Origin of the sequence: Tellurirhabdus rosea (assembly GCF_026278345.1) — a bacterium.
Lineage (GTDB): Bacteria > Bacteroidota > Bacteroidia > Cytophagales > Spirosomataceae > Tellurirhabdus > Tellurirhabdus rosea.
This window is the reverse complement of record NZ_CP111085.1, coordinates 3497736-3553776: the sequence shown is the minus strand read 5'-3', so window position 1 is coordinate 3553776 and position 56041 is coordinate 3497736. Positions and strand designations below refer to the sequence as shown.

Below are 56041 nucleotides of genomic sequence, written 5' to 3'. Positions count from 1 at the left end.
GGCTTGTCCAGTTCCGTAAAACCAAACTGCCGGTACAGGCCGTGGGCATCGCGGGTGGCGAGCATCCAGCGGCGAATCTGCTGCAGGTCCGGATGGCTCATCACGGTCTGCATCAGCCACTTCGACAGGCCCTTGCCCCGGTGTTCCTCCAGCACGAAGACGTTGCCGAGGTAAGCGAAGGACGTGTAGTTGGTCAGTACCTGCGCATAGCCAACCTGATTTTCGCCATGATACAGGCCGTAGTGCAGGGTTGAACTGTCGAGCTGCTTCCGGAGCGTCTCCCGGCTGATGCCGGGGGCCCAGTAGGATTTATTGGCCAGAAAATCGTGGATGACGTCGAACTGGAGCCGGGCGGGGTCCGTCGAAATCAGGTATTCACCTTGTTGTACTTCCATTCTGACCCAGTTTTTCCCGAATCGCCTCTGCCTTCAACCGTTGTTTATCAATAGGGACGACGCCAACCGCCTCGCAGACCAGCCCGCCGCCGAGGTTGGACAGTCCGGCGATGAAACGGGGCGGCAGCCCGAGCGCCACGCAGCAGGCCGCAATCGAAATCACGGTATCGCCCGCGCCCGAGACGTCCGAAATCTGCCGGACGTGCGCCGGGAGGTGGTGCCGCTCGCTGTTGAAATCGATGAAAACGCCCCGCTCGGAAAGGGTAATCAGCGCGCCTTTCACATTCAGACGGGTTTTCAGCTCGTCGACGGCGGCCATAAACTCCTCGCGCCGGTCAACGTCGAAGTCCACTTTCAGCCCTTCTTTCAGTTCCTTCAGGTTCGGCTTGAAGAGCGTGGTGTTATGGTATTCCAGAAAATTGCGCTTTTTGGGGTCCACCACCGTCGGCACGCCGCGCTCGTTGGCAAAATTCGTAATTTCGGCAATGGCTTCCCGGCTCAGCACGCCCTTGTCGTAATCTTCAAAAATAACGACCTGGCAGCTCGGAATCAGCTCCTTCGCTTTGGCGATGAGGTTGTCGCGTTCGGCTTTGGTGATGAGTTTGTCGGTTTCGGTATCCACCCGCACGACCTGCTGCGACCCGGCGATGATTCGTTCCTTGATGGTCGTGATGCGCGATTCGCTGCGGATGAGCCCGTCGCAGTTCAGGCCGCGTTCGCAAAGCTGGTTCACGAGCATATCGCCCGGTCCGTCGGTGCCGATCACCGAGCAGATGATGGCTTCGGCCCCCAGGGCCTGCACGTTCAGCAGGACGTTTCCGGCTCCGCCAAGGCGCAGTTCCCGCTTCTGGACCGTCACCACCGGCACGGGTGCTTCGGGTGAAATCCGCTCGACTTTGCCCCAGACGTACGAGTCCAGCATGACATCGCCGATAATCAGTACCCGGAGCCCGTCGAAGGCGGTAAATATTTCATCAATGGTCATTTGGGCGACCGGTATCATTCGTTCATAGGTTTTTCCGCCACAAAGAAACAAAAACCCCGTCCGATTTCCGAACGGGGCAGCGCGAAGGCTATTGTGCGGCTGGCGGGAGGTTATTGCTCCGGTGTTTCGTCGGGTGGGTAAAAGCGGACAAGCCGGGCATAGCTGGTGATGATTATGGCAAATAACTGCGGACAATTTTGGCAGTAATCCGGATAAAAAAGCCCTCAACCGTCTGAATGGTTGAGGGCCCGGAAAGTAGTCTTCGCTACCAGGATTAGTTCAGCGTCGCAACGGCGTCCTTGATGCGCTGCACGGCCTCTTCCAGGGCTTCATCAGCGGCGGCGGTCGAAATCCGGATGCAGTTTGGAGCGCCGAAGCCCGAACCGGCAACCGTAGCCACGAAGGCTTTTTCCAGCAGCCAGGTCGAGAAATCGTCGGAATCCTTGATGGTCGTCTCGCCATCGGATTTGCCGTAGTGGGCGCTCACGTCCGGGAAAGCGTAGAACGCGCCTTCCGGTACGTTGACCTTAAAGCCCGGCACTTCTTTCAGCAGTTTCACCACGAGGTCACGGCGGCGTTCGTAGGCCTTTGCCATTTCCTGCGTCGGCTCCATCGGGCCATTCAGGGCGGCGACGGTCGCTTTCTGAGCAATGGAGTTCGTGCCCGACGTCACCTGGCCCTGCAGTTTCTCGACGCCTTCGGCAATCCACTTGGCGGCACCGATGTAACCGATCCGCCAGCCGGTCATGGCAAAGCCTTTGGCTACGCCGTTGACGGTGATGACGCGGTCTTTGATTTCCGGAATCGAGCCGATGCTGAAGTGGCCGGTCGGCGTGAAGTTGATATGTTCGTAGATTTCGTCGGCCAGCACGAAAATATTTTCGTGACGTGCGACCACCTCCGCAATCGCCCGCAGTTCGGCTTCGCTGTAGACGGAGCCGGTGGGGTTGTTGGGGGAAGCATACATGACGACTTTCGTGCGGTCGGTGATGGCGGCTTCAAACTGTTCGGGGGTCACTTTGAAATTGTTCTCAAAGGTGCCTTCCACGATGACGGACTTGCCTTCGGCCAGTTTCACCATTTCGGAATAGCTCACCCAGTACGGCGAGAAAATGATCACTTCGTCGCCGGGGTTGACCAGCACCTGAATCACGTTGGCGAGCGAATGCTTGGCACCGGTCGAAACGACCACGTTTTCCGGTTTCCAGTCGATGTTATTTTCCCGTTTGAACTTGTCTGCAATGGCTTTGCGGAGATCCGGGTAACCCGCTACGGGCGAGTAACCGTGGAACCCGTCGTCGATGGCTTTCTTGGCGGCTTCACAGATGTGCTGCGGCGTTTTAAAATCAGGCTCACCGACGCTGAGGCTGATTACTTTGTGGCCCTGCGCGGCCAGTTCCCGCGCTTTCTTCGTCATGGCCAGCGTTGACGACTCTTCGAGCGCGTTAATGCGGTCAGCCAGCAAACTGGTCGTTTCCACTATTGCAGACATAGTACGTTGGGATTATAAATGAATGGTTTTGTGTAAACCCGCGCAAAATTACTATCTGTCAAACGAATAGCCTACTATTATTTGCTTTTTCGCAAAACAGGGGTTTTTATATTGAAGAATTATCAATTGTGAAGCCATCAGCATCCCGGTAGGCCGGGAAGCGTTCGCGGAAGGCACGCAGGTCGTCGAGCGAAAGTTCCGTCTGATAAACAGCCTCATTTTCGTCCGCCCGGAACAGCACCTCGCCCTTGAAATCAACAACCGCCGAATCACCCGAGTACGGATTCCCGTTGCCGTCTTCGCCGACGCGGTTGACGCCCACGACGTAGCTCAGGTTCTCGATGGCGCGGGCCTGAAGCAGCGTATTCCAGGCGTGGCGACGCGGAGCGGGCCAGTTGGCGACGTACAGCAGCAGGTCGTAGGCGGGCTCCTCTGCATTCGAGCTAAAGCCCGGATGGGCATGTCCGGCAGCCATGCTCCAGACGGGAAAGCGCAGGTCGTAGCAGATGAGCGGGCAGATGTTCCAGCCGCGCCAGTGACGGATGAGTCGCTTGGTGCCTGCCGTATAGGTCTGCTCCTCCCCGGCCATCCGGAACAGGTGTCGCTTGTCGTAGGTATCGAACGTGCCGTCGGGTTCCATCCAGACCAGCCGGTTGTAAAAACGGTCCGCCTCTTTCACGACATAACTGCCCGTCACGGCCGCGTTGGTGTGCGCCGCCATCTGTTTCAGCCACCGGAACGTCGTCAGGTTCATCGGCTCCGCCACGGCCGCGGCGTTCATGGTGAAGCCGGTGGTAAACATCTCGGGCAGCACGATGAGGTCCGTCGCTTGGGGAAGGGCAAAAATCTGCTCCTCCAGCGCCGCCCGGTTGGCCGTGGGGTTCTCCCAGTGGAGGTTGGGTTGGAGGAGGGTGACGTTCATAAGGCAATTATGAGTTAGGAGTTAAAAGTTAAAAGTTAGGCTCCGCCGATTACTTGCCCTATAGCGGAGCCCAACTTTTAACTCTTAACTCATAACTAAATTTTGGGGAATTTCATTTTGTAGTCCGCCTTCACCTTTCCTTTGGTGATGTCGGCCAGCTTTTTTTTGAGGAGCTGGCGTTTCAGGGGGGACATGTAATCGGTGAAGAGTTTGCCTTCGAGGTGGTCGTATTCGTGCTGGATGATGCGCGCCGCCATTCCGTCGTATTCTTCCGTATGCTCGTTCCAGTCGGTATCGAAATAGCGGATTTTGACGCGCTCGGGCCGGTATACTTCCGCCCGGATTTGCGGAATGCTCAGGCAGCCTTCCTCGAAGGCCCACTCATCTCCCTCTTCGTTCAGGATGGTGGGGTTGATAAACACTTTTTTAAAGCCGTCGAGGCTCGGGTCGTGCTCGTCGTCCGGGTCTTCATCGTCGTTCATGGGCGTGCCGTCCACGACAAACAGCCGGATGCTTTTGCCGATCTGCGGAGCCGCCAGTCCGACGCCCGACGCTTTATACATGGTCTCAAACATGTCTTCGCTCAGTTGCTTGACGTCGAGACTTCCTTGTTCAATGTCCTGCGCCCGTTTCCGAAGAACGGGATCACCGTAGGCAATAATTGGGTAGATCATAAAAATTCTGAACTTGGACTACACGAATTCGTGGATTGGCTATGAGGGCGTCGCGTTTTTCACGGGCGGCCTTCTTTCACAGTCAATCAATTCATCAGCGTAATCCGGGTTCTGACTGCATATACGATTGTAAAATTATCGCCGCGCTGACTTTATCGATGTTGCCTTTGTCGCGGCGGTCTTTTTTGGTGGAGCCTGCGGCAATCATTGCCTGAAGCGCCATGCTCGACGTAAACCGTTCGTCGTGCCAGTGGATCGGCGTTTCGGGAAAAGCGGCCTGCAGCCGTTTCACGAAGCCCCGAACGTGGGGTGTATTGTCGGTATCCGTGCCGTCGAGGCGTTTGGGGAGCCCCACGATGAACGCTTCGACGGGCTCGGTTGCGGTATATTTCTTAAGATAGTCTAACAACTGATGCGTCGGAACCGTTTCCAGCGCTGTGGCAATGATCTTCAGCGGGTCCGTTACTGCCAGCCCCGTTCGCTTTGTCCCGTAATCAATTGCGAGTAACCTCAAAGTCGCAGCGGCGAACCGTGATCAAAAATGAATGAAAAATGAACAATGAATAATGAATTCGAGCCGTAATGAACCGCAGGGGAATTAGCGGAAAACCGGACCGGACTCTTACCTTGACGCAAATATACGACATCCCGGCGGGCTAATTGTTCGTCTTTATCACAGACCTTCATTTTCATCATTCATTATTCATTCAAACCCCGTGTCCATGAACTTCTGCCCCAACTGCGGCAACCCTCTCACTCCCGGCCAGGCCGGAGGCCGCGAACGGCTCGTCTGCTCAGCTTCGTGCGGCTATGTCTACTGGAATAATCCGCTGCCGGTCGTCGGGGCGATTGTCGAATACGAGAACAACTCGGTGCTGCTCGTGCAGAACGTCGGCTGGCCGAAAGAATGGTACGGGCTGGTCACGGGTTTTCTGGAAGGCGGCGAGGAACCCGCCGCTGCCGTGCTGCGGGAAATCAGGGAAGAAACCGGCCTTGAAGGCCAGATTGTGGAGCAAATCGGCATTTACACCTTCTACCAGCGGAACGAACTCATCATCGCCTACCACGTCCGCGCCACCGGCCCCATTCAGGTCGATCCGACCGAAATTCAGGATTACAAACTCGTCCCCATCGACAAACTAAAGCCCTGGCCATTTGGCACAGGGCTGGCGGTGAAGGACTGGCTGGGGAGGAGAATGATTGAATGATTGAATGATTGATTAGGCTCTGCAGGGCGAAACATTGCGAAGCTTAATCAACCTATCAATCATTCAATCATTCAAAATTCAATCATTCCGATACGTCACCACATCCACCCCAATCCCGTTCGGGTCGAGGATGGCGAAATGGCGGTCGCCCCAGGGTTCGTCGCGGAGGTTAACGACGAGCGGGACGTTGAGTGCACGGATGCGGTTGTACTCCTCATCGACATTGTCCACTTCGATGGTCAGGTACACGCCCCGGCCGTCGAACCGGCTTTGGAAAACGGGCTGCTGCGACGGATGGCCGGGGAGCAGAAAGCTCAGTTCGGCCTGCCGGTTCGGCGTGTGCAGCAGCACATAAAAGTCGTTTTCGAAGGTAACGCCGAAGTTCAGGACGTTCTGGTAGAACGCTTTGGTTTCGGCCAGTTTTTCGGTGATGATGCCTGCGTTCAGTTTCATGCGGTGGGTGGCTCAGTTGACGCCAATCATGACTTCCGTGATGTTGTTTACCGGCTCGGCCAGGTCAATGTGTACGTAACGTTCGCGGCAGATTCCGTTGAGCGCGTGGCCCTGCTGCACCAGTTGCGGAATCAGGCGGTTGTAAATGCCCGGCAGATTTTCCCACGGCCCCTCCAGCGTCTCGGAAACGCACTTCAGCGCAGCCAGTTGTTTGAATTCAAAGCCGTTGGGGATGCCCTGGACTTCGCCGACGGGCAGGGCAACCTCCAGCCGAAAAACGCGGTTCGGGTCGCCGCTGACCCCGTAATACGTCCAGTACACCGGCCCCAGTACGTTCAGCCCCAGCCGGGCCGCTTCGTGGTGAAGCCCGCGAACCGATACGTCCCCGAACCGGCCGAGGTCTTTCAGCGTCGTGTCAGCCGAAAAAATCAGGGCCGTCATGGAAGGCAGTTGTTTAACGAGCATGGTCAGGATGATTTACGTGAAACATGCCCAAAAGTCGGCAGCCGGAGTGACAGCGGTATGTCAGGAGGGGGAGGGAATGATTGAATTTTGAATGTTGAATTTTGATAGGCGGTACGCCGCTGTAGTCGCTGGCTTGAATGATTGATAGGCGATCCGTCGCTGCGGTTGGCTCCGCTTAATGCTCGCCTCTGGCTTAGCCCACCAACTGCAGTAACGGACCGCCTATCTGTCATTCAAAATTCAACATTCAAAATTCAATCATTTAACCTCTCCACTACTCCCTCCAGGTAATGCGTCCGGACTTCTTCTGCCCGTTCCTGCATGAGGTGGAGAAAACTTTCGGGCGACTCAATGGTCACGGCGTTGCCGTAACTCAGCAGCCACCGGCTGAGCCCTTCCGTAAAGGGCGTCCGAAAATGCATCCGGACGGAATCGCAGGCGTCTTCTTCCGCTACAAAGCCGAACGTACACCGCTGTTCCTGCATGAAACGGGCTTCGTTGTTTTTCACCCGGATCGTTACGTCCGTCGTCGGCATGTCCTCCCTCGTCCGTTCGCGGGCCAGGTAAGCCTCCAGCGAGAGCCGTTCGTGCCGGACAAACGTACGGCCGGTGTTGGTCAGCACTTTAATCCGGTCGATGCGAAAATCCCGGTAGTCGTGGCGGGTGCGGCAAAACGCGATCAGGTGCCAGGCTGAGCCGTAGTAATACAGCCCGACCGGTTCGATTTCCCGCTGGGTCGACTGCCCGTTATAGATGGAAAGGTACTCGATCTGCAGCACACGGTTCTGCGCCACGGCCTGCTGAATGTCGTTCAGAAAAGCGGTTGAAAACGTGCGGACCGTCCGGGGACGGCTAACCCCCACCTGGGGTTCCAGGTCTTCGAGGTGCTCTTTATCCCCGCGTTTCAGCACGGACTTGATCTTGAACAGAGCCGACTCAAACTCCGTCTGCACCGACTCATCGGTCAGTTTTTCGATCAGTTTCGCCCCAAACAGCAGGGCACTTGCTTCCGTCCGGGTCAGGTGAACCGGCGGAAGGTGGTAATCTTCCAGAAAGTACCCGATGCCCGCCTCCGCCCCGATGGGCACACCCGCCTCTTCGAGCGCCCGGATGTCGCGGTAGACCGTCCGCAGGCTGATGCCAAAGCGGTCAGCAATCTCCTGCGCCCGAACCACGCGTTTCGTTTGCAGATGAATCAGAATGGCGGTAAGGCGGTCGGTGCGGTTCATAATCCAGTTAAGAGTTATGAGTTAAGAGTTATAAGTTGAGCTTCGCTAAATTGAGCATCAAAGCCCAATTCATAACTCTTAACTCATAACTCATAATTAACTACATGATGGCTTGTCGAATCCGTACCAGTTGCTCCAGCAGGCCTTCGAGCCGGTCGAGGGCGAGCATGTTGGCTCCGTCGGATTTGGCTTCGGAAGGAACCGGGTGGGTTTCGATAAAGAGTCCGTCGGCCCCTACGGCAATGGCCGCTTTGGCGATGGTGGCAATCAGGGCCGGTTTGCCGCCCGTGACGCCGGAGGTCTGGTTGGGCTGCTGCAGCGAGTGCGTGCAGTCCATCACCACCGGAACGCCGTGCGCCTGCATGGCGGGCAGGTTGCGGTAATCCACGACCAGGTCGCCGTACCCGAAGGAATTACCCCGGTCGGTGAGGAAAACCGGCGCGTCGGGGTTCACCGACTGCACTTTTTCGACGGCAAAACCCATGGATTCGCCGGACATGAACTGGCCTTTTTTGATGTTCACTACCTTGCCCGTTTCGGCAGCGGCCGTGAGCATATCCGTTTGTCGGCACAGAAAAGCCGGAATTTGGAGCACATCAACGTACTGGGCCGCCATCGCCGCCTCCCCGGATTCGTGAAAATCCGTCAGCGTCGGGACCGTGAACGTCTCCCCCACTTCTTTCAGGATTGCCAGCGCCGCCTCGTCGCCGATGCCGGTAAAGGAGTTCAGTTTCGTGCGGTTCGCCTTCCGGTAAGAGCCTTTGAAGATGTACGGAATCCGGAGCCTGTCCGTAATTTCGACAATGCGCTCGGCGATGCGCAGCGCCATATCCCGGCTTTCGATGGCGCAGGGGCCCGCAATCAGAAAAAAGTTGCCCGAATCGGTATGTTTAAGTTTGGGAAGATTCATGGTTTGAAAAAATAAAAGCGTAACCTTTGTCCGGATTTGGTCAAAATCACCCCCGCAAAGGTGCTAAAATAGTCTGAACAGTCGGTTATTGAACTGTTTAGCTCTTTTGCCAGCGAAGTTGCCTACATTGGTTACATAAGGCGAAATAACGTCCTGCAATACCTTGTAAATCTGCAACTTCAACCGCGCTGAAATGCCTTCAGAAACGTTTTGAGCGATAAAAAATTATTTGACAATACAGTTTTTAAAGCATTTCTTTGCAACGTTTTTTTAACCCCTAATGCATACAAAAATGTCAGAAATTGCACAGAAGGTAAAGGCGATCATCGTCGAAAAACTGGGCGTTGAAGAGTCTGAAGTTACTCCGGAAGCAAGCTTCACCAATGACCTGGGCGCTGACTCACTGGACACGGTCGAGCTGATCATGGAGTTTGAGAAAGAATTCAACATCTCTATCCCGGACGACCAGGCGGAAAACATCGGCACCGTTGGTCAGGCAGTTGCCTACCTGGAAGAGAACGTAAAATAAGTACCCCCTCCCTATTCAAGGTTAAGGTTCATTTTATGCCCTTTAAACGAGTAGTAGTAACAGGCCTTGGCGCACTGACGCCGATTGGTAACGACGTCACCTCTTTTTGGAATAACTTATCAGCCGGGGTCAGCGGCGCCGGCCCGATTACTAAGTTCAATGCGGAAAAATTCCGCACACGGTTTGCCTGTGAAGTAAAAGGACTGGACATCACGCAGTTCATCCCTCGTCAGGAAGCACGTAAAATGGACCCGTTTGCCCAGTATGCGGTCGTTGTGGCTGACGAAGCCATCCGCGACTCGGGCCTTAATCTCGAAGAAATCGACCTTGACAAAGCCGGCGTCATCTGGGGTTCCGGCATCGGTGGCCTGAAAACGTTTCAGGACGAAGTGAGCACGTTTGCTACCGGCGACGGCTCACCGCGCTACAATCCGTTTTTTATTCCGAAGATGATCGCCGACAGCGCCTCCGGGCTGCTGTCGATCCGCTACGGCTTCCGGGGTGTCAACTACGTGACCGTCTCGGCCTGCGCCTCGTCGGGCAATGCCATCACGGACGCGTTCAATTTCATCCGCCTCGGCCGCATGAAACTGGCCATTACGGGCGGTTCGGAAGCCGCCATCACGGAAGCCGGCATCGGCGGATTCAACGCCCTGCGGGCCCTTTCCGAACGGAACGACTCGCCCGAAACGGCTTCCCGGCCGTTCGACAAGGACCGTGACGGCTTTGTGCTCGGCGAAGGAGCCGGAGCGCTGATCCTGGAGGAGTACGAACATGCCAAAGCCCGCGGGGCGAAAATCTACGCCGAGCTGATCGGCTGCGGCATGTCGTCGGACGCCTACCACATCACGGCCTCCCACCCGGACGGCCTCGGTGCGGTCAAAGCCATGGAAGATGCGCTCGACGATGCGGGCCTGAAAGCCGAAGAAGTGGACTACATCAACGTCCACGGCACGTCGACGCCCGTTGGCGACCCGAGCGAAGCCAAAGCGATCGAACAGGTTTTCGGTGAACATGCCTATGTGCTCAACATCAGTTCCACCAAGTCGATGACGGGCCACCTGCTCGGCGCGGCCGGAGCCATTGAAGCCATTGCCAGCATTATGGCCATCCAGAACGATCTGGTGCCGCCGACCATTAATCACTTCACCGACGACGAAGCCTTCAACCCGAAGCTGAACTTTACGTTCAACCAGGCGCAGACCCGCCCCGTCAAGGTGGCCTTGAGTAATACGTTCGGATTTGGTGGTCACAACTCGACCATCGTGTTCCGCAGATTGGAAGACTAAACGAAAGGCCCAAAGGCCCTCTCAGCGATTTAAGAAGTGTTGCCTATTCGCAATTTATTCGGGCTCGGAAACAGTGAAGACAGGAAATTCCGAAAGGCTATCGCACACATCATTGGTGCACGGCCTACGAATGCCCGTGTCTATCAGCTTGCTTTCCGACACACTTCGGCGTCGAAAGAAACAGGCATCAAGGGCTTCAAGGAATCCAACGAGCGGCTGGAATACCTCGGCGACGCCGTGCTGGGCATGGTCATCGCCGAATTTCTTTTTAAAAAATTCCCTTACAAGGACGAAGGCTTTCTGACGGAAATCCGTTCGCGTATCGTCAACCGCGAAACGCTGAACGGAATTTCCCGTAAGCTGGGTCTGGACAAGCTTATCGAGTACGACGGCAGCCGCGGCCGCATCCTGCCCGCCCGTACGTCGATGTACGGCGACGCCCTCGAAGCGCTCGTCGGGGCGATTTACCTCGACAAAGGTTTTGCCTTCACCCGCCGCTTTATCCTCAAAGAACTGCTGGGTCATTACGACCTAGACTCGCTCATCAACAACAACCTCAACTACAAGAGCAAGCTGATCGAGTGGGCGCAGCGGGAAGGCAAAAAGATTGATTTTGTGATTGTTTCGGAGAAAGGCAACAACCAGTTCCGGGAGTTCATCGCGGCCGTGACGGTCAACGGCGAGGAATTTGCCACGGGCAGCGGCTACAGCAAGAAAAAGGCCGAACAGGCCGCCGCCGAAAAAGCCTGCGAACAACTGGAGCTGAAACCCGCCGCCAATCCGTAGGCCGCTCGGCTCATACAGGTTCTTCCACTTTGGGTTTCATCAACGGCACACCGACCAGAAACCGGCTCTCATCCTGCTGAATCATGACCGGCGGGCCGTCGAGCAGCTTGTACTTCATCGTGATGTTCTGCAACCCGATGCCGTTGGACGGTACGGCTACCTTTTTCTTCTGAAAGTTATTTTCCACAAACAAGGTGTTGTCGCGCGTGTACAGCCGGATTGTCAGCGGCCGGTTGACGGAAATGACGTTATGCTTGATGGCGTTTTCGAACAGAATCTGTAACGTCAGCGGCGGAATCAGGTGTTTTAGCAGGCGGTCGTCGATGTCTACTTTCATGAAGATTCCTTCGCCGTACCGGGTTTTGATCAGGTAAAAATAAGCCCGGATAAACTGCAGCTCGTCCGCTAGCGGGCACAAACTCCGGTTGTTCTGTTGCAGCAGGTAACGGTACACCGCCGACAGGTCATCCAGAAACTCTTCGGCTTTACGGGGTGCCGAGCCAATGAGGGAAGACAGCGAATTGAGGTTGTTGAACAGAAAATGCGGGTTGATCTGGGTCTTCAGGGATTCCAGCTGGCTTTGGAGGTTCACCTTTTTCAGCTCCTGCGCCTCCGTGTAGGCCACCTTCCAGCGCTGGTACAGATAAATTCCCTCGAACATGGCCGCCAGTTGAATCGTCCCGATCACCGATACGAGGGTATTGAAGAAATAAGGCTTTATCTCGAAAACGTCATCCGTCTGCCACAGACCTATCAGGTCGTAGAACAACGTTTGCGTAATCCGGATAATCCCCGCGAAGAAGAAAAACCAGACCAGCTGAAACAGGACCCGCTGCCGGGTCTGGCCCAGTTCCGGATACCGCTGCCGCGAAACGATGATTCCCTGCCGGTTGGCTTCCCAGACCAGCACGGCCCCCAGCACGAAGAAAACAGGAATGCGCCAGTCGTCCGGGTACGGCACGTTGGTGTAGCCGTACATCATCCATTGCCCCAGCAGCGAAAGCAGCGGGACTCCGGCCACGCGCATCCATTTATCGTTCAGGGTATGCATTTCAGTTTCCTTTCCAGATTCGGAAACGTTCTACCCGGTCGGGACTCACCAGCACCTCGCGGCCCGGTCCCGGTTTCAGCTCCAGTTTCAGCTTACCGTTCAGCGAGGAATGGGTGGCCGTGATCGCACTCTGGGCCACTATAAACTGTTCGTTGACCCGAAAAAACTGCGTCACATCCAGCATTTCCTCCAGTTGTTCGAGCGTGTACTCAACGGTGTACCCAATCCGGTTGCGGGTGAGCAGGTAGGTTTGCCCGTCTTCGGCGTAGAAACAGACGATCTGCGCCGTTTCGACCGGAATCAGCCGCTGGCCTTCGCGCACCAGAAACTGCGTCCGGACCTCATGGCCGCTGCCCTGTTTGCGCAAGTCCTGAACCAGGTGACCAATATCGGCGGAAGTGACGCGGCGGGCGGCGATGCGGAGGTATTTCTGCACGGCCTGGTCCAGTTCGTCGCGGCGGATGGGCTTCAGGAGGTAGTCGAGGCTGTTGCCTTTGAAGGCGCGCAGAGCGTGTTCGTCGTACGAAGTGGTGAAAATCACCGGACAGTCTACCTCCACGAGGTTGAAGATTTCGAAGCTTTGCCCGTCCGAAAGCTCAATATCCATCATGATCAGATCGGGCGACGGGTGGCTGGTCAGCCATTCGACCGTGGTTTCGATGCCATCGGTCACTCCCACCACGTTCAGCGTCGGTGCGGTTTCCCTCAGCAGTTTTGTCAGTTTCTGAACGGCCAGGGCTTCGTCTTCCACAATCAGAACATTCATAGAGCGTACGGCTAACTTGATTAGGCGGGAGCCAAGTTACTTAATTCTCAAGACATTTCGGGCTGTGGCGGATTGTGGAAAATTAAGGACAAATCCGGCAAGCGCGTCCTCTCTCCACACTTCTCCTTTCTGTCAGTAAAAAAAGAGAAAAAATGCCAAAATGACACGGGAGCGCCGATTTTATGACAAAAATCAGGACAAAATGCCCCGTTTAACAACTCCTTCGAGTGTGGTACATAAGTTGCAAATAGAGTGTCTGTAGCGCGACTCAAACGGGGGCGGACCTACACAAAGTGAACCCAATCGGGGCCGGTTCAGAGCCCCGGACGATGTCAAATCGGATAAGCAGCCGGCTGTAAACGGCCATATCATTCAAGGTCCGCCGGGAAAATCGGCGGACCTCTTTTCTTTGCAATTTTTGAGAACCAACAAAGCTTGTTAAATTTTGTTAATTGCATGACGCGACAGAATTTTACGAGGGACGGTTTTCGTTATTTTGGTGAGTGAATCAGACACAGTGAACAACCCGTATTTATAAAAGCAAATGAAAAGTAACTGGAAAGTTTTAGCGTTGATTGCCCTGCTTTCGAGCGCAGTTACGCTGGCCGCCTACAACCTGCTTGGTTTTAACCAGAAGGACGTTATCCTGACCGAATCGGCCCCGACGCCCATTGGTCGTCTGGCTGCCCTGACGGGTCCCGACGCCGCACCGGGTGACTTTACGTACGCCGCCGAAGCGGCCACCCCGGCGGTAGTGCACATCAAAACGACCATTACCCGTACCGTTCGCCAGCAGCAGATTCCGGACATTTTTCGGGACTTCTTCGGCGATGAATTTGGTGGTCAGGGCGGTCGTCCGCAGCGCCAGCGCGGTCAGGCATCCGGCTCGGGGGTGATCATCAGCAAGGATGGTTATATCGTCACGAACAACCACGTGGTACAGGGCGCCGAAGAAGTGGAAGTGATCCTGTCCGACAAGCGCAGCTTCAAGGCCAAAGTAATCGGCACCGACCCGCTGACCGACCTTGCCGTGGTTCAGATCAGTGCTTCCAACCTGCCGTCTATCACCCTGGGTGATTCCGACGCCCTCAAACTGGGTGAATGGGTACTGGCCGTGGGTTATCCGCTTGACTTGGAATCAACCGTTACGGCGGGGATCGTGAGTGCCAAAGGACGTCGCATTGGTATCCTGGACCAGAACATCGACCAGAACGATCCGAAGCCGGACTCTCCGGTAGAATCGTTCATCCAGACGGACGCGGCCATCAACCCCGGTAACTCGGGCGGTGCGCTGGTTAACCTGCGCGGCGAACTAGTCGGCATCAACACGGCTATCGCCTCGGCAACGGGTTATTACAGCGGCTACGGTTTTGCCGTTCCGGTATCGCTGGTGAAGAAAGTATCGGCTGACCTGCTGAAATACGGCAACGTACAGCGTGGTTATCTGGGCATCATTCCGGTTGAGCTAAACAGCGGCCGGGCGCAGGAACTGAAAGCCCGTGTAGGTCGCGGTATCTACATCAACGAAGTGGTTGAAGGCGGTGCTGCCGCCGCTGCCGGCCTGAAGAAAGGCGACGTGATTGTGAAGATGGAAGGCCAGAACGTCGATTCGGACGCTCAGATGCGCGAAATCATCGGCCGTCGTCGTCCGGGCGACATCATCAACGTGACCGTTAACCGTGGCGGCGACCTCCGCGACGTGAAAGTGGAACTGCGCAACCGGAACGGTGGCCGCGACGTAATCCGTCGGGAAGACGCTACGGCCTCGGCTCCCTCGTCGCTGAAAGCGCTGGGCGCTGACTTCGAAGACCTGACCGCGGCTGACGCCAAGCGGCTGGGCATCAACGGCGGAGTCCGCATCAAGCGGATTTACGACGGAAAGCTCGCCGACACGGATGTGGAGGAAGGCTTCATCATCGTCAAAGCCAACGGCAAAAATATCCGGACCGTGAAAGAACTGCAGGCGGCTATGGCCGGTGTGCGGGAAGGCGAAGGGCTGATGCTGATCGGTGTTTATCCGAACAGCTCCCGGATGTACTACTACGCGGTGCCGGTCTAAGTAAGACTCATTCGCATACCTGAATAAAGTAAAAGCCCGGTCGCGATATGCGACCGGGCTTTTTATGTTTTGTAAAGCATCTTTAGGACTTGGGGCGTTCGGTGCTTTACGGCTTATTCGAAATAATTCGGGACGCGGTGGCCGCTACGCTCCAGGATTTGATCGCGCTTGAAGAGGTCCACGTCGGCGGCAACCATTTCCTGCACGAGGGCTTTCAGGTCGTACTTGGGTTTCCAGCCGAGCTGGGTCATGGCCTTGGTCGGGTCGCCGAGCAGCAGGTCTACCTCTGTCGGGCGGAAATAACGCTCGTCGATGCAGACCACTTCCTTGCCAACTTCGAGCGCGAAGTCCGGGTTGCTTGCGCTGACGACGTAGCCTTTCTCATCGGCTCCTTCGCCGCGGAAATCCAGTTCTACGCCAACTTCGGCAAACGCCATCCGGACAAAATCGCGGATGCGGGTCGTCTGGCCCGTTGCGATAACGTAATCTTCCGGCGTATCCTGTTGCAGAATCAGCCACATGGCTTCTACATAATCCTTGGCGTGGCCCCAGTCGCGCTGCGCATCGAGGTTGCCGAGGTAGATTTTGTCCTGCAACCCGAGCGCAATCCGGGCTACGGCGCGGGTGATTTTCCGCGTTACGAACGTCTCGCCGCGGAGCGGGGATTCGTGGTTAAACAGAATTCCGTTGACGGCAAACATGTTGTAAGCCTCCCGGTAGTTGACCGTAATCCAGTAGCCGTAAAGTTTGGCAACGGCATACGGCGAACGGGGATAAAACGGCGTCAGCTCCGACTGGGCATGTCCCTGCACACCACCGTACAGTTCGGAAGTGGACGCCTGATAGATTTTCGTTTTTTCCGTCAGACCAAGCAGGCGAACGGCCTCCAGGATACGCAGCGTACCAATGCCATCGACCTGGGCGGTGTATTCCGGCTCGTCGAAGCTCACCCGTACGTGCGACATGGCACCGAGGTTATAAATTTCGTTGGGCTGCACTTCCTGAATGATCCGGATGATGTTGGCGGAGTCCGACAGGTCGCCGTAGTGGAGCTTGAAGTGAACGTCTTTCTCGTGCGGGTCTTCGTAGAGGTGATCGATCCGCTGGGTGTTGAAGAGGGAGGAGCGGCGTTTAATCCCGTGGACTTCGTATCCTTTGGCCAGCAGCAATTCTGCCAGATACGCCCCGTCCTGACCGGTGATACCGGTAATCAGCGCTTTTTTCATGCAAATAAATTGAAAAGGATTGTATAACGTTAAGTACAGACCTCCAAATTTAAGGCAATCTGGCGAATGTAGCTAACGCATTAATTATTATTTAATTAGCAAACTTCTGCGGATGTCCACCTTATCGGCCAGCATGGTTGCCGAGGGAAACTGCTGGCGAATCTGGGACAGGTAACGTTCTGCATCCATACGACGCATGAAGTCACCCACTTTTAACCGATACGTCGGCTGATTATAAGTCAGGTACGGGTTTAACTCGGGAAAATTCTGGTACGACATCACCTTGGCCTGGTCAACGCGGTTTCGCTCGCTTCCCACATAAACCTGAATGCGGAAGCCGGGTGCGTAGCGAATAGAGCGGTTGTTGCGGGAGATGGTATCCAGCACGGCGTCCAGCCGCTTGTTGATGTGCAGGGCCGTGGCCGAGGGCAGCTGTCGCTTTGTCGGAACGGGCCTGTCGGCGGGCGTTGCGGGACGGGCAGCCGGGATAGCGGGTCGTGCCGGCGCTTCGTACCGGGGACGCACCGCCGTCAGATCGTCATTAAAAGAATTATATTCTTCGGAAGAAGCGCCTCCGGAGGCGGCCCCTTTCGAGGAGGCACACGAACTGACGCCAGCGGCCAGCAGACAGGCAAGCAGGCCACTGAGAAGCGTATTTCGTCCGCAAGACAGCTTTTTTGTGTTCATGACTTTCGTACAAACATAGTAAGTATCTGCCGTTTGAGCAATTTTCGTTAGCGAAGGTCCCTTTCCTCCGAAAATGTCAGGATTGTCGGCTTTTATGTACCTTTGATTCCGGATTGAATTTACCCTATGCTAAGCATCCAGAGTCACGTTTCGCTCAAACCATATAATACCTTCGGCATCGACGCCAAAGCCCGTTACTGGGTAGAAATTGAAAGTCGCGAAGATTTGCAGACCCTGCTCCAGCTCTCCGAATTTCTGACTATACCGAAGCTGATTCTGGGCGGCGGCAGCAACATTCTGCTGACGCGGAATTTCGACGGACTCGTTGTTAAAAACAGTATCTCCGGCATTGATGTTCTCCGCGAAGACGATCTGCACGTTTACGTCCGGGCCGGAGCCGGTGAAAACTGGCACCAGTTTGTGCAGTTCTGTGTCCGCAACAATCTGGCCGGACTCGAAAATCTGTCCCTCATTCCGGGCACGGTCGGGGCGGCCCCGATGCAGAACATTGGCGCCTATGGCGTTGAGGTTGAGCAGGCTTTTGAAGAACTCGAAGCCCTGAACATGAACACGGGCGAAGTCCGGACGTTCCGCCATGCCGACTGCCGGTTCGGGTACCGCGAGAGTATTTTCAAGCACGAAGCCAAAGGACTCTACATCATTACGCACGTTACTTTCCGGCTCGACAAAACCCCGACGTTCCATACGTCTTACGGGGCCATTCAGGAAACGCTCGCCGAGATGGGTATCTCCCACGACGACCTGACCATCCAGGCTATCAGCGAGGCCGTTGTCCGCATCCGCCGCAGCAAGCTCCCCGACCCCGCCCAGATCGGTAATGCGGGCAGTTTTTTCAAAAATCCGGAAATTCCGAAAGAACAGTTTGACCAGCTGAAAGCGCAGCACCCCGACATGCCCGGCTACCCGATCGGCGAGGCGGCGGTCAAAGTGCCAGCCGGCTGGCTCATCGAGCGCTGCGGCTGGAAAGGCAAGCGCGTGGGCAACACGGGCGTTCACGCCAAACAGGCCCTGGTGCTGGTCAACCACGGCGGCGCCACCGGCGAAGAAATCAAAGCCCTGGCGAAAAATGTCCAGACTTCGGTAGCCGAGCAGTTCGGCATCCGCCTGACGCCGGAGGTGAATTTTATTGAATGATTGATTGACTGAATGACTGAATTGCGCCGCTTTTCTTCTCAGTCATTCAGTCAATCAATCATTCAATCATTCAAAACAAAGCGACGCGGCGCCGAGCAGACCGGCATCGTTGCCCAGCGTGGCCCGCTTGAGGTCGAGGTCTTTGAGGTAGTACGGGGTCAGCCAGTAGTTCAGCTGTTTCTGCACGGCGGGCAGAATGTAGTCGTAGGAAGCCGAAAGTCCGCCGCCGATCAGGATGAGTTTGATGTCCAGAATCCGGACGAGCGAGACGAGCCCGTCGCCGAGCATCTCTCCCACTTCTTCCCAGATATTCATCGCCAGTTCATCGCCTTCGGCCGCTGCCGCCACCAGGCCCGTGGTAGAGATGCTGCCGTCGGTGGGTAAGGTAGTCGAGCCCTTAAATTCGGCCCGGCGGACGTTGGCCAGATCCAGCAGTTCTTTTTTACCGATGTTGCGTTCGAGCACGCGCCCGTTCCGGGAAGGAATGTGTCCGGGTTCCATCGCGTTGCCGTCGCCGCCCAGAAAGACCTTCCGGTTGATGATGGCGGCACCGCCGACTCCGGTTCCGAGCGTGATGAAAATATAATTTTCGTTGATTTTTTCCTGAGCGAAATAAAACTCACCCAGCGCCGCCGCGTTGGCGTCGTTCTCCAGAAAGAACTGAATACCGGGGAAGCGTTTGCTCAGAGTGGCAACCAGCGGAACGCCGTCCAGCTCGGGAATAGCCGTAATTTCCAGCGGTGTCGTCCGGTCGCGGTTAATCATTCCCGGCAGACCGATGCCCACTTTTTTCACTTCCTTGTTGCCGTAAAGCTGCAGCGCGATGGCGTCTCCAAAACGATCGACAAAGTGCCCGGATTCGCGCCAGCTGGTAGTGTCGTGGCTGTAGAAGTTGGAAATTTTACCGGTTTTCGCATCAACAATGCCCATCTTGACGTTGGTACCTCCCACGTCAATCCCCAGATACTGTTCAGGCTCCATTAAAAATTGGTAAGATGTTATAGTGAAAAGTTAGTTTCTGTAGCTCAATGCAGTTAATGAGGGCGCAAGATACGAAAGTCAGCCGTAAGTCTCATTTTATATCCCCCAACTGCGGCCGTAACAGGATTTCTTCCACCACCGCCCCGGCCGAGAGGTGGCAGGCCGACCAGATGACACTGGCGACGTCTTCGGCTTCCATGAACCGGGATTCGGGCAGGTTGGTCCCGGCCCAGCTGTTGGTCAGGGTGGCGCCGGGCAGGAGAATGGTTACTTTGACGCCATGCGGTTTGAGTTCTTCGCGCAGGACTTTGGTGAGGCCCATGAGGGCAAATTTGGAGATGCAGTAGGAGCCGCCGTTGGGATAGGCGGTGATGCTGGCGGTGGACCCCATCATAAAAATATGGCCCCGCTGCCGTTCCATCATGCCGCTCAGCAGGCCGCGCGTCAGGTGGTATACGCTGTAGAGGTTGGTTTCCATCTGCGTTTCCAGCGTGCCTTCCGCTTCGTTGTGGATTTGTCCGGGCAGAAACACACCGGCATTATTGACCAGCACGTCTACCGGCCGTTCGAGGGAGTGGACAAAATGAACAAAACGGTCAAGATCGGCCCGCTTCGACACGTCGGCCTGCAGAGTATGGAGTTTAGGGCGCTCGTCCGGGTCGTCGCTCAGGGTTTCCATCAGTTCGGTCAGTTCCTCGCTCATCCGGCTGAGGTCTTCCTCGCTGCGGGCACAGACGACGGCGTCATAGCCGCCCGTCATGAAGGTTTCAACCACTGCCCGACCAATGCCTTTTGTAGCGCCGGTAACCACTATCAATGGATTCATAAGGTAAAATCGTATAGTGTTGGCAAGATACGCATGAAAAGCACACTATCTTTACGGTAGTTTTGACAACTTTCCATGCATAATCTCGGACGTTATTTCATTTTCCTGGGCACGCTGTTCCGCAATCGCGAGAAGTTCGGCGTGTATATTGGGTTAGTCATAGACGAGTGCGTTTCCATCGGCATCAACTCGGTTTTCATCGTCTCCATCGTTTCGACCTTTATCGGAGCGGTTAGCTGCGTGCAGACGGCCTACAACCTGGTGAGTCCGCTGATTCCGTTGTCCATCATTGCTGTGATTGTCCGCGACATGACCATTCTCGAACTGGCTCCGACCATCACCTCCGTGGTGCTGGCGGGTAAAGTCGGCTCCAACATTGCCGGGGGCATCGGCACCATGCGCATCACGGAGCAGATTGATGCGCTCGAAGTAATGGGCATCAACTCGACCTCGTATCTGGTGCTGCCCAAAGTGGTGGCCGCCATCATCATGTTCCCGATGCTCGTGATTCTGTCCGGATTTCTGTCCATTTATGGCGGGTATCTGGCGGGTACGCTGGCCGACATCATCACGCCTGAAGACTACATCTACGGCCTGCGCTCGGACTTTAAGCCGTTCGGGGTCATTTTTGCGCTGATCAAATCGGTCGTTTTCGCCTTTCTGATTTCCACCATTTCCGCTTTCAAGGGCTATTACACCTCCGGCGGGGCACTGGAAGTGGGCCAGGCGTCAACATCTGCCGTAACAAACAGTTGTATTGCCGTACTGGCCGCCGACTTTTTACTGGCGCAGTTACTTTTATAGTGGCTAGTGGACAGTGGTTCCACTTAGTCAGGAACCGGCGCAGCCACTGTCCACTAACCACTAGTCACTGACCACTGCCTATCGCTTTATGATTGAAATAAAAAATATCCATAAAACATTCGGCAACCGGACCATTCTGGCGGGCGTGTCGGGGACGTTTGCGCCCGGCGATACCAGCCTGATCATTGGCGGCAGCGGTACGGGAAAAAGCGTCCTGCTGAAATGCATGATTGGCCTCATTACGCCCGAAGAAGGCGAGGTCCTCTACGACGGCCGCAGTTTTCTGAACGGCGACGAAGAAACGCAGAAGGCAATCCGCCGCGAGATGGGCGTGCTGTTTCAGGGCGGGGCCCTTTTCGACTCGAAGACGGTGCTCGAAAACGTCCAGTTTCCGCTCGACATGCTGACGGGAATGTCCTCCGCCGAAAAGCTGGAACGGGCCGAATTCTGTCTGCAGCGGGTGGGCCTGGAAGGAGCAGGCCAGCGGATGCCGTCGGAAATCAGCGGCGGGATGAAAAAGCGCGTGGGCATTGCCCGGGCCATCGTGATGAACCCCAAATACCTGTTTGTCGATGAGCCGAATTCAGGGCTTGACCCGCTGACCGCCATCAAGATCGACCAGCTGGTCCGGGAAATCACCGATGAGTTTCAGATCACGACGGTGGTCATCACGCACGACATGAACTCCATGATGGAAATCGGCGAGAAGATCATGTTCCTTTATCAGGGCAAGAAACTCTGGGAAGGCAACAGCGGCAGCCTGACGCAGTCCAGCGTCCCGGAACTGAACGAATTCATCTACGCGAACAAACTCCTGCGCGAGCAGAGAGCTTAGATGGAAGGATTGAATTTTGAATGGTTGAATTTTGAATGATTGATAGGTTGAATGATTGAATGGCTGGTCCCGCTACCTCCAACCCTGCGGAGCTAAATAACCAATCAGCCATTCAACCTATCAACCATTCAAAATTCAACCATTCAATTCCTTCCCCTTCCCATCAGCTTCCCCAGCACGGGCAGGAATGTCTTTCGTTCGACGACGAACACAACGGCCAGAAACAGCAGGAAAAGCGCCAGATGGTACGGGACGGCGATCCAGAGGTTGGAGATTTCGATCTGTGCCGCCGCGAAAATCAGCGCCCCGCCGCCCAGAATATACCCGATGCCTGAGCCCAGGTCGTAGGGAACGGGGTAATACTTTTCGCCAAAATAATAGCAGAGCCACGTCATGATGATGGCTGAGGCCAGAAACGCCACGGCGCAGCCCATGTACCCGATGACCGGAATCAGCCAGACGTTCAGCAGCACGGTGGCGAGCAGACCAGCGGCCGTAATCCAGGTGCCGTACACCGTCCGGTCGGTCAGTTTGAACCAGAAACCCATGTTGTAATACACGCCCATGATGAGCGTTCCGAGCATCAGGACGGGCACCACAATCAGGCCGCTGCGGTACGATTTGCCGATCAGCAGCCCAATCAGGTCCATATTCAGACTGATTCCCACCCAGATGACGACGCAGATCAGCACGAACCATTTTGTGACATCCGCCAGCAAACCCGGAGCGGCCTTGTCCTCCGCCCGGGAGAAGAAAAACGGATCGGCCGCAAATTTGAACGACTGAATGGCCATCGCCATAAAGACCGACATTTTGTAGCAGTTGCCGTAGATGCCGAGCGCTTCCTTTTTATCGACGTTCAGGTAGAAATCGTCCGGCAGCAGGTAGTCCAGCAGAAGCCGGTCGGACAACTGGTTGACCACGCCCGTCAGGCTCATCAGCATCATGGGGAAAGCGTAGGCCAGCAGGATTTGCGCTTCCGCTTTTTGTAGCCGGAGCCGGAAACCGCGCCACAGGTCCGCCAGCTGGAGGAGATTGACGGCATTGGCAATCAGGTTGGCCAAAATGATGTATCCCGCCCCGATGGACGGATAGTAAATCTGGTCCACCAGCGGCTGCAGGCCCGTCAGGTAGGCCCCGTTGTAAATGTCGCGGCAGATAACCAGGAAAAACACATTGAGCGCTACGTTGAGGCCGATGTTGGTAATTTTGGCCGTCACGAACCGTTTAGCCTGGTTCTGCACCCGCAGCCGGGCAAACGGAATGGCCGTAATGGCGTCGATGGCCAGCAGCGTCGCCGCCCATTGGAGCGAGAGCGTCTCGTCGGGATAGCCCATCGCCCGCGAAAGCCAGGGAGCCCCGAAGACAAGGGCCGCGCCAACCAGCAGATTCACCACCAGAATCAGGCTCTGGGTCCGGTTGAAATAATCCTGCACCTGCTCTTTATTCCGGGCGGCGTACCGAAAAAAAGCCGTGTCCAGCCCCATCAGCAGGATAATCTGGAAAACACCGATGTACGTGTAAATTTTGACGTTGGAGGCTAATTCTGCCGGGTCCACAAAGACCCGGGTATGCAACGGCAGTAACGCCCAGTTCAGCAGCCGGCCCAGAATGGTGCTGATGCCGTACAGGGCCGTATCGCCCGCCAGTTTCTTAAATGTACTCATGCAGGATTTGTATGCGCGCAAAGATACGCTTTCCAAAACTATCCGGACCGAAGCGGGTTCTGAAAAAGACCGCCTTATCTTTGTCACGACTTAGATACACTTCACAAAATGACAACAAAAACGCCCATTACAGTAGCCTACGGCGACGGAATTGGCCCGGAAATCATGGCCGCGACGCTTCGCATCCTGGAAGCCGCCGGAGCCGCCATTGAACCCGAAATCATCGAAATCGGCGAAAAAGTATACCTGGAAGGTGTTTCGGCCGGTATCCGCCCCGAAGCCTGGGAATCACTCCGCCGCACCAAAGTCTTTCTGAAAGCGCCCATCACCACCCCGCAGGGCGGCGGCTTCAAAAGCCTCAACGTCACCACCCGCAAATCGCTCGGACTGTACGCCAACGTGCGGCCCTGCCAGGCGTACCACCCGTTTGTGGAGACCAAGCACCCGAAGATGGACTTAGTCATTATCCGCGAAAACGAGGAAGACCTGTACGCGGGCATCGAGCACCGGCAAACGGATCAGGTGTACCAGTGCCTGAAACTCATTTCGCGGCCGGGCTGCGAAAAAATCATCCGGTACGCCTTCGAGTACGCCCGCGCCTACGGTCGCCGCAAAGTCACCTGTCTGTCGAAGGACAACATCATGAAGATGACCGACGGGCTGTTCCACCGGGTCTTCGACGAGATTTCGGCCGAGTATCCGGACATTGAAAAAGAACACTGGATCATCGACATCGGCTCTGCCCTGCTGGCGGATGTGCCCGAACGGTTTGGCGTTATCGTCACCTTGAATCTGTACGGCGATATCATTTCCGACATTGCGGCCCAGATTGCCGGCTCCGTAGGCATGGGCGGTTCGTCCAACATCGGCGACCAGTGTGCCATGTTCGAAGCCATTCACGGCTCCGCACCCGACATTGCCGGACAAGGCATTGCCAATCCATCCGGGCTCATCAACGCGGCCATTATGATGCTGGTCCACATCGGCCAGCCCGACGTTGCCGCCACAGTTCATAACGCCTGGCTGAGCACCATCGAAAGCGGCATCCATACGGGAGACATCTACAAGGAAGGCGTCAGCAAACTGCGCGTGGGAACCAGGGAGTTTGCCGGTGCGGTCATCGAGCGCCTTGGACAGACTCCCAACTTTTTCAAGCCCGTCACCTATCTGGGGTCCCCGCGGGAAGTTCATCCGACGGCTACGCTGGCGAGGCCGCGCCAGAAGAAAGAACTCGTCGGCGTCGATATTTTTTTGGATTACAGCAGCGGAAATGCCGGACAACTGGGCGATGCGATTTCTGCGCTGAGCCTAAGTCCGTTAAAACTGAAGATGATCTCCAACCGGGGGGTTAAAGTGTATCCCGACGGCATTCCCGAAACGTTCTGTACCGACCACTGGCGCTGCCGGTTTGTGGGCGAGCAGGGCCCGGGAACGCCGATAACGCATGAAATGATTCTTCACCTGATGCGTCTTCTGCACGAGCAGGGTTTTGATACCATCAAAACCGAAAACCTGTACAGCTTTGATGGTCAGTTGGGTTACACCTTGGGGCAGGGCGAATAATTACCGGACAAAAAATTTCTCTCCTTACGGGCCTGTCAGTAGAAAACGCCCCGGGAGCGATTGATTTATTCTATTTGTTGTGTAGATTTGTCTACGCCATTGTGGAACTGTGGTGTGGACTTTCGTACTCGATCTTGTAACGCTACTTGACCTGAACAAAACCGCTTTTTCGAGCGGTTTTTTCTTTTTAAAGTGCTCAAAAAAATAAAAATTAAAGCAAAACACTGATAATCATCGCCTTAATTAACATGAAAAATATTTCATGTAAAAAATAAAGGGCAGAAAAAAAGCTGGTCAACATGCCAGCCATTTTCGTACCCACCGTAACTTGTACTTAACTGATTATAGTAGTTGCAAAGCCTGTGCCAACGGGTTCGGCTGTGTCCCGGCGGGTGGTAGCTGTACCAAAGAGCAATTTTACGCCGCGCTCAAGCAGCGACGGCTGTAGGGACTTGGCGCCTCCGCTTTGTTTGGAGCGCCGGGGCGTGAAAGTGCGGTCATTGAAGAGTGTAGGCCTCGTAGTCGGGCACTCGCCTTCTTTCTTATCACGATCTTCTTCTCCGCCGCTACTGATGGCGGCCGGCAGGTCAGGACGGTGACAGAGCGCGTTTGATGAGGCAGCACGAGCCGTCAGACCAGCTAACAGCAGCGTCAGGAAGAAAAGGTATCGCATACATTCCAGGATAAGAGCGGCGACAAGGTAAATAGTGGCCGTCTGATTACCAAGAAGTTTTGTATGAACGGTAAGCAATTGGGTGTGTTTTCCCGGATAAATACCTATTGGCTGGGCGGTAAGGTATCCGGCCCGTTTATCTGGGTGATTTTTTAGGCGCAGCGACTCAGAATCCGGCAAACAGAGCGCCCAGCGCGGTTCGGCTCCGGCTGGCCCGCCGGTTGTCGGCTGTCATCGAAAGGACATTCTGGCGGCGTTTCTCATTCATGTACTCGACGAAGCCATCCGGGGTGCCGTAGTAGTCGATGCTTTTCGTTCTTTTTTCACCCAGTCCCATCCGGCATTGTCCATTAACCCGTCTGGTAAGAATCAACTGGTGAAGATAAATCTGGGCTTCCATTTCGGAGCCAAAATAACGGAAACTGCTTTCTCCTCCTTGCCAAACCACGGTGTAGTACGTCTGCATAGAAATCTGGGTAGTGATTTATTCTAAGTATTAGACGAAGGGCCGCTGGTGAAGTCACAATTTCAGACAAGAATTTAGCGCGGGCAGACAAGCGGGCGGATGAATGGCGGGAGATAAAAATAAAAAAGGATCGCTGGCGCGATCCTTTTTTGTACCGGGAACGGGAATCGAACCCGTACGGGCTTTACGGCCCACAGGATTTTAAGTCCTGCGCGTCTACCTATTCCGCCATCCCGGCGTGCGGAATGCACTGGCACAAAAAAGGCACCGTTGCCGGTGCCTTGGAGCGAAAGACGGGGTTCGAACCCGCGACCTCGACCTTGGCAAGGTCGCGCTCTACCAGCTGCAGACTGTCCAATTTTGGAGCCCTCATACGGAGCATTATCGCAAAAATGTTTCAGTAATGTTTCAGTAAAAATTGATCTTCGGGTGGCAGCCCCTTTCTGCCATGAATCAAAAACGTAACCCAACCCCGCTGCGGTCCGGTCTATCGTTCCGACTAGAACTGGGTAACAAGCCCAAGCGAAGTGGCGAACATGCTATCCTACTCCGCATCACGGAGAACCGCCGGTCAAAGCGAATCTACACCGAGATCGACGTACGGAAAGAATGGTGGGATGGAAAAAAGGAAGAAGTTAGGCGTAAAGACGAAGACGCCACCCGCAAAAACCTCCGGCTGCACGACATCCTCGGTCAGCTCAAGCAGCTTAAGCTCGACAGTCCTCAAATGGGTGCGGAAGACGTCATGAAAATCTTGCGGGGGGAGAGAAACCCTACCAAGGTTCCCACATTTATCGAATATGCATACGAGTACTATCTCAAAGACAAGCCATTCAACACGCGCAAGAATACACGCACGATCCTCAATAAGGTAGAAGAGTTTGCCGGGCATAAAGACGTCACATTCGCCGAAATCACGCTGGATTTCGTCAATCGCTTTGAGGTATTTCTACGTCGGAGTTACCTCAACAACGACACTACGGTGGACATTAACCTGTCCAAGGTCAAAGCCGTCATTAACCACGCCATACGCCACGGTGTGATCGGATACGACATGAACCCATTCCGGATGTACCGCATTAAGGAAGGCAAGCCCCGCAAAGACCGTTTGGCGGATGATGAAGTCGAAAGCTTCGCGTCGGTGGAGCTGGCCTTAAACACCATTATATGGCACACCCGAAACTATTGGATGTTCGCCTATTACTCGGCAGGGGTTCGCTTCAGCGACGTGGCATCGCTGCGCTGGTCTAACATCGTTCAGCAGCCGGACGGGCGGGTGTATGTCAGCTACGACATGCAGAAGACCGGTAAGTATCATACCGTCCTTCTGCCCAAGAAGGCGCTGGCGATCCTCAACCTATATGAACACCGTCGTGCGATGGGCGACACGGCGCTGGTCTTTCCCATCCTCAACCCCAAGACGGACTTCCTTGATGACCGCTCCTTCAAGGTGGAAATCTCCCGCAAGAACGCCCTCATCAATAAGTACCTGAAGAAGGTGGCAGAGCGGGCGGGCATCACCAAGCGCGTGACCTTTCACACCGCCCGCCATTCGTTCGCTGACAACGGTCGGAAACGGGTGAGCCTCTACGACATCTCCAAGCTGCTTGGCCATAGCAGGCTTGCCATCACGGAGCAGTACTTCGCCAAGATTGACCACACCTCGATGAACCGCGCAATGGTAGACATTTTTCCAGATGCGGAATCCCCTATCCCATTGGAAAGCAAAAACAGATGAGCTACCAGCCCAACTGTCAGCCATAAATTTCATAACCCATAAATCTATGTTACAAACACGCAAACACGTCATGCTGCGCAAGGCGCTGCCCGAGTACGGCCTTTTGCCCGGCCACGTAGGCTCCGTAACCGACGTCGATCCTTTCAAAGGGCGAGTCACCGTCCGATTTGAAGACATTGCCCAGCAAGAGGTGGCGGTGGTCGGAATTGAACAACAATGGCTGGTGAAAGTGGAGCCGGGCTTTATGAAACTGCTGCCCTTCCCGGTGACCAAAGCCGAAAGCAACCAGATGATCCTGTTCTGGAACATCCAGAACTTCATCGAATGCGGCCCTCCCGACTTTGTCCAGCCGGTTATCTGGCAACGCGGCGAGTCACCCGTGGTCGAGTTCACGCCCGGCATCCTGACGGCCTTTCCCAAAGAGGTTGATTCCAGCGAATAGTCAACCCTCGATCAGTGTCTGCCGGGCACTCGATTCACATCGTCAATTCAATTACAATCTGTCCAAGTTTTTATATGCAAAACGAATTCAAAATGGGTTACGCCTTCGGCCTTCTGGTGGGCGAAGGTTGCTTTACTGGGGCAAAAGGAAAGCCGACCGTCGCCGTCAAACTGCATGCTGATGACCCTAAACCTCTTGCCCTGCTCATGGAAGTTTTTGGCGGCGTGTTGCACGGCCCTTACTGCCACCAGAATCGGAACTACTATCTCTGGCAACTGCGGGGGATTCCGCTCCGTAAATCCATGCCGATTATTGAGGCGCACCTTCCGGAATCCCGTAAGCGGGAGCAGTACCAGCAATGGGTGATAAAGTACCAGAAGTACTTTGACTGGCCGGGGTATACTCCCGAGTAACAGAACGGAGCAATCATAACGGCTGGATGTTGTCCTTTGTATAAACGGTAGCATCCAGCCGTTTTTTTATGTATACCTTGCCGTAGTCACCCCCGCATCCATAAAATGAAAAGTAAGCAACACAAGAACGTCCCGCAGGGCTTCCGCCACCTCCTGTCACGGACGGAGGTTCGTCGGCTGGAGGAAGCGATGGGGCTTCGGTTCCGGGAAGTTCAATTCGGCCATCTGGTATACACTGGCCATCTTGACCCCAACGGCCCCATTCAAAGTAGCTTTCGGACCGCCAGTGTCAGTGGTTGGGAGACAGACGCTGGCTGGGTCTTCAATCTGCATTGCGCTGGCTTCAGGGATGAACTCCTACCATCGCGGTGGGAAAAGCGGGTCAAGGGCGAAATCATGGGGGCCATCACAAGGTATGTCCACAAAATAACAACGGCTCGGGAGACGGACTTTATCCGCCGCCCGCAACTCTGGCTGGACGTGGTTATCCACGAGAAAGGCTACGAGGTACGGCCAACGGAGTTGAAGTAAGGATGATTCGAGACAGGATGGCAATCCGCCATCATGAGCGAGTCGTCCGTTCGCTTATAATCCTTCGTTGATGGGCGTTCCGTCCGGCTTAAAGTAACGGCTATAGCTACCGCCGCTCAACTGACGGGTGTCCAAATCGAGGGTAAACGCGACCCATTCTTCTTGGTCATAAGTCAGGGCCAAGGACAGCCCATGCAGTAGGTGACCATCCAGCCGCAAGTTCCTGATTCCGTCCCATGTCATCCATGATACCCGGTCGGAGGTCCAGACTTCTCCATCCGATTCCACCACATGGATACGCGTATCATCCGGAGTGATCACCACTTGGCCGGGAATGGTTATTGCAGTCTGGATACGGACAGCAAAGGTGGCAAGGGGTTGCGTCTGGTTTGGGTCCATCACATAGCCGCACCCTCCAGCGATGACCACCGTCCGATTGGTTTCCGGAAAGTCAAACACCGCGCTGTAATTGGTCGAGCCAAGGTTGAAATTGGCTACCCATGAGCTGCCGTCAGAACAAAAGAAGCGTACCACGAAGCCTTCGCTGTATGGACTTTTGAAAGGGATAGCTTCCCGTGCTACGGGGATGTACATGGGGCCATACGGCGGCAATCCGGGCAGTACCTCGTAACGCTGGGAAAACTGATTCATCTTCTTCCAAAGTATGACAACGTGGCGCTGGTAGCAGCGTCGTGAATACAAAAATACCTACCGCTGTGATGAATGGTACTGGGCTCTGGCTTATCCCTGAGTCAGCCCGGCCTTATTGGTACGTGAATGTACTGCCGTAGACTTGAGAAGCATACTTACCAGTAGGATCGGTGTATCTGGTTGTTCGAGTGGTCACATAGCCCTTGGCATCAAACTCATATAGTAACTCGTAAACGGCAGTCATTTTACCTGCCTCATCAAATAATGTATGCTTGATGGGTAGGCTCTTCGTCGGTTTTCCCAAGTAATCATTTGTCCAAAATGTGAACGATCCATATAATCTAAGGTGAGGGTTTTTCAGGTCCGGTTCATTCTTATATTCTATTTGTAAAGCATCCAACCCATTTTCGTGTTTAAACGCCACTATATTGCCATCCCGGATCGTCCTTGGCTGCAGGTCGCTGGCAGACACCAGCATTCCGTTTTCGTACTGGTAGTTCCTGACCGTAAACGAATCGACTTTAATCTGGCCTAAAATATTGAGTTCATAAACAGACTTCATCAAAATTACATGGTCGTTATCATCCAGCGTATACGTATACTTTGCCTTTTGTTTCCACTGCTGGGTGGCAGGCAGGTAATCGAATCTGGTAATCTGAATCTGCTTAGGTTGGTAGCTATATTGAAGGTAGAAGTCCGGGTTCCACTCGGATTCTTCAGACTTGTCGGTATCGACTCTTTCCATTCTGCCTTGGCGGTCATAATGGTACGTAAGGACCGCATACACGCTGGAGGTATCTCTGGTAAACAGCCTTTCGGTTTTTACTTTTTTTACTTGTTCAACGGCTGGCTCAGATGGTTCGCAGCCCAGCAAGAGTACTGACACGAATACGAGGAAAAGGTACTTCATAGCGTTGTGATTAAGATAATTTCGAATAACCCCAGTAAAGAGGGGCTGCCCTCAGGTGCTTATCGGTCGTAAGCGTACTCGGCCAGTTCGTCCAACATGGCCTGAATCTTGGCCTCCCACTGCCGCTGTTTAGCCTCCAGACGACCGCTGTCGGTATCGTCCGAATACTCCACAATCAGCCGGTTGCACTCGGCCATAAGCTTTTCATGACGGTCATCGAAGGTTTGCCCGCCTCTGAGGACGATGGTGCGACGGTTCTCCTTTAATTCTTTGCGCAGCTTGCGGGCGTACACCTCCAGAATATCGAAGCGGGTCTGTTCGTACGTCAGCAGAAAGGCGGGCTCATAGTTGGTGGTATCGATCCACGAACCCGAACGTTGTAGATAGTTGACCACCTTCTTGTTAAGGTGCTTGGAGAATAGATCATACCCCCGCAGATCGAAGCCGACCATTATCATCCCCGCTACAGGGGTGTTTCCTTGAGGGTGCGGACGCGCCATTCGATAATCACCGGCCTGCAGTTTTCGGGTGGCCGACCACAGGACATAGTCGGGGTTGGTTTCGTACTTGGACTGGGCCTGCGCCGCAAAGACAGACAGGAAGGAAAGAATAAAGAGTAGCTGTTTCATGAGGTTACTAAACAGCCACCAAAGGGCAAGTTTCATACCAACCGTTTTCGGAAGGTTGATTTCGGGGGTAAGATTTTCCAACACCGAAACCCGCCCGGTTCACGCGACACCGGAATACCCTAAAATCACCAAAAGCCGAGGGTATTATGGAACAAGTAGACGCGTTCACGTTAAAGCGAAACAAAAAGCACTTAATTGGCACGGTAAAGGCCTATTGTCGAAATTAGAAAGACATCTATAGAGGTAAATAGTTTTAAGAAAAAAGGGAATTTTTACTATATTGTTCAGTTATTTCCTGTTAAATAATTTTAACAAGTTCAACACGTATGTTTCTGCCTTTATTTTTTTAAGCTTCTGTTAGGCACAGACTTTTTTATTCTATGTTGTTGGTTCAAGTAGATTGATTTGTTTTTCCATCTCATCTCTCATTGTCATGTTCCCAATTCTTGAGCAGTATCCATGTGCAAGACCCACTAGCCTTCTAAATTCTGAAATGTTTCCATGTTCTCTTTCCACTTTAGCCCACAAAATGCATGTATCGGTTACTAATCTTCGATTATAATCGTTGTCAGCAAGCTTTAACCTTAAAGCATCTTCATATTTGCTTCTGCCTAATTGAAATTGTCCCTGCAAAAAAAGAAACCTTGCATATCCTCTTAAGTTCATGTGCTTGATAGAATCGTTCTGCGATTTTTCGATAGTTTTGCTCCAATAATGCTCAGCTCTTTCCAAATCGCCTATACTGATAAGTGCTGTTGCAAGTATATTGCAATCAATTTCTGTTACAATCTCGTCATTCTCTGTTACAAGAAAATCAGCGTGGACTATCAAAACTCTTCTCTGGGTATTGTAAGCACGCCTAAGGTCAACAACTGCATCGGATTCATCATTTGTTTGTCGGAGTTTTGTTGTTTCAATGGCTATTTTAGCCACACTTTCTAGTGTGTCGCTTAAATTCTTTCTTATAGTCCTGTAATTTTCTTTTCTCTTTTGTAGTAAGGTTATTACTAAGGACGTGATAGAAATAAGCAACGCAGCAATTGCTATGTAGTCTTTTAGGTCCATATACAGGTTATTTTTACTTATGCATTATTATTAAATAAATGAAATTTTTTGCTGTTTTTTCGCATTTATCTAAATATACCTTTTTGTTAATTGTGCTATTATAATATGTTTAGGGATTTGCTTAAGTTTGGGATAGTTTTTTCTAAGAAGGTGTTGGGCAATTGAAAAAGTTTAAGAGTCGAGTCATCTTTGTGATCGCCAAACTACAAGAAAATGACCAAACAGTAGAATCCACTGACCGGTCCTCAATGAGCCGCAATTTCACCTTTTCTCAACATCAAACGCAAGCGTAAACATGATCGCCGTCAAATTATGGACGCTATCTTGTAGCTGCTCCGTACCGGTTGCCACGGGGCCACCCGCGCAATGGCGTAATTTGCCTGCTTACTAGCCTCATTGGCAAGCCGTTTACTATTATTTTCAACTCTGAAAGACTAATGACACCCTTCAGAAGATCATTCGTAGGTTGTGCTAGTTAGATAGAGGAGATGAAGGACAAGGGCCTATTTCCTCTATTTTCAGGTTAATAATCAAAGTGTTAAGTCAAATCCGCTGGCGAGTGAATCTGGAGGACTAGGTACTTACAACCGCATCAATGGACGAGAACGACAACCTTTAGTTGACACAGACGGGCGCTTATAATTTGCTTGGGTACATCAAGCAGATGAAGCTAATGGGCATGTTGCGGCAAGTCAGGTAGCGGACATTGCCTGCTTGAGCGAACGACTAGAAAGATTATTGGCAACCAAGCTTATAATGGTGTTTTTGCAAAAACATCTTTAACTTGGACAATTCACTTTGAAAAGGCTTCTCGACCCGAATCAGTTATGGGTTTTGTGCCACTTGCCAAGCAATGGGTAGTCGAACGCAGCATCATTTGGCCAAAAATTTTTTAAAGAATTGTCAAAGATTACAAATATACCACATCTTCTTCTGCGGCGTGGTTATATCTAGCAAACACACAGGTGTTACTACAACGAATTCAGCTTAAATACCCAACTTAATTTTCAAACGCCTTCTTAGGTTTACTCCGCCCAAAGATCGATACTAATTTACCCGTCTATAGAAATATAGAGTTCATAGTTGGTCGTTTCAATCTATTACTGACCCTTTTCTAATCAGAAACCCATAGTAGCTAAACGGCGCGCCATAAAATTTTATATTCTTTCTAAATTCCCTATTGGTGGATGCGATGGTCAATTGTGCTAATTTTTTTTTAAGTAAGTAAACATGTCTGCCTCTGCTCTTATCTAACTTTTTTAACTGTGATCGCAAAATTGGATTATCACTTAAACTCTTAAAGCCATTAGTCCAGCAAAGTCCATGCACTTGATTAGGTCTGTGAAGTTTAACGCGTCCTACCGACATGCTAACGTACCGGCTTTCTAATGCATGAATATGCTGACGCAAAGTTTTTCTTGAAACATCATTAATATTCATCTCGCTCCCTGAGAACTGTCCCAGAGCTCGAAGAACTTCTTTAAATTCTTTTTTATGTTTATGAATTTCTTTATCAAGTGATTTTTTTCTAATTCTTATCTGTCCATCATAGTTTAACTGATACCCAACAAAAGATAACCAAGGTACGCTATCTAAAGAAAATTTATATTTAGCCCACTTATACGGCTTCTTTGACTTTGTTTTCCAAAAATTTCTTGAATATATTGATGCTTCTTCAGGCTCATGAATTAATAATTTGTTTTCTAAAACGCAGTTTTTATACTCATTAAGGGCTCTAGCACAAACGTCCTTATCTGGATGAATGATAATCATGTCATCACAATATCTGGCATAAAATAAATTATTATTTAACTCAAGTTTTTGAATAGCTAAATCTGCACTATGTAAAATTAAATTAGAAATAAAGCAAGATAGAGCCCCACCTTGAGGGATGCCCACTCTATCAACTATAGATGTTTGTTTTTTATCAGAGGCATGCACAGGCTGACTTCTATAGAACTTATCTAATAATTCTTCTTCATGCCACTCAAAGAAACAATCACCTAGATTCTTGTCCTTAAAAAAACCGGAGTCGTTAAGAGGTAATACATTGTAATTGAAAGAATATGAGTCAAGATATTTATAAAAAATTCTTTTTGCATTTACATCAATATTTAAATTATTTTCATTTAAAAATTTGTCAAGAGTAGACTTTGCTACGTCATGATTAACGCAATCAAAAAATTTTCTAATATCACATTCTGCAACCCAAAGTGATTCCAAATCAAAACCTTTCCGATATTTATTTACATCTCTGATTACTAAATGATGGTTAGCAACCTCAACTTCTCCTTTTAACCTAGTAGATCTAAATGCATATGAGTTATTGAGGAAGTATGGATCACATAAATCGATAAAATATCGTGCAGTTAAACTAATGATAATTCTATCTACTAAGCTGTAAACTGATAGGGGCCTACAAGCTCTGCAAGATTTGTGATCCTCTTTTTTAACAGGTTTTATAACAGGCTCTTTTATTATATAATCTATTTGGGTGGTTCTTTCTTTTACCTCTTCAACTATTTTATTTAATTTAATCAACCAATTAGGCATCACTTCTCTGTTATTCCTGACATTATACTTTGTATAATAGATACATCGCTTGATGGATAGTATACTAATACTTTGCGAATTATTAATAATTTTTCTATTCTTCTGATCTGGCCTTCTCCATTGCCTTCTAGGTGGAAGCGATGCGATAATTTCTTGTATATCAGGAGGGATGTTTTCTAGCCTGCTTTTTGCCAATTCATGAGAACTTATATTTCTCATTAAATGATGCTTATGCCTTTGAGACGCAGCCTTTATCCTATACTTTATTAAGAGGTCAACTATATTTTTTTCAGTAAAATAGTCTTCCAACTTAAAATCAACTATATTTTTTAAATGTGGAGTAGCGGAATTGGAAATCTGCAAAGATACTGACATATTTATCATGCGATGTATAACATACGGAGGTACCGCAAAACCCATATATTGAACCGATTCAACTTGATGTAGTCACCTACACCCTTCGCTACTCCACCGTCAAATATATCGTTACTTGTAAACCTTAATCAAGTTATCTCATGATTTTTTTCGACAAAATTAATATTTCAAAATTTAGAAATTTATACTCCATTGATAATGAAGTAGTTACGTTGAAGGAGGCTTTGGATGATTTATCAAACGGTAAGTATTTTAGGGAGATACAAGCTTGCAGGCAGTTTGTTAGAAGCGGGGACTCAGTAGCTTACAGAAAATACAAAGCAACTTTGCCTGCTTATACTTTCAGCGGAGTATTTAGAGGCGCACATAAAAAAGAAAACTTGCAATCGTACTCACAACTAGTTATAATTGATATTGACAATCTAGAAACCGAGCAAATGGCTCTTGTAAAGACCTCCTTGTCTCTCGATAACCACGTTTTGGCGGCTTGGTTTTCTCCTTCTGGACATGGAATAAAAGTATTGATACCTGTCTCAAGTAGTGAAAATGAACATAGACAATGCTTTCAATCTTTAAATTACTATTTTAGATATAAGCATAATATAGAGATAGATAAAAGTGGGAGCGACATATGTAGACTTTGTATAATTTCTTATGATGATAGAATGATAGTTAAAAAAATGTGTATACCATATAATTATAAGGATTATGATTTTCCGTTTGAAACAACAATAGTAAGCCGACCCTCGATATCCCCTGAAATTGATAAAAGTGGTATAAAGTTGCAACCAGCTCTTTTTTTTGACCCATCTAATAGAAATAAGCCAAGCGATAGGGAAATATTAGCTAAAATAATAAAGTATTTGTATAAAAATAAAGTTTCTATAACAAGCAATTATGACAGTTGGTTTAGAGTTGCTCTTGCAATCGCAAATACATTCACTTATGATATTGGGGAAAAATATTTTTTAAGACTATGTGAGCTTGACAACCAGATTCATAATGAGGATGAGAGTATTAAGCTTCTTAACTACTGTTATGTGAACCGACGTGTGAATGACATTTCTTTTTCAACTATAGTTTATTTAGCAAAAGAGAAAGGTTTTAAAACATAGTCACCTGTATTTTTTTCTTAAACTCACCTTTAAGTGAATTACTATTTTTATGCCGTTGTTTAATATAGGAAGTGCGTCATAAATGGACGTTTAATCAAAAGAAGATTTAATTTATTAGCAAACCAATGACAGTAGTGTGAGCGATCAAGTCAAGCTACACATCCTTATGTGACTGAAAACGAGATGTTTTTCTGAGTAGGTTTCAACGAAGTAAAACCCTGTTACCTCTTATTCCTTTTAACATTCAACAGCAGATACGCGCCCGTATGGGCTGGATCAAGTTGTATCAGACCTATGGCTCTAACAGTGTAGCGGCTCGTCGGTTTGGAGTGGGGCGCACTTCGCTGTATCAGTAGTGATGCAGTATTAATTAAAACCCCGTGTAGAGGCATTAATCGAACCGTTAATGCAGGTCCGGATAACCCAAACTCAACCAAGCGCAACCAACAACCAAAAAGTATCGCTTCTTCATCTTTATAAAAAGAAAGCTCCTGCCTAAGGAGCTTTCTTTTTACTTGGTTCTGCGCTCGTAAGGTGTCTTGTCGCTGCGCTCCTCTAACTCGCGCATTGGCGGACGAAGAACAGTCTGGCCGCTCTGTTGCGTTTGTGGCTGATTAGAGGGGCGTACGGGTTGGTGCTGTGGCTGGTTTTTTTGGTTCTTGAACTGCATTGTTACTAGTGGTTTTCAAGTTAGGATTATCAAATACATAGTTAACAATAAAAATCAAGGCGATTAACCCTCCTCCCATTACTAAGTAAGTCATCCAGCGAGACGACTTAGTAAGCAAGACGGACTTATGATCATTATGAGTTATGTGGCTGTCACAAGCCGCAATAAAGTAGTCCCGGAGGAAGCTATTAAACTCTTGACCATCGACTTGTTCATAGTACTCATGCACTTTCTCCATTTTAGGCAGATAGCGAAAACGGCGGCCCCGTTTGATAAAATCGTAATAGCTACGCATGAGGTAATACACGGCGACGACCGCGATGACGGTTTCCCCAAGGGTTAAGAAGGCAAAGATGAAGTGTAAACAGGCAGAGCTACTTTTAAGATTGGTCAGAAGAGAAAAGACGCTGGAGACTATAGCCACGAGAGTCGTAGCTTGCAAAGCGATCTCTGTGTTGAGACTGTTGCGTCGGTCTAACTCTTTATAATAGACCTCTTTGTAAAAATCTATAAAATCCGGCTTATTAGACAAGTTTTTATCGGTGGCGTCCACTTATAAACATATTAACAAAAACCAAGAATACCAAAACATAAAACCTATAGCTAATAAATAAACCCGACGTGAACCGGGCTTTAATCTTTAAATGAGACCTTACGATATGGTTTTAACAAATTTTGCCGACAGAGCGATACTTTTCTTCGCACTATGCATCAAACTATTGTCTTGAGCTTCGAATCTCAGCTCCTCGTTGCGAGCCGGGATTTTATTACTGGCTTGGGTCGAAAGTAAAACAGCTAACTTAAATATAGGTTGACAGCCAGACTAGCAACCTATTAAGTACATGTTACGGTGGAAAGGAATCCCGGTGAGTGTTACTTGCCGAGATTTTTAGGCCATCATTCGTGTTGCCATCGGCCACACATCCTCCCTCTTACACGTAACTCAAAACCACCTACTGCAAAACCTGCAAACTCTGCAAACCTGCAAAGTCCGCAACCGGCTCAGGGCACTCCACCTCCCCACACCTCCACCTTCACGCTGGGCTTGAGCCCCACCGCCCGCTCCAGTTCCTCCACCATCACCCTCTGCAAGTATGCTTCGTGGCCTACCGGCACGCATAAGGAATCGTGTATGGAAAACAGCGGTTGGTCCGGCCTCTCCCGGCTGATGCGTCCACCGATGCGGTTCAACACGATCTGTGCCTCTATGCTTTGCAGCAGAACTGAAAGCGTGGCATGGCCATTGGACTTGAGCAAACTCATGAGCTCGAAGATGGCCGGGAAGGCTGCTTTGAACACTCTTCGTTTTTGCTCCACCGCCTCACTGTTGCCGTCGTTCTTCGAATAAATCGCTGAGTACACCGACTCTTTCAGGCTATCACGGTCCGCAGGACACTGCACTCCCAGTGTTTCAATGATGCTTTGGTAATGCTCGTAAAACTGGCCGGAGCTGACCTGCTGCCGGAACTGCGCCACTTCCTGCCCGACAGACGAAAGATCAACCGCATCGGAAAAACCCGCACATATAGGAGGAGTATTGGGGGGAGTAGAGTTAGATAACCACTGAAATAATGGAAAACTTTTAGTACTGTATTCATTATCAATTCCCTCAGGCTTATTACAACTGCTTATACCCCCTAATCTTTGAAGTATAGCTGGAATAAGTGGGACTACCCTTTCCTGAACATGCAGCGGTAGATCATCCAGATGAATACGGTCATTGGTTGCCGATGAAGTTTGCGAAGAAGTGGTGTAAAACGAAGGCTCCAGCAGACGGGCAATCAAGAAGGGCTGGCAGCAACTGACGTCCACACAGGCTAGTGACTGCCCCCGAAACGTGACAAAATGCCGCAGGTCCTTCTTCAGGTTGGTCAATGGACTATAGAACCGGTTACCGGCCCCATCCACGTACAATCGGGGGTAATTACCGGCAATCTGAGCGATTAACAGGTGCTGCCCTGCGTAGCCTATCTTCAGGCTCTGGGCTTGGGCTGAAGTGGAGCAGTGCTGTAACCTCCCCTCTAGTAAGTGGTTGAGGTGCTCGGTCGCATTCCGGCAATTTATCTCCAGCCCACCCTCAAACCACCGACAGAGGTGGGGGTAGACCTCCTCAGCCTCCCGGTTTTGCAGCCTTTGCAGAGTTTGCAACCTTTGCAATACCTTTCGATCCGTAATCAAGTCGGGGACAAACGTCGTGCGGTATGCTTCCCGGAAGGTATAGCCCTTCGAGTACTTGCCCGATTGGTATCCGGCCGTGACGTAGATAACTCCCATCATTTGGAGGTACGTAACATACTTCTGGTAATCGTGAATACAAGACTTCAGTGTTGGCGAATGAAGACGTACCAGTGGATATCCGTCGAGTTGCTTGCAATCGTCCTGCATCGCTCCTTGGACAATGAAGTTCAACAGCAGTTTCAGATTATCCAATCTTGGTCTAAAGCCTTTGAGACATTTAAACGGCTCCTGCTGCAGCAGAGTAGGCTTCTGCTCAAGAAGGGCTTTATACTCCTGCCTGACAGTCGTCCAGCACAGGTTCTGGGGACGCATGCAGCCTACCGGAGGCAAATCCGCAAATGATGCTGATGATGACGCCGACGGTGATGACGGTGAGGTTTTGGTAGCTTGAAGCTTCATTTTGATTGGGAGGTGGTCAGAGGGTTTTTTTATCCGCGGACCAGTTTTGACGCCGGAAAGAGGGTATATACCCAGCCGGTGGGCACCACCCAAAAGGACGGTGGTGCGCCGGGGCCAGCCTATGTTTTTTCATAGTGGCCATGTCTGGTTTTCTGAAGCAGACCCATATCTACTAGGCTCTGTAGGTAAGCACCAATGCTTCGTACTGCAACGGGGAGTATTTGCATGCCGATGTCGACCGCTTCTTTACGAGATACCGATCCGCTGGGCAGGCTATCGAAGAACCGGAGTAACGCTTTATTCACCCGAGCGCCTGTTTTGGGAAGCCGGTTAAAAACCGTCAGGGTATGCTCCAGCAGCACATCGGTCAAGCCCTCGGCAACCCGGTAGTCCACGTCGTTACTGACGAGGCGACAGTCGGTGATTTCCTGCTCGGCCATCCGCAGCGTAGTGAGAATCATCATGATTCGGTATACAATCACTCCGAAGCGCCGAATGACTCCGTCTGCCCCTTTATCCATGAGCTGGGCCCGCTTGGTTAACGTCTTGAAGCGTCGGTTGTACCGCTCGTACTGCTCTGCGGTCATGTCAAACGTGGTAGGCGCCTCGGCGATGCGCTGGGCCAATGCCTCCAGCTTTTGAGCGAAGAGATCAAAGTGCTGTTCGGCATTAACCGACTGAGCACCTGCAGGAACAGCGTCCTGATACTCTTGCGCCTCGTCGAAGTAGTAGAAGATAAACCGGCTGAACAGGCCGTCTTCGGTGGCCTTGATGAGGCCGAAGAGTTGATCCGGTGTTCCGGCTAAGGCAACGGAAAGGCGCGGATTGACGATTTCCTTCGCATAGGCGTCAGTTTTGCGGGCGACAGAAATAGCTTCATGATGAAAGGCCTTACGCAGTTCTGCCGAGTAGTTACCGTTTCCGGCCTTGAATGCCTTGCCCAGTGTATCGGTCTCCGATTCGTGAATCAGGTGGGACTCACCCGGCAACAGATCTTCTTGGAGTGACGCACTGGTGCTGTCGCCGGGGATGAGGAATTTGCGCATTTGGGGTTTCTGAGGCAGGTCAACTTCTGCATCCCAGTCGCCCTCCTGTTCGGCTTTTTTGTGCCGTCTCAAGGCTCGCTGGTAGTCGGCTTTCTGCTGCTTATACACCTCCAGACGTTGCCCATGAAACCCTTCGGCCAGCCTTCGGCTTTGGGCCAACCGGCCTTTACCTGACGCGGGAGGAGCTAAGACCATACCCATCAGGTTGGGCCAGTGGGTACTTCCCCGAAATTCAGCCTTTACTTCCAGACAGGCACTGACAACCAGCAGGGCGGAAATGAGCACCACATCCCGCTCCCGGCCCGGATCAAAGGGAGCGCAGAGCTCTTTCAGAAAGGGGGGTAATTCCTCATAGACCCAATCCGGTATGCAGGGCGTGGTTTCCCGGTTGTTGACTTCCTTCTCAGCCGGTTTTGTAGCGTTTGCATCTTTTGCAGCCTCCTTGTTGGAGGTAATCCCAAAATGGTCGGTGAAGACGCGTGCCGCTTGGGGGGCAAGAGGCACGGCGGCAGGGTTGAAGTGCGCGGCAGGGTCAGCGGAGAGCACACACCGGCGCTTGGGGTCATCTGCCTCCCGGCCCGGTTCAACGTCCGTCAGACGTAGCAACCAATCACAGGCGGCACGGTACCGTTCCTTGTGCGCTGATTGCGGAGAGTTCGTCCACAGGATTACCTGCAGATACTGTCCGCAGGCGCTTTGAAAACTGGCGACTGTCTCCGGCTGCTCGTTAACGCTATGGCGTATACGCTCCCCTTCAGCCGGATGAGAACTTAGGGGCAGGTCCAGCAGAAGAAAGCCAGTGTAGACGGCCATGTTCCGAAGTTCGCTACTGGATTCATAGCGTCGTGATACGGCGAAGGCCGGAAGTTGCGGCGATGCCGAATCGAGGTCGTTCGCCGGGAGCGGCCTCCGGCGAAGGCTTGCGATGGCATCATGGTAGATTCCGCCTCGGATGCGGTAAATGATCTCCTCCAAGGAGAGGGACGCGGCGGGCTGGTCTGGGCCAGTAAAGAGGGAGAACCGGGCAGAGGCCGGTGTATTTGGGAGCTCCGCAGGGGCGGAAGTTTGAGCTGGGCTCATGAAAGGAATAAAAGTTTTGTAATGAGTCTTTGAGAAAGACGTGCGTTCTGTGCCCTCATCGCAAAGCGTGTGGCAGGACTTTTCAGGTAAGGCTATCGCCATCCATCGGCTCGTGGGTGGGTGGCCCGCGGCTGATGATTCGTAATGGAATCATAAAGTGGCTTGTTTAAGAGTGAACGGTGTTACCCGGATTGATGAAGACCGCCTCCGGTGAAGGGTGTCGGGTATCCTGAGTTCACGACGCTTACAAGGGTAAGGCCTTAAGACGTGCGATTAATCCATCCAGCATTCGGAGTACTCTTCACGCAGGTACTCCAAGTACGCCTCATGGTTTCTTTCCTTCTCCTGCTTGCGAAGGTACTCTTCCTCAAGCTGGAGGATCGTGGACCGGATCGGCCAGATAGAACCGGGCTTCATCATCAGAGTCCTCTTCTCTTTCCTCAGCCGTCCACGGGAAGGCCGGTCCGCACAGGGAGCACTGGAATGGACAGGCCTTACCCATGATCTGATTGAGGGCATGGAACTGAAGGGCAGCCAGCTAGCTTCCCGCTGGCACGTCCAGTTTCATGGTTTCGCACGGGCAGTGTAGCTCATCGGTTGAAAGAGCTGGGTCGGAGAGAACAAAACGTGTACTTAAGGCTTTCATTAAAAAGCAATTTGGGGTTTGTAAATTAGTTGATCTGATCACGGAACAGTTGAATGGGAGATGGCAGCAACTACGGCTGGCTGTTTGTCTGCTTCGGGCCATTCGTCGGATTGCCTGCTGGCGGGCTTAGGGTTGTCACCCTTGTCGGTTATCAATTCCTCCCAGTCGGTTGCCCGGAAGGGATTCGGCAGGTGCTGCTGTTTACGCAGACGTTGGAGCGCGGAGGCCGAGAGTCCCCAGTGGCGCTTTAAAATGGAGCTTGCGTCTGCCAGCTCAGGGGAGTGCCTCCCGGTGCCATTGGGCGTGATTACTCCTACCTCGTATGATCTGAGGGAAGGGTTACTGTTGTTCATAAAGAGAAAGTGGATTGTGTTAGAAACGTGATGGAGGGGAGCTCCCCAGTAGCCACAGATTACGGCGAGGAGGCTAAAGGCGGAAGTCTCGCAGTGGGTTGTGCCGTTTGGCCAGAACGGACACAGGCACTACGAATGGGATGGCGCGTCAGGGGTTGCTAAGCATTCACCAGTATAGGAAAACAGGCAGCGTAGTACATGCGCACTGGATTTTCCTATATTAAGGCGGGAAGCGAAATGCCTCAGGCAGAAACAGTGGTGAACACGTCTCGCCTATTCCACGGTCAACAGTTTCATCTGCTCTCACAGGAAGCTCTTCTGAGCAATGTCAATATACCGTCAGAGCCAGATGAGTCGCTACACACGTAAATCAAAGTCAACCGGCCAGCCTTAGACAAGCCGGTAGCAGTTGCTCTCCGCCCAGCACTCCAGCGTGTCCGCGAAGGGAATAGACGGGAACAACCTTTCGTGCAGTGTTTTTAGATACTGATATCGGCCAACGCGTTCCGATAATTCGAACACCACTCCAAACACCGCGTAGTAAAGAAAAAACCACTCCTGCGGAGACCGGTGCTGAGCCATATACAGCAGGTATTCGATGTCGGCAATCTCGTAATAGATTCGGCCGCCAAATGTGATGTAAGGCACGCATCCTTCGGTCCAACTTAAGGATTCCGGGTCGTTGCGGTATCGCCACAACTGCGTTGCGCTGATGCCGGTCAGTTCCATGAGCTTGATATTGGAGATGAATCGCCGAGGGCGTCCTGTCGGCTCGCCGTACAGTTCCTCTGTCAGGGCGAGTATACGTGTTAAGTGGAGTGACTTCTTGACCATTTTTCGGTTACAATGGGTTATTAACTAAGGAGTTTTCAATAATGAACAGCATGACTTCAGGAGGGGTACCTTCTGCACCCAACCATGCATGAAACGGACAGATGCCCCAAGGCGGAGCTTCTAAGGCTGCTTCGTCTCCCGACGAGTTACAGCACGGAAGGGTCGGTCAGGGTGGCGGCGTAATTGGTTTCATAGCTTATAATAATTCTGTTTTTTTATAGTTGGCTCTGATTTACCTGCCAGAGCTGCTGCAAATTTGGCTAACAAAAGGGGGCAAAAAAAGAGGGAGGTGTCAACCTCCCCCACAGCAACTTACTGTTAATTAGCGCATTGACGCTGTAAATTTTCTTCAATTTTCTATACCCTCCCCTCCAGCACCTCCATTATTGTTTTTGTCAGGTCGCTGATACTATCCTTTACCTTTGTAGCACTCGGCTCTAGTTGAAGACCTTTTTTATTGATCCGCTCTCTCAAGGATTGGGGAAATGATTGGCCGTATATATCGACAAAGCGTACAAAAGCGATTTCGTAGAGTCCCGGCCGATTATGCTCGCCAATAAAATTGTTCTTTAGCTGCTGCAAAAAATACAGTAGGTACTCCGGTGCCGTGCACCACCGTATTGGAGCGGAAGGCTTTTGCCGGACATCGCTATCCACATCGAGTGGAAATACACTCCGCAGGTGATCATTAGTGACTCTTGGAGCCACCCATCCTTCTTTGACAAGAAAGGTCCTGATTCGATCAATGACAATGCCATACCGCCAATTTCTGTTTTCAATTTCACGATATGGATTTGTGGCACTTTTATTGATTTCGGTTACTCTCTTTGTAAGAGTGAAGTATAGCTTGTTTTCAATCAGAAACAGGGTTCTGGCAGGAGAGTCGCTACCTACAGCGTTCAAAAAGAAAAAGTTCAGTTGGTCCTCGACTCTTTCCAAAGAGCCAATGTTTTCTTTCAACCATTGCAGGAAGTCCATCCGGGTACGGTATTCTTCACTTTCTGGCTCCTTTCCCGCGTCTTTACTTGCCGTTTTGGAGGGCCAGTGCTTGTTCTCGCCGCTCAGTTCGGCAACCATATTTTCTGTTTGCTCAAGAGCAGGTTTGAGATCGGAAAAATGAAGCATGACCCGAACTGTCTCCTTCAACCCTTCGACTAGTTTGAAGAAGGCCTCCCGCAAGGCCACTTTTTTGGCTGAAGCCTTTTGACAAGCCTCTGTAGCCTTCCCCGAAATCGGACAGTAAGCCTTTAGACTTTGGTTTGTGTTTGCCTGGCATATGTTGCTGGAGCCAAGCCACCCAACGACTGGTGCGGATGTAAACGGTTATACCGGTCCATCCATTCGTCCGATAGTATCCTTACCTCTTCGAGTGACTCGAACAAATAAGCGTCTAGCACATCTTCCCGAAAGGTACGGTTTAGCCGTTCAATATAACCGTTCTGCATAGGCTTTCCGGGTTGGATGTATAGAATTTCGATATTATTATCAGTACACCACTTGGTGAATTTATCAGCGATAAACTCTGCGCCATTATCGACGCGTATTCGTTTAGGAAGGGGCCGTTGTAACGCAATGTCTTTGAGTACATCAACTACTTTCTGGGCTGGCAACGAAAAATCCGCATGAGCTGCCAGAACCTCCCGGCTGTAATCATCCATGATCGTTAGCACTCTGATCTTTCGCTTACTAACTAAAGCATCCGCTACAAAGTCCATGCTCCAGCAGTGGTTAGCTGCTTGAGGTACCTGTAATGGCTTCTTAACCCGTGCAGGTAGTCGTCGCTTATGTCGTCTTCGGTGCTTGAGTTTCAGTAGCCGGTACACTCGTAATACCCGCTTACGATTCCACACCAGACCTTCATTCCGGATTTTGCCATAATAGTCATCAAAGCCACGAGTGGGGTACGCTTCAGCATAAGCCTGCAACTTATCAATCACCGGTTGGTCATTTTTCCGGTTCTGATAGTACCAGCGGGAACGATGCATGCCTACAACACGGCAGGCCCTGCCTACAGACACCTTTTTTTCCACTGCCCACTCAACCAACGCTTTCTGCTGACAAGGCCCTAAAGCTTTTTTTCGATGATCTCCTTCGCCAATTTGTAGTCCAGACTCAGTTCAGCATACATCTGTTTAAGACGCCGATTCTCATCTTGTAGGGCTTTAAGCTCCTTAAGATGAGTCGATTCCATGCCGCTATATTTCCTGCGCCAATTGAACAGAGTGGCTTTAGAAATGCCGTATTCGCGGCAAACATCCATTGCTTCGCGTCCCCCTTCGTACTGTTTGAGGATGGCAACGATCTGAGGTTCGGTGAAAGTCTTCTTTTTCATGTGACAGTTAAAATTAGCCCTTTATGAGTCTAATCCTACACTGTCCTAATTTCAGGGAAGCTTACACCTCTAGTTGGCTGATAAATGCCTCTTCCCGTGAACGTAACGCTTTAATGAAATAAGCAGATAGCGACTCCGCCTCACCTTTTATGCAATGGAGATGAAAGGTTTGCGCAAAATCACGGTATGATTTAGTTCGAAAGTTTGCAATCTTGAAGTAGGCGGATTCTACTTCGAGATTGTAGGGTAAATCATCAGGCAGATTTACCCTCTCATATAAGTTATCAAAGTCCTCCCACATCTTAGACAACAATTCTTTATTTGTAAAAATAACTATCCAGAAGATCAACAACTTCCAAATCACCTCTGTCGGCTACATTTAGCCGAAATCGGTCGCGGCAAAATTAATATGCCCGCTAAGTTTATTGCTTAAAACAGACTTAATTGCTCTTTTAACTAATTTATTGGGAAGACGGTTGCTCAACGTTCGAGTCCATATTGGGCACTACCGTTCACTCAAACCCTTGTTCATTTATTCGTCCTTCCGTTGTACATTACCAATTCGATTCCTATCCTTACCTATGTCGCTTACCCCCGAAGCCCAAGCCCGGCAGACCATCGACCACATGCTCACTGCATCCGGCTGGGTGCTGCAGGACATGAAGACCCTGAATCCCGGTGCCGCCCTTGGCGTGGCTATCCGGGAATACCCTACCGACTCCGGCCCGGCCGATTACGCCCTCTTCGTGGACCGCAAACCCGTTGGAATCATCGAAGCCAAATCCGAAGGCACCATTCTTTCCCCCGTCGAGGAGCAGTCGGGCCGCTACGCCACCAGCCGGTTGAAGTGGCAGCAGGCCGGTGATCCGCTCCGGTTCTTCTACGAATCGACCGGCGTGGAGACGCACTTTACCGATAACAGCGATCCGACGCCCCGCTCCCGCGAGGTGTTCTCCTTCCACCGGCCCGAAACCCCGCGCGACTGGATGAAGCAGAAAGCGTCGCTCCGCCAGCATCTGCGCCAGTTCCCGGCGCTCAATACCGACGGCCTGCGCGACTGCCAGATCACGGCCATCACCAATCTGGAGAAGTCCTTCGGCGAGGCCCGGCCGCGTGCGCTGGTGCAGATGGCGACCGGCAGCGGCAAGACCTTTACGGCTATCACGACCGTCTACCTCCTGCTAAAAGCACGCCAAGGCCAAACGCATCCTGTTTCTGGTCGATACCAAGAACCTCGGCGAACAGGAGTTTCAGGCATTCACCCCTAATGACGACCGCCGCAAGTTCAACGAGTTGTACACAGTCCAGCGGTTGAAGTCGTTCGTGGACCCCTCGGCGCAGGTCTGCATTTCGACCATCTAGCGGATGTACTCCATCCTGCGGGGCGAGGAGCTGGACGAATCGGTGGAGGAAGCCTCCCCCAACGAATTCCGCTCGACGGGCAGGTCGCGGGAAGTGGCCTACAACGAGCGTGTGCTCATTGAGACCTTCGACTTTATCATTATCGAAGAAGCCCACCGCAGTATCTACAACGAGTGGAAGCAGGTATTGGACTACTTCGACGCCTTCCTCATCGGCCTAACGGCGACGCCCGACAAGCGGACCTTCGGCTTCTTCAACCGGAACGTGGTGTCGGAGTACACCTACGAGCGGGCCGTAGCCGACGGCCGACGGGGTGAACGTGCCCTTCGACGTGTTCGTCATCGAAACCGAAATCACCAAGAATGGGGCAACGGTAAAGGCGGGTGAGTGGATCGACAAGCGCGACCGGCTGACCCATCACTAAGGCTACGAACAGAGGTGGACGAGGACTTTACTTATAGCAGCACGGCGCCAAACCGCAAAACTACTCAGTACTTCGCAACAGTACTCGTGACTGTGTCATGTTTATCCGGCCATATTTTGTGCTTTATAACGTAAAAGGGGGTTGGCTCGAACTCTATAGTCATGAAAAATTTTCCATTTTTGGAAAAAATATACTTTTATTGGCTATATTTGACCATAAACTCTTCCAAAAATGGAAAAAGTCAAAAAAGGCCGCAAGAAGGGTACAACGGATACCCTCGGCGAATCAGACGAAAGTATCTTTATAAGATTAGCTTCCGAAGAACATTCAACCAGTTTTCGAGAGTTAGTTGACGCTAAAAAGGCACAATTTAAGATTGGTACCGATTACGAGTTTTCTAAGATGGTTGGTATTCCGAACAATACGTTGGTTCGGCTTATTGACGGAGAAACCCAGAAGGTTGACTTGTTTTCCATCTTGAAGGTTTGCCAGTTCTTAGGTATTGACATCAATGAAATGGCCGAAATCTTTGTCGCCTCGTTAGACTCTGAGTTCATCAGCGAACTCAGCCTAGCGACTAAGGCAAATTTCATTCTAAGAAATTTCAATCTAAACGCTCTCAAGAAAATAGGATTTATTAAGTCAACGACTGACTTTAAGGCGATTGATCGTAAAATAACGCGGTGGTTCGGAATTGATACTATCAATCAATATGCGACTGACCTGCCATCAACGCTATTTAGTAAAATAAAGCAATATACCCCCGACGAAATGCGAATCATGTGGATTGTAGGGGCTATTGCTCAGTTTAGAAAGCTAAACAATCCTCACCCCTACGACCGAGAGGCCTTATTGGCGCTGATCCCCAAAATTCGCCCCTACACGCGTGACGAAGAAGCAGGTTTTGTAATGGTTGTGCGGGCCTTGTACCGGGCCGGTGTCACGGTAATTGTGCAAAAGTATCTGGCTAATACCGCCGTTAAAGGGGCGTGTTTCGTCGTTGATGGTAAGCCTTGTGTAGTAATTACTAACTATCGGGGTAAGTACTCAACACTATGGTTTACTCTCATCCACGAGCTTTATCACGTCTTGTTTGACCTAGAAGCTTTGAAATCTTGGAACTTTCATTTGTCAGGAGAATATGACTTATCTAACGATCTCTTCAAAGAAGACATGGCTGATAGCTTTGCACGTGATCGACTATTGCCTAAAGCCCGCTTAGATTACATACGACCCATGATTGATACACCGGCGTATGTTAATGAATATGCTGCCAAACAACAGGTACATCCTAGTATCATTTACGACATGCACTGCTACGAAGAAAAGATAAAGAGAGGACGGGACGTTTACGCACGTTATCAACATTTTTTCGGCAGTTCCGAGGAAGCCATTCGACTCATTAAAACGGCACCTTTTGATTATGAATCAGTGTATGACGGTTTAGATACTGTTCAACGTGTTTATGAATTTTCACCCGAACAACTAAATTCAAATTCCCCCACCTTTTAACACAATACAACATGGAAGACGGATATTCCCGCGATGAAATCTTTGATCAATTAAGGAAAATTGCCTTAGAAGAAGAACGGCTCTATGGAGGTAAACAGATTAACCTTGATTTTACGCCAGAAACGGAGGCTAGCTCTAAGTCGGATGTTGGCAAAACTCAACAATCATTAGACGCTCAGCCAGAGGCCGATTTTGAAGCGTTGGTAGATGGCTCAGAAGACCCGGTTCGGGCAAAGAAATTATGGCATGGCACTCAAGCACTAATTATTTCGAACATACCAAAGGGGCAACGCCGACAGTTTGCATTGAACGAAAAAAACTTATTTCTGAAGGCAAGTGCTAACACAACGGACAGTAAGTTTACCTTTTTACACGCCGTTCAAACCGCTTATGATGTAGCAGAACAATGGCTAAGATCAAATGCGGACGCTGTTGAATTGGGTATGACTTATTGGGATTTGAATGAGCGAAATGGCTTTCACTCAAAAAAGGTGCAAAGTAACTTTAACACAACCTTGAAAGCTTTACTAAACGTTGCCCCACACAATGCTAATAAGAAAGAAGAGTAACAAAAAGCCCGGTCAATAGCCGGGTTTATATCTAGCATGTATTCCGGCTGAAGGAAAATAGCCGGGAGTGCTTGCTGAACTGTGTCAGCCTAGGGTTCTAGTCGAAGCGATGTTGTTTAATGCGTTCTTCAAAGATAATACTAAACTGGTTGACGACTTCCTTCCAGTTGTAGGTGGTCGTTTCCCATTTGATTTGCAGGTTTTGAACCGTCAAATAGACTAATTTTTGCAGGGCAACATCCGAGCTGAAAGCTCCTTTTGTTTTGGTAACCTTGCGTAACTGACGATGGTAGCCCTCTACCGTATTGGTCGTATACATTACCTTGCGAATAGCAGGCGGATAGTCGAAAAAGGGCGAGAGTAATTCCCATTTGTCGAGCCACGGTTGAACGGCTTTGGGGTACATACCGCCCCATCGCTCCTGTACCAGTAGTAAGTTTTCCATGGCCTGCTCCCGGTCTGGAGCCTGATAGACCGTCTTAAGATCTTTAGCGAAGTCTTTGAGCAACTTATCGGGTACGAAGCGGAAAGAATTGCGTAGCTGATGGACAATACAAAGCTGGACGGTGGCGGCTGGGTAAACGTTGTTGATGGCCACATCGAAGCCCTTTAGGCCGTCCACACATGTGATCAACAGGTCCTCTACACCCCGCTGTTTGAGGTCGGTGAGCACCGAAAGCCAGAACTTGGCTGACTCGGTTTCTGCTGTATAAATGCCCAACACCTGCTTTTTGCCTGACAGATTCAGGCCGATCACGCTGTAGAGCACCCGACTTACCACACGCCCCTCGTGGCGCACTTTGTAATAAATACCATCGAGCCAGACCAGGGTATATAGGCTCTCCAAAGGCCGGTTCTGCCACTCCCGCATAGCAGGAATGACTTTGTCAGTAATGGCCGTTAACTCGCTGTCGGAGAGTGCGTAGCCATACATCTCCTGCAAGTGCTGGCTGATGTCGGCATAGCTGTTACCCACGCTGTAGAGTGATAATACCTTCTGCTCAAGTTGGGGTGTGAGTACTACCTGGCGCTTGGGCACAAGCTGAGGCTGGTAGCTACCCGTACGGTCGCGGGGCGTCTGTAAGTCTAGCAAACCGGCACTGCTTTTGACGCGCTTGGTTGTCTTGCCGTTACGTCGGTTCTGTTCTACCTGCCGAGTCTGGGCGAGGTGACTATCCATTTCCCCTTCCAAAGCGGACTCTAAAAAGTGCTTCAGCAGAGGCGCAAACAAACCGTTCTCTCCCGTCAGGGGTTTACCTTCGTAAAGGCCCTTGATGGCGGCCTGTTTGAAGGCCTCAAAATCGAATTGGTCGGTCATAGTTGTGAATGTAGGCTTTTCTTTCCTTCTATTCACCCTGTGGCCTGACACAGTTCAGCGAGCAGTCTCAAATAGCCTAGGCGATCTGGACAACCTGCCCGACCCGGACGTGCTGGCAGCCGACATCGTGGAGAATCTGGAAGCGGCGCTGGAGAACTTCCGGAGCGTAATTAAGCAGTTGGCCTAGGCCTTTCTCTGAACCCACCTAACCCATCCTTTTATGTCAAGTATCTACTTCAATGGCCAATTCCTGACCAAGTCCGACGAGGACTTGCAGATCATCCTGAATATCTTCATGGACTGGGCCAAGCAAAAAGGCAAGCACCGAATCTGCCAAACCGATCAGGGCTTCGCCACGCTGCTGACGAATTTGTTTCTGGATCGCCAGCCAGAGTGGTCCGACGAAGAGTACCGCCAAGCCGGGCTGGTCAGCATCAACCAGCGATTGAATGACCCCGCCTATTCGTTGGAGAAGAAGGAGGAAGGGGATTTTTTGGTCTTTAACCCAGTCATCTGACAACCATCGGATGACGGGAAGAGCCAGTTGGTGGGAACGTACGGTCCAGAAGAAGGGCGGCTTTACTCTTTCCCGCTGACTCGGGCTACTGGAGGCTACTTTTCCGGCCATGTCCAATGGGTCTCATCGGACTGATTGGACATGGCCTCAAAAACGTCTCCCTCTAGCTTACCGCCAGCAGCCAGATACGCATCAATGGATTCCGCCCAGCCTTCCCGCGGCTTGCGGTGGACCGCAGATAGAAAGATGCCGCCTGCAATAACCTGTACGCTCACTTTGTGAGCATCCCTGAGCCCGGCGGCCTCAAGCATCTCCTCGGGCAGAATGACGCCCCACGATTTGCCTATCGGTTGCAGAATTAATTCGTGTGTCATTGTAGTGATGTTTGCGTTGCTGGGCACTCATGAATAAACCGCGGGTGAGTCCCCGTCAGCACAGCATCGACCCGATGATGATTCCCAAAGCCAGACCGGCCGCCAGCAACTTGGCGCAGATGCTATTCCACTCGTCTGTACTGGCGTACACCCGGTCCAGTAACGCGTCATATCTTTCGGACTTCCGCCTATACTGTTCCCGCAAGCTCTGTAGATGCTGCTCATGCGTTGCCCGTAAGTCGCGGAGGCGCTGTTCGTACCTTTCCCGTTCGGTTGCCCAGTGGTTGGTTTCCATGTTGACAGAATGATGAGGATGAATCGTTTTCTGTCAAGTTAAAGAGGAATTTGAACAAATGAAAAAAGCCGCTATCTTGGTGCCCAGTCGCTAGTAGTAGCGGCAAATGTTTCAGTAAAGTTTCAGTAAACCAAAAACAAAAAGCTGTAACCCGAAGAAAATCAACGAATTACAGCTTCAAAATAGTACCGGGAACGGGAATCGAACCCGTACGGGCTTTACGGCCCACAGGATTTTAAGTCCTGCGCGTCTACCTATTCCGCCATCCCGGCGTGCGGAATGCACTGGCACAAAAAAGGCACCGTTGCCGGTGCCTTGGAGCGAAAGACGGGGTTCGAACCCGCGACCTCGACCTTGGCAAGGTCGCGCTCTACCAGCTGAGCTACTTTCGCGTTTTTTGTTTTCTTCGTCGCTTTGGCGTCGAATTGTGATGCAAATATAGGGGGCTTATTGTTCCTCCGCAAGACCTTCTTCCAAAAAAATTTTACGTTTTTATCACCGCAAGGCCGTTTTTGCTGATTCTGAGAAATTTAAAAAGAACAACATCAGAAAAAAAATATTCAGTCCCAGCCCGGCCAGCAACGTCATCCGCATCGCCGAACGGAAATTTGCCTGGGATGTATCGCCCCACACCCGCCGAAACCACAGCAGAAAAAACGCTACTCCCGGCAGCAGACAGGCCGGCAGCAGCCAGAACACCGGCTTGCCGTGAAAATAGGTGTAAAAACCCGCCAGCGACAAACCGAAACAAACGACCGCGCTCACGAATGTTCCTCGAATGCCCAGCAGCCGACTCATCGTCAGGTCACCGCGGCGGGCGTCTTCGTCATGCTGATACACCTGGGTAATGGGATAAATCGCCAGCAGATTCAGGGTACAGACGGCCCCGGCCAGGAGAATATGCGGGCGGACAGCCTCGGCAAACGAGAAAGCGTTGAGCGCCTGCATCGTCATCACAAAGGTGAAAGCTCCCTGAAAAAGACTCACAATCAGCCAGCTGGCGATCGGGTACTTCTTCAAGCGCACGGACGGGTGACTGTATGCCTTGGAAATCAGGCCGTACACCAGCAGATAGCCCACAAACGGCCACCCTACCCAGATACCCAGGGCCAGCGCGGCGAGGTCCAGCGCCCAGGCGGCGTAATAAAGGGTTTTGTCGACCGGAGGCGGATTCTCCAGGATTCCTATGCTCCCTTCGTCCTTGTCAAAGTAGCTGTTGTAGGCATTACTGGCCGGATACAGCAGCAAATGGATAATCAGCAGCACGGCCACCGCCCTGCCGGCGTCGGGTGCCGGCGACTCGCTCAGGGCAAACAGAAAGACCGGAAGCAGAAAAAACGAGAACGGAACCCGCAGGTGAAGCCAGAGCGCACGAGGTGACATAAAAGGATTTTAAGGAAAGATAGGATTTATGCAACATCCTTCATAACATTCGCTTCCACGGTTAGTTAGATAGCATATGTATGAAATGTCAACACTTTGCACTGCCCTTGACGGTGCCAAGTTTACGTAGCACCCTATGAACAGTTACATCACCGCTATTGGCACCGCCGTTCCGGCTCACTGCACTTCCCAATCCGACATTGCTCACTTCATGAGCCAGGCTTTGCAACTAGATGAACGCGACCAGCGCAAACTACAGGTGCTGTACCGACAGACCCGCATTGCCCAGCGTCATTCTGTGTTGCCTGATTTCGGACGTAAAGTAGGCGATTTTTCATTTTTTCCGAACACTCCGGATTTAGAACCTTTTCCAACGGTCGGGCAGCGAATGCAGCTCTACCGGCGCGAGGCCCTGCCGCTGGCGCTGACGGCGATCCGGCGCTGTCTGGATGAGTTGAAAACGACGGTGGAGCCAACGCACCTGATCACCGTCAGCTGCACGGGCATGTACGCCCCCGGCCTGGATATTGAGCTCATCGAAGCCCTGCACTGGCCGACCACTACGCACCGCACGGCGATCAACTTCATGGGCTGTTACGGAGCCTTCAACGGCTTAAAAACGGCCGACGCTATCGTCCGGGCCAACCCGGAAGCCCGCGTTCTGGTCCTTTGCCTGGAATTGTGCACGATTCATTTTCAGAAAAAAACCGACGAGGACAACCTGCTTTCCAACGCGCTCTTTGCCGACGGGGCCGCCGCCGTGCTCGTCGAAGGCCACGCCCGACCGGAAGGAGCGTTCCGGATGCGGTCGTTCTACTGCGACCTCCTGCCGGAAGGCCGCGACGAAATGGGCTGGATCATCAACGACTTTGGTTTTGAAATGACCCTGACGTCGGAAGTGCCGTCCGTCATTCAGAACGGCATCGGTCGGCTGCTGTCTATTCTGCTCGAAAAAAGCGGCCTGCTGATCGAAGACATTGGGCTTTACGCCCTGCACCCCGGCGGCCGGAAGATATTGGAAGTGATTGAACAGCAGCTTGGACTGAGCTCGGAAGATAATCGCTACGCCTACGAGGTGCTGCAGCAATACGGCAACATGTCTTCGGCGACAGTCCTGTTTGTGCTGCAGAAAATCTGGCAGGAATTCCGCACGACGCCGACGGACAGTCCATCCAAAACCGACCACATTCTAAGCTGCGCTTTCGGCCCCGGCCTGACCCTCGAATCCATGATTCTGGACGTAGTACCGGCGGAGAAAATGCGGGAGGCGGTGGAGGAATACAGAGTTGCCGTTAAGAATTAAAAGTTAAAAGTTAAAAAGTGAATAGTAAGAGGGCTCCTCCAGGTCAGAACACCTGAACCAGCGGAGCCTTTACTTTTAATTTTTAACTTTTGACTTTTAATTCTCAAAGAGCTTTCCAACCCTTTCCCTCCCTTTCTGCACTTTGTGGTGAAACTTTGGACGATTACTGATGTCCCGCGTGCAATCACCACCTGAACCTACGGAACGCGACCTGGTCGAACGCTGCCGCATCCACGACCGGACGGCCCAGCGGCTGCTCTTCGAGCGGTACAAACGGGCCATGTTCACGAAGGCATTCCGCATCCTGAACGACGCCGACCATGCCCACGATGTGTTGCAGGACGCGTTTGTGGAAGTGTTCCGCAGCCTGCATTCCTTCCGGTATCAATCCACCCTCGGAGCCTGGATCAAAACCATCGTCATTCGGCAGGCCCTGCGAAAGCTGGCCCGCGAAAGCCGTTTTGAAACGCTGACCGACCAGCACGATCAGCCGATGACCGTGCCCGACACGCTGACGGGACAACAACTCGATGCGGCCATCCGCGCGCTTCCCGACGGGGCGCGGGCCGTTTTTCTGCTCATCGAAGTGGAAGGCTACGCCCACCGGGAGGTGGCCGACCTGCTGGCGATTTCGGAAGGAACCTCCAAATCGCAGCTGAGCTACGCTAAAAAATTGCTTCGTAAACAACTGGCCGATCTGCACCCCGACCGATGAACCTGCACGACGCTCTCGACCAACTGCCCGATTTTGACCCCCGGCCGGACCTCTGGAACCGCATTGCCGGCGAACTCGATGCCGAAGCGACCATCGACCGGGCGATGCTGCAACTGCCGGAATTTGAACCCGCTGCCGAAGCCTGGGAAGCGC

General features: G+C 51.7%; 57 protein-coding genes and 3 tRNA genes (2 of these 60 only partly in view). 22 read left to right on the top strand and 38 right to left on the bottom strand.

What is annotated here, in order from left to right; translation table 11 throughout:
* The 6 genes from ORG26_RS15025 to ruvX form a co-directional block, all read right to left on the bottom strand.
* Nucleotides 1-395 carry the 5' portion of a GNAT family N-acetyltransferase gene (locus tag ORG26_RS15025; RefSeq protein ID WP_266363124.1) on the bottom strand. 43 nt of this gene lie to the left of the window's left edge, so only the first 395 of its 438 coding nucleotides appear in the window; it begins with the start codon at nucleotides 393-395; its stop codon lies beyond the left edge, outside the window.
* Nucleotides 376-1380 (bottom strand): bifunctional heptose 7-phosphate kinase/heptose 1-phosphate adenyltransferase, encoded by a 1005-nt coding sequence (locus ORG26_RS15020; protein ID WP_266363122.1) that lies wholly within the window; start codon nucleotides 1378-1380, stop codon nucleotides 376-378. Before ORG26_RS15020 ends, ORG26_RS15025 begins: the two co-directional genes overlap by 20 nt.
* 274 nt (nucleotides 1381-1654) lie before the next feature.
* Nucleotides 1655-2872, bottom strand: a complete 1218-nt coding sequence (locus tag ORG26_RS15015; protein ID WP_266363121.1) for a pyridoxal phosphate-dependent aminotransferase — start codon at nucleotides 2870-2872, stop codon at nucleotides 1655-1657.
* Between the two features lie 106 nt (nucleotides 2873-2978).
* Nucleotides 2979-3794, bottom strand: coding sequence for an amidohydrolase (locus ORG26_RS15010; protein ID WP_266363119.1), 816 nt, complete (start codon nucleotides 3792-3794; stop codon nucleotides 2979-2981).
* Between the two features lie 95 nt (nucleotides 3795-3889).
* The gene (def, locus tag ORG26_RS15005; RefSeq protein ID WP_266363117.1) at nucleotides 3890-4468 is read right to left on the bottom strand and encodes a peptide deformylase; all 579 of its coding nucleotides are present in this window, start codon (nucleotides 4466-4468) and stop codon (nucleotides 3890-3892) included.
* Nucleotides 4469-4562: 94 nt separating this feature from the next.
* Complete coding sequence (gene ruvX, locus ORG26_RS15000) at nucleotides 4563-4982, bottom strand: Holliday junction resolvase RuvX (RefSeq protein ID WP_266363115.1); 420 nt, start codon at nucleotides 4980-4982, stop codon at nucleotides 4563-4565.
* 208 nt (nucleotides 4983-5190) lie between these two features.
* Between ruvX and ORG26_RS14995 the strand changes: the two genes are divergently transcribed.
* A complete protein-coding gene (locus ORG26_RS14995) occupies nucleotides 5191-5676 on the top strand; it encodes an NUDIX domain-containing protein (protein ID WP_266363113.1) in 486 nt (161 codons plus the stop codon).
* Nucleotides 5677-5754: 78 nt separating this feature from the next.
* Here the strand turns inward: ORG26_RS14995 and ORG26_RS14990 are convergent, their stop codons facing one another.
* From ORG26_RS14990 to kdsA, 4 genes are all read right to left on the bottom strand, one after another.
* Nucleotides 5755-6129, bottom strand: a complete 375-nt coding sequence (locus ORG26_RS14990; protein ID WP_266363111.1) for a VOC family protein — start codon at nucleotides 6127-6129, stop codon at nucleotides 5755-5757.
* A gap of 12 nt (nucleotides 6130-6141) precedes the next feature.
* Nucleotides 6142-6594 (bottom strand): GyrI-like domain-containing protein, encoded by a 453-nt coding sequence (locus ORG26_RS14985; protein WP_266363110.1) that lies wholly within the window; start codon nucleotides 6592-6594, stop codon nucleotides 6142-6144.
* 254 nt (nucleotides 6595-6848) lie between these two features.
* Entirely contained in the window at nucleotides 6849-7823 is a 975-nt protein-coding gene (locus ORG26_RS14980; protein ID WP_266363108.1) for a helix-turn-helix transcriptional regulator, read from the bottom strand.
* A gap of 100 nt (nucleotides 7824-7923) precedes the next feature.
* A complete protein-coding gene (gene kdsA, locus ORG26_RS14975; RefSeq protein ID WP_266363107.1) occupies nucleotides 7924-8733 on the bottom strand; it encodes a 3-deoxy-8-phosphooctulonate synthase in 810 nt (269 codons plus the stop codon).
* A 292-nt stretch (nucleotides 8734-9025) separates the two neighbouring features.
* On the opposite strand from kdsA, the gene ORG26_RS14970 reads away from it, so the two are divergent.
* The 3 genes from ORG26_RS14970 to rnc are packed head-to-tail and all read left to right on the top strand — an operon-like array spanning nucleotide 9026 to nucleotide 11337.
* Nucleotides 9026-9262 (top strand): acyl carrier protein, encoded by a 237-nt coding sequence (locus ORG26_RS14970; RefSeq protein WP_234736073.1) that lies wholly within the window; start codon nucleotides 9026-9028, stop codon nucleotides 9260-9262.
* Nucleotides 9263-9297: 35 nt separating this feature from the next.
* Complete coding sequence (fabF, locus tag ORG26_RS14965) at nucleotides 9298-10551, top strand: beta-ketoacyl-ACP synthase II (protein ID WP_266363103.1); 1254 nt, start codon at nucleotides 9298-9300, stop codon at nucleotides 10549-10551.
* Between the two features lie 36 nt (nucleotides 10552-10587).
* A complete protein-coding gene (gene rnc / locus ORG26_RS14960) occupies nucleotides 10588-11337 on the top strand; it encodes a ribonuclease III (protein ID WP_266363101.1) in 750 nt (249 codons plus the stop codon).
* Nucleotides 11338-11347: 10 nt separating this feature from the next.
* Here rnc and ORG26_RS14955 read toward each other — a convergent pair whose 3' ends face one another.
* Together ORG26_RS14955 and ORG26_RS14950 are read right to left on the bottom strand one after the other, a co-directional pair.
* Entirely contained in the window at nucleotides 11348-12388 is a 1041-nt protein-coding gene (locus ORG26_RS14955) for a sensor histidine kinase (RefSeq protein ID WP_266363099.1), read from the bottom strand.
* Nucleotide 12389: 1 nt separating this feature from the next.
* Nucleotides 12390-13154 (bottom strand): LytR/AlgR family response regulator transcription factor, encoded by a 765-nt coding sequence (locus tag ORG26_RS14950; RefSeq protein WP_266363098.1) that lies wholly within the window; start codon nucleotides 13152-13154, stop codon nucleotides 12390-12392.
* 544 nt (nucleotides 13155-13698) lie between these two features.
* On the opposite strand from ORG26_RS14950, the gene ORG26_RS14945 reads away from it, so the two are divergent.
* Nucleotides 13699-15213: a Do family serine endopeptidase gene (locus tag ORG26_RS14945; RefSeq protein ID WP_266363096.1), complete on the top strand. Its 1515-nt coding sequence runs from the start codon at nucleotides 13699-13701 to the stop codon at nucleotides 15211-15213.
* Between the two features lie 113 nt (nucleotides 15214-15326).
* Here ORG26_RS14945 and gmd read toward each other — a convergent pair whose 3' ends face one another.
* Together gmd and ORG26_RS14935 are read right to left on the bottom strand one after the other, a co-directional pair.
* Nucleotides 15327-16439, bottom strand: coding sequence for a GDP-mannose 4,6-dehydratase (gene gmd / locus ORG26_RS14940; RefSeq protein WP_266363094.1), 1113 nt, complete (start codon nucleotides 16437-16439; stop codon nucleotides 15327-15329).
* An 87-nt stretch (nucleotides 16440-16526) separates the two neighbouring features.
* The gene (locus ORG26_RS14935; RefSeq protein WP_266363092.1) at nucleotides 16527-17126 is read right to left on the bottom strand and encodes an SPOR domain-containing protein; all 600 of its coding nucleotides are present in this window, start codon (nucleotides 17124-17126) and stop codon (nucleotides 16527-16529) included.
* A 126-nt stretch (nucleotides 17127-17252) separates the two neighbouring features.
* Here ORG26_RS14935 and murB point away from each other — a divergent pair, with 126 nt between their 5' ends.
* Nucleotides 17253-18281, top strand: coding sequence for a UDP-N-acetylmuramate dehydrogenase (murB, locus tag ORG26_RS14930; RefSeq protein WP_266363090.1), 1029 nt, complete (start codon nucleotides 17253-17255; stop codon nucleotides 18279-18281).
* A gap of 66 nt (nucleotides 18282-18347) precedes the next feature.
* Here murB and ORG26_RS14925 read toward each other — a convergent pair whose 3' ends face one another.
* Nucleotides 18348-19262 carry an ROK family protein gene (locus ORG26_RS14925; RefSeq protein WP_266363088.1) on the bottom strand — a complete coding sequence of 305 codons (915 nt, stop codon included), beginning with the start codon at nucleotides 19260-19262 and terminating at the stop codon, nucleotides 18348-18350.
* A gap of 91 nt (nucleotides 19263-19353) precedes the next feature.
* Nucleotides 19354-20088, bottom strand: a complete 735-nt coding sequence (locus ORG26_RS14920; protein ID WP_266363086.1) for an SDR family oxidoreductase — start codon at nucleotides 20086-20088, stop codon at nucleotides 19354-19356.
* A gap of 75 nt (nucleotides 20089-20163) precedes the next feature.
* On the opposite strand from ORG26_RS14920, the gene ORG26_RS14915 reads away from it, so the two are divergent.
* The gene (locus ORG26_RS14915) at nucleotides 20164-20892 is read left to right on the top strand and encodes an MlaE family ABC transporter permease (protein WP_266363084.1); all 729 of its coding nucleotides are present in this window, start codon (nucleotides 20164-20166) and stop codon (nucleotides 20890-20892) included.
* 88 nt (nucleotides 20893-20980) lie between these two features.
* Entirely contained in the window at nucleotides 20981-21727 is a 747-nt protein-coding gene (locus ORG26_RS14910) for an ABC transporter ATP-binding protein (protein ID WP_266363082.1), read from the top strand.
* 143 nt (nucleotides 21728-21870) lie between these two features.
* On the opposite strand, the gene ORG26_RS14905 is transcribed toward ORG26_RS14910, so the two are convergent.
* Nucleotides 21871-23394, bottom strand: coding sequence for a lipopolysaccharide biosynthesis protein (locus tag ORG26_RS14905; RefSeq protein ID WP_266363080.1), 1524 nt, complete (start codon nucleotides 23392-23394; stop codon nucleotides 21871-21873).
* A gap of 108 nt (nucleotides 23395-23502) precedes the next feature.
* Here ORG26_RS14905 and ORG26_RS14900 point away from each other — a divergent pair, with 108 nt between their 5' ends.
* Nucleotides 23503-24957: an NADP-dependent isocitrate dehydrogenase gene (locus tag ORG26_RS14900; protein ID WP_266363078.1), complete on the top strand. Its 1455-nt coding sequence runs from the start codon at nucleotides 23503-23505 to the stop codon at nucleotides 24955-24957.
* A gap of 839 nt (nucleotides 24958-25796) precedes the next feature.
* Here ORG26_RS14900 and ORG26_RS14895 read toward each other — a convergent pair.
* Both ORG26_RS14895 and ORG26_RS14890 read right to left on the bottom strand, forming a co-directional pair.
* Nucleotides 25797-26096, bottom strand: coding sequence for a hypothetical protein (locus tag ORG26_RS14895; protein ID WP_266363076.1), 300 nt, complete (start codon nucleotides 26094-26096; stop codon nucleotides 25797-25799).
* Nucleotides 26097-26248: 152 nt separating this feature from the next.
* Nucleotides 26249-26334 (bottom strand) — tRNA-Leu (locus tag ORG26_RS14890).
* A 210-nt stretch (nucleotides 26335-26544) separates the two neighbouring features.
* Here ORG26_RS14890 and ORG26_RS14885 point away from each other — a divergent pair.
* From ORG26_RS14885 to ORG26_RS14870, 4 genes are all read left to right on the top strand, one after another.
* Nucleotides 26545-27834, top strand: a complete 1290-nt coding sequence (locus tag ORG26_RS14885) for a tyrosine-type recombinase/integrase (protein WP_266363074.1) — start codon at nucleotides 26545-26547, stop codon at nucleotides 27832-27834.
* A 46-nt stretch (nucleotides 27835-27880) separates the two neighbouring features.
* Nucleotides 27881-28276, top strand: a complete 396-nt coding sequence (locus ORG26_RS14880; protein ID WP_266363072.1) for a hypothetical protein — start codon at nucleotides 27881-27883, stop codon at nucleotides 28274-28276.
* Between the two features lie 74 nt (nucleotides 28277-28350).
* The gene (locus ORG26_RS14875; RefSeq protein ID WP_266363070.1) at nucleotides 28351-28689 is read left to right on the top strand and encodes a hypothetical protein; all 339 of its coding nucleotides are present in this window, start codon (nucleotides 28351-28353) and stop codon (nucleotides 28687-28689) included.
* Nucleotides 28690-28794: 105 nt separating this feature from the next.
* Nucleotides 28795-29220: a hypothetical protein gene (locus tag ORG26_RS14870; protein ID WP_266363068.1), complete on the top strand. Its 426-nt coding sequence runs from the start codon at nucleotides 28795-28797 to the stop codon at nucleotides 29218-29220.
* A 54-nt stretch (nucleotides 29221-29274) separates the two neighbouring features.
* On the opposite strand, the gene ORG26_RS14865 is transcribed toward ORG26_RS14870, so the two are convergent.
* The 5 genes from ORG26_RS14865 to ORG26_RS14845 form a co-directional block, all read right to left on the bottom strand.
* On the bottom strand, nucleotides 29275-29871 hold the full coding sequence (locus ORG26_RS14865; protein ID WP_266363066.1) for a hypothetical protein: 597 nt from the start codon (nucleotides 29869-29871) through the stop codon (nucleotides 29275-29277).
* A 112-nt stretch (nucleotides 29872-29983) separates the two neighbouring features.
* Nucleotides 29984-30781 carry a hypothetical protein gene (locus ORG26_RS14860; RefSeq protein WP_266363064.1) on the bottom strand — a complete coding sequence of 266 codons (798 nt, stop codon included), beginning with the start codon at nucleotides 30779-30781 and terminating at the stop codon, nucleotides 29984-29986.
* 59 nt (nucleotides 30782-30840) lie between these two features.
* Nucleotides 30841-31410, bottom strand: a complete 570-nt coding sequence (locus ORG26_RS14855; protein ID WP_266363062.1) for a hypothetical protein — start codon at nucleotides 31408-31410, stop codon at nucleotides 30841-30843.
* 378 nt (nucleotides 31411-31788) lie between these two features.
* Complete coding sequence (locus tag ORG26_RS14850) at nucleotides 31789-32475, bottom strand: hypothetical protein (protein WP_266363060.1); 687 nt, start codon at nucleotides 32473-32475, stop codon at nucleotides 31789-31791.
* A gap of 1092 nt (nucleotides 32476-33567) precedes the next feature.
* Nucleotides 33568-35403 carry a reverse transcriptase domain-containing protein gene (locus ORG26_RS14845; RefSeq protein ID WP_266363058.1) on the bottom strand — a complete coding sequence of 612 codons (1836 nt, stop codon included), beginning with the start codon at nucleotides 35401-35403 and terminating at the stop codon, nucleotides 33568-33570.
* A 140-nt stretch (nucleotides 35404-35543) separates the two neighbouring features.
* Here ORG26_RS14845 and ORG26_RS14840 point away from each other — a divergent pair, with 140 nt between their 5' ends.
* Nucleotides 35544-36518, top strand: coding sequence for a BT4734/BF3469 family protein (locus tag ORG26_RS14840; protein WP_266363056.1), 975 nt, complete (start codon nucleotides 35544-35546; stop codon nucleotides 36516-36518).
* 614 nt (nucleotides 36519-37132) lie between these two features.
* On the opposite strand, the gene ORG26_RS14835 is transcribed toward ORG26_RS14840, so the two are convergent.
* The 7 genes from ORG26_RS14835 to ORG26_RS14805 form a co-directional block, all read right to left on the bottom strand.
* Entirely contained in the window at nucleotides 37133-37741 is a 609-nt protein-coding gene (locus tag ORG26_RS14835) for a hypothetical protein (protein ID WP_266363054.1), read from the bottom strand.
* Between the two features lie 449 nt (nucleotides 37742-38190).
* Complete coding sequence (locus ORG26_RS14830; RefSeq protein WP_266363052.1) at nucleotides 38191-39825, bottom strand: hypothetical protein; 1635 nt, start codon at nucleotides 39823-39825, stop codon at nucleotides 38191-38193.
* A 119-nt stretch (nucleotides 39826-39944) separates the two neighbouring features.
* Nucleotides 39945-41846, bottom strand: coding sequence for a DUF3987 domain-containing protein (locus ORG26_RS14825; protein ID WP_266363051.1), 1902 nt, complete (start codon nucleotides 41844-41846; stop codon nucleotides 39945-39947).
* A gap of 1494 nt (nucleotides 41847-43340) precedes the next feature.
* Complete coding sequence (locus ORG26_RS14820; RefSeq protein ID WP_266363049.1) at nucleotides 43341-43679, bottom strand: hypothetical protein; 339 nt, start codon at nucleotides 43677-43679, stop codon at nucleotides 43341-43343.
* Between the two features lie 462 nt (nucleotides 43680-44141).
* On the bottom strand, nucleotides 44142-44909 hold the full coding sequence (locus tag ORG26_RS14815) for a hypothetical protein (protein WP_266363047.1): 768 nt from the start codon (nucleotides 44907-44909) through the stop codon (nucleotides 44142-44144).
* Between the two features lie 122 nt (nucleotides 44910-45031).
* Nucleotides 45032-45802, bottom strand: coding sequence for an IS3 family transposase (locus tag ORG26_RS14810; RefSeq protein WP_266369398.1), 771 nt, complete (start codon nucleotides 45800-45802; stop codon nucleotides 45032-45034).
* 47 nt (nucleotides 45803-45849) lie between these two features.
* Nucleotides 45850-46116: a transposase gene (locus ORG26_RS14805; protein ID WP_266362041.1), complete on the bottom strand. Its 267-nt coding sequence runs from the start codon at nucleotides 46114-46116 to the stop codon at nucleotides 45850-45852.
* Between the two features lie 581 nt (nucleotides 46117-46697).
* Between ORG26_RS14805 and ORG26_RS23535 the strand changes: the two genes are divergently transcribed.
* The 4 genes from ORG26_RS23535 to ORG26_RS14790 all read left to right on the top strand — a co-directional run bounded on the left by ORG26_RS23535 (nucleotide 46698) and on the right by ORG26_RS14790 (nucleotide 49983).
* Nucleotides 46698-47384 carry a DEAD/DEAH box helicase family protein gene (locus tag ORG26_RS23535; RefSeq protein ID WP_323134264.1) on the top strand — a complete coding sequence of 229 codons (687 nt, stop codon included), beginning with the start codon at nucleotides 46698-46700 and terminating at the stop codon, nucleotides 47382-47384.
* Between the two features lie 97 nt (nucleotides 47385-47481).
* Nucleotides 47482-47865, top strand: a complete 384-nt coding sequence (locus ORG26_RS23530; protein WP_323134263.1) for a DEAD/DEAH box helicase family protein — start codon at nucleotides 47482-47484, stop codon at nucleotides 47863-47865.
* A 268-nt stretch (nucleotides 47866-48133) separates the two neighbouring features.
* Nucleotides 48134-49414: a helix-turn-helix domain-containing protein gene (locus tag ORG26_RS14795; protein WP_266363045.1), complete on the top strand. Its 1281-nt coding sequence runs from the start codon at nucleotides 48134-48136 to the stop codon at nucleotides 49412-49414.
* An 11-nt stretch (nucleotides 49415-49425) separates the two neighbouring features.
* Entirely contained in the window at nucleotides 49426-49983 is a 558-nt protein-coding gene (locus ORG26_RS14790; RefSeq protein ID WP_266363043.1) for a hypothetical protein, read from the top strand.
* 97 nt (nucleotides 49984-50080) lie between these two features.
* On the opposite strand, the gene ORG26_RS14785 is transcribed toward ORG26_RS14790, so the two are convergent.
* Both ORG26_RS14785 and ORG26_RS14780 read right to left on the bottom strand, forming a co-directional pair.
* Nucleotides 50081-51301, bottom strand: a complete 1221-nt coding sequence (locus tag ORG26_RS14785) for an IS256 family transposase (protein WP_266362045.1) — start codon at nucleotides 51299-51301, stop codon at nucleotides 50081-50083.
* Between the two features lie 76 nt (nucleotides 51302-51377).
* Nucleotides 51378-51506, bottom strand: a complete 129-nt coding sequence (locus tag ORG26_RS14780; protein ID WP_266363041.1) for a hypothetical protein — start codon at nucleotides 51504-51506, stop codon at nucleotides 51378-51380.
* 15 nt (nucleotides 51507-51521) lie between these two features.
* On the opposite strand from ORG26_RS14780, the gene ORG26_RS14775 reads away from it, so the two are divergent.
* Nucleotides 51522-51818, top strand: coding sequence for a hypothetical protein (locus ORG26_RS14775; protein ID WP_266363039.1), 297 nt, complete (start codon nucleotides 51522-51524; stop codon nucleotides 51816-51818).
* A 95-nt stretch (nucleotides 51819-51913) separates the two neighbouring features.
* Here ORG26_RS14775 and ORG26_RS14770 read toward each other — a convergent pair whose 3' ends face one another.
* The 5 genes from ORG26_RS14770 to ORG26_RS14750 form a co-directional block, all read right to left on the bottom strand.
* Nucleotides 51914-52192 (bottom strand): AbrB/MazE/SpoVT family DNA-binding domain-containing protein, encoded by a 279-nt coding sequence (locus ORG26_RS14770; RefSeq protein ID WP_266363038.1) that lies wholly within the window; start codon nucleotides 52190-52192, stop codon nucleotides 51914-51916.
* A gap of 55 nt (nucleotides 52193-52247) precedes the next feature.
* Nucleotides 52248-52487: a hypothetical protein gene (locus ORG26_RS14765; RefSeq protein WP_266363036.1), complete on the bottom strand. Its 240-nt coding sequence runs from the start codon at nucleotides 52485-52487 to the stop codon at nucleotides 52248-52250.
* A 186-nt stretch (nucleotides 52488-52673) separates the two neighbouring features.
* Nucleotides 52674-52759, bottom strand: a tRNA-Leu gene (locus tag ORG26_RS14760).
* A 44-nt stretch (nucleotides 52760-52803) separates the two neighbouring features.
* A tRNA-Gly gene (locus ORG26_RS14755) sits at nucleotides 52804-52879 on the bottom strand.
* Nucleotides 52880-52982: 103 nt separating this feature from the next.
* Nucleotides 52983-53870, bottom strand: coding sequence for a UbiA family prenyltransferase (locus ORG26_RS14750; protein WP_266363034.1), 888 nt, complete (start codon nucleotides 53868-53870; stop codon nucleotides 52983-52985).
* A 136-nt stretch (nucleotides 53871-54006) separates the two neighbouring features.
* On the opposite strand from ORG26_RS14750, the gene ORG26_RS14745 reads away from it, so the two are divergent.
* From ORG26_RS14745 to ORG26_RS14735, 3 genes are all read left to right on the top strand, one after another.
* A complete protein-coding gene (locus ORG26_RS14745) occupies nucleotides 54007-55173 on the top strand; it encodes a type III polyketide synthase (RefSeq protein WP_266363032.1) in 1167 nt (388 codons plus the stop codon).
* Between the two features lie 169 nt (nucleotides 55174-55342).
* Nucleotides 55343-55888: an RNA polymerase sigma factor gene (locus ORG26_RS14740; protein WP_266363030.1), complete on the top strand. Its 546-nt coding sequence runs from the start codon at nucleotides 55343-55345 to the stop codon at nucleotides 55886-55888.
* On the top strand, nucleotides 55885-56041 hold the start of the coding sequence (locus ORG26_RS14735; RefSeq protein ID WP_266363028.1) for a hypothetical protein. Its footprint extends 485 nt past the window's final position; only the first 157 of its 642 coding nucleotides appear in the window; its start codon is at nucleotides 55885-55887; its stop codon lies off the right edge, out of view. Before ORG26_RS14740 ends, ORG26_RS14735 begins: the two co-directional genes overlap by 4 nt.

What these genes read in the sequence shown, in the direction of transcription:
- ORG26_RS15020 (WP_266363122.1), bottom strand. Translation starts at nt 1,380, where the DNA reads ATGACCATTGATGAAATATTTACCGCCTTCGACGGGCTCCGGGTACTG.
- ORG26_RS15015 (WP_266363121.1), bottom strand. Translation starts at nt 2,872, where the DNA reads ATGTCTGCAATAGTGGAAACGACCAGTTTGCTGGCTGACCGCATTAAC.
- ORG26_RS15010 (WP_266363119.1), bottom strand. Translation starts at nt 3,794, where the DNA reads ATGAACGTCACCCTCCTCCAACCCAACCTCCACTGGGAGAACCCCACG.
- def (WP_266363117.1), bottom strand. Translation starts at nt 4,468, where the DNA reads ATGATCTACCCAATTATTGCCTACGGTGATCCCGTTCTTCGGAAACGG.
- ORG26_RS14995 (WP_266363113.1), top strand. Translation starts at nt 5,191, where the DNA reads ATGAACTTCTGCCCCAACTGCGGCAACCCTCTCACTCCCGGCCAGGCC.
- ORG26_RS14990 (WP_266363111.1), bottom strand. Translation starts at nt 6,129, where the DNA reads ATGAAACTGAACGCAGGCATCATCACCGAAAAACTGGCCGAAACCAAA.
- ORG26_RS14985 (WP_266363110.1), bottom strand. Translation starts at nt 6,594, where the DNA reads ATGCTCGTTAAACAACTGCCTTCCATGACGGCCCTGATTTTTTCGGCT.
- ORG26_RS14980 (WP_266363108.1), bottom strand. Translation starts at nt 7,823, where the DNA reads ATGAACCGCACCGACCGCCTTACCGCCATTCTGATTCATCTGCAAACG.
- kdsA (WP_266363107.1), bottom strand. Translation starts at nt 8,733, where the DNA reads ATGAATCTTCCCAAACTTAAACATACCGATTCGGGCAACTTTTTTCTG.
- ORG26_RS14970 (WP_234736073.1), top strand. Translation starts at nt 9,026, where the DNA reads ATGTCAGAAATTGCACAGAAGGTAAAGGCGATCATCGTCGAAAAACTG.
- fabF (WP_266363103.1), top strand. Translation starts at nt 9,298, where the DNA reads ATGCCCTTTAAACGAGTAGTAGTAACAGGCCTTGGCGCACTGACGCCG.
- ORG26_RS14955 (WP_266363099.1), bottom strand. Translation starts at nt 12,388, where the DNA reads ATGCATACCCTGAACGATAAATGGATGCGCGTGGCCGGAGTCCCGCTG.
- ORG26_RS14950 (WP_266363098.1), bottom strand. Translation starts at nt 13,154, where the DNA reads ATGAATGTTCTGATTGTGGAAGACGAAGCCCTGGCCGTTCAGAAACTG.
- ORG26_RS14945 (WP_266363096.1), top strand. Translation starts at nt 13,699, where the DNA reads ATGAAAAGTAACTGGAAAGTTTTAGCGTTGATTGCCCTGCTTTCGAGC.
- gmd (WP_266363094.1), bottom strand. Translation starts at nt 16,439, where the DNA reads ATGAAAAAAGCGCTGATTACCGGTATCACCGGTCAGGACGGGGCGTAT.
- ORG26_RS14935 (WP_266363092.1), bottom strand. Translation starts at nt 17,126, where the DNA reads ATGAACACAAAAAAGCTGTCTTGCGGACGAAATACGCTTCTCAGTGGC.
- murB (WP_266363090.1), top strand. Translation starts at nt 17,253, where the DNA reads ATGCTAAGCATCCAGAGTCACGTTTCGCTCAAACCATATAATACCTTC.
- ORG26_RS14925 (WP_266363088.1), bottom strand. Translation starts at nt 19,262, where the DNA reads ATGGAGCCTGAACAGTATCTGGGGATTGACGTGGGAGGTACCAACGTC.
- ORG26_RS14920 (WP_266363086.1), bottom strand. Translation starts at nt 20,088, where the DNA reads ATGAATCCATTGATAGTGGTTACCGGCGCTACAAAAGGCATTGGTCGG.
- ORG26_RS14915 (WP_266363084.1), top strand. Translation starts at nt 20,164, where the DNA reads ATGCATAATCTCGGACGTTATTTCATTTTCCTGGGCACGCTGTTCCGC.
- ORG26_RS14910 (WP_266363082.1), top strand. Translation starts at nt 20,981, where the DNA reads ATGATTGAAATAAAAAATATCCATAAAACATTCGGCAACCGGACCATT.
- ORG26_RS14905 (WP_266363080.1), bottom strand. Translation starts at nt 23,394, where the DNA reads ATGAGTACATTTAAGAAACTGGCGGGCGATACGGCCCTGTACGGCATC.
- ORG26_RS14900 (WP_266363078.1), top strand. Translation starts at nt 23,503, where the DNA reads ATGACAACAAAAACGCCCATTACAGTAGCCTACGGCGACGGAATTGGC.
- ORG26_RS14895 (WP_266363076.1), bottom strand. Translation starts at nt 26,096, where the DNA reads ATGCAGACGTACTACACCGTGGTTTGGCAAGGAGGAGAAAGCAGTTTC.
- ORG26_RS14885 (WP_266363074.1), top strand. Translation starts at nt 26,545, where the DNA reads ATGAATCAAAAACGTAACCCAACCCCGCTGCGGTCCGGTCTATCGTTC.
- ORG26_RS14880 (WP_266363072.1), top strand. Translation starts at nt 27,881, where the DNA reads ATGTTACAAACACGCAAACACGTCATGCTGCGCAAGGCGCTGCCCGAG.
- ORG26_RS14875 (WP_266363070.1), top strand. Translation starts at nt 28,351, where the DNA reads ATGCAAAACGAATTCAAAATGGGTTACGCCTTCGGCCTTCTGGTGGGC.
- ORG26_RS14870 (WP_266363068.1), top strand. Translation starts at nt 28,795, where the DNA reads ATGAAAAGTAAGCAACACAAGAACGTCCCGCAGGGCTTCCGCCACCTC.
- ORG26_RS14865 (WP_266363066.1), bottom strand. Translation starts at nt 29,871, where the DNA reads ATGAATCAGTTTTCCCAGCGTTACGAGGTACTGCCCGGATTGCCGCCG.
- ORG26_RS14860 (WP_266363064.1), bottom strand. Translation starts at nt 30,781, where the DNA reads ATGAAGTACCTTTTCCTCGTATTCGTGTCAGTACTCTTGCTGGGCTGC.
- ORG26_RS14855 (WP_266363062.1), bottom strand. Translation starts at nt 31,410, where the DNA reads ATGAAACAGCTACTCTTTATTCTTTCCTTCCTGTCTGTCTTTGCGGCG.
- ORG26_RS14850 (WP_266363060.1), bottom strand. Translation starts at nt 32,475, where the DNA reads ATGGACCTAAAAGACTACATAGCAATTGCTGCGTTGCTTATTTCTATC.
- ORG26_RS14845 (WP_266363058.1), bottom strand. Translation starts at nt 35,403, where the DNA reads ATGTCAGTATCTTTGCAGATTTCCAATTCCGCTACTCCACATTTAAAA.
- ORG26_RS14840 (WP_266363056.1), top strand. Translation starts at nt 35,544, where the DNA reads ATGATTTTTTTCGACAAAATTAATATTTCAAAATTTAGAAATTTATAC.
- ORG26_RS14830 (WP_266363052.1), bottom strand. Translation starts at nt 39,825, where the DNA reads ATGAAGCTTCAAGCTACCAAAACCTCACCGTCATCACCGTCGGCGTCA.
- ORG26_RS14820 (WP_266363049.1), bottom strand. Translation starts at nt 43,679, where the DNA reads ATGGAACTGACCGGCATCAGCGCAACGCAGTTGTGGCGATACCGCAAC.
- ORG26_RS14815 (WP_266363047.1), bottom strand. Translation starts at nt 44,909, where the DNA reads ATGCTTCATTTTTCCGATCTCAAACCTGCTCTTGAGCAAACAGAAAAT.
- ORG26_RS14805 (WP_266362041.1), bottom strand. Translation starts at nt 46,116, where the DNA reads ATGAAAAAGAAGACTTTCACCGAACCTCAGATCGTTGCCATCCTCAAA.
- ORG26_RS23535 (WP_323134264.1), top strand. Translation starts at nt 46,698, where the DNA reads ATGTCGCTTACCCCCGAAGCCCAAGCCCGGCAGACCATCGACCACATG.
- ORG26_RS23530 (WP_323134263.1), top strand. Translation starts at nt 47,482, where the DNA reads ATGTACTCCATCCTGCGGGGCGAGGAGCTGGACGAATCGGTGGAGGAA.
- ORG26_RS14795 (WP_266363045.1), top strand. Translation starts at nt 48,134, where the DNA reads ATGGAAAAAGTCAAAAAAGGCCGCAAGAAGGGTACAACGGATACCCTC.
- ORG26_RS14790 (WP_266363043.1), top strand. Translation starts at nt 49,426, where the DNA reads ATGGAAGACGGATATTCCCGCGATGAAATCTTTGATCAATTAAGGAAA.
- ORG26_RS14785 (WP_266362045.1), bottom strand. Translation starts at nt 51,301, where the DNA reads ATGACCGACCAATTCGATTTTGAGGCCTTCAAACAGGCCGCCATCAAG.
- ORG26_RS14775 (WP_266363039.1), top strand. Translation starts at nt 51,522, where the DNA reads ATGTCAAGTATCTACTTCAATGGCCAATTCCTGACCAAGTCCGACGAG.
- ORG26_RS14770 (WP_266363038.1), bottom strand. Translation starts at nt 52,192, where the DNA reads ATGACACACGAATTAATTCTGCAACCGATAGGCAAATCGTGGGGCGTC.
- ORG26_RS14765 (WP_266363036.1), bottom strand. Translation starts at nt 52,487, where the DNA reads ATGGAAACCAACCACTGGGCAACCGAACGGGAAAGGTACGAACAGCGC.
- ORG26_RS14750 (WP_266363034.1), bottom strand. Translation starts at nt 53,870, where the DNA reads ATGTCACCTCGTGCGCTCTGGCTTCACCTGCGGGTTCCGTTCTCGTTT.
- ORG26_RS14745 (WP_266363032.1), top strand. Translation starts at nt 54,007, where the DNA reads ATGAACAGTTACATCACCGCTATTGGCACCGCCGTTCCGGCTCACTGC.
- ORG26_RS14740 (WP_266363030.1), top strand. Translation starts at nt 55,343, where the DNA reads ATGTCCCGCGTGCAATCACCACCTGAACCTACGGAACGCGACCTGGTC.